This window comes from Pandoraea capi (assembly GCF_902459735.1).
GTDB lineage: Bacteria > Pseudomonadota > Gammaproteobacteria > Burkholderiales > Burkholderiaceae > Pandoraea > Pandoraea capi.
Genome location: NZ_CABPRV010000002.1, coordinates 1 through 57,671 on the forward strand (window position 1 = coordinate 1; position 57,671 = coordinate 57,671).

Below are 57,671 nucleotides of genomic sequence, written 5' to 3' on the forward strand. Positions count from 1 at the left end.
TGCCGTACGAGGTGAAGATGTTGGAGCGTCACCCGTTGGGCAGTCAGGCGTTCATTCCGTTGAAGAGCACGCCGTATTTGGTGGTGGTTGCGCCGGCGGGCGAGTTGGATGTGAGTCAGATGCGGGCGTTCGTCTCCGATGGCTGGCAAGGCGTGAACTACGCAAAAGGTGTATGGCATCACCCATTGCTGGCGTTGCATGAGGTGAGTGACTTCGTCGTGGTGGACCGGGGTGGTGAGGGACACAACTGTGACGAGCAGGATTTGCCGGGTGTGTATTTGCTGACGCAAGCGGAGTTAGATGCCGTGCAAGGCACGCAAAAGGCAGCGTAAGCGGGGCATGGGGAGGGCGTAGGGAGGGACAGAAAACGTGTGAGCGACGGCACGACCGCCGCGCAGCAGTTGCGGAGCACGTGCGTGGTGGTTGTGGCGTCGCGTTGGCGCTGGAGAAGAGCGGTGTCGACGGAGCGGGGGAAGCGGAAACAGAGCGCGGGAAGCGGGCGGTTTCGGTGGAGGCACTGAGGGCGGGGAGGGAGACGGGCCGGGGCCCCTTTCTGCAGCGAGTTGGGTTTATGTCTGAGCGGCGGAAAGGGGCTCCGGCCCGTCAGGCGGGGGGTGTTCACCCCGTATCACTAGCAGAAGAAAAGAAAAATACATCGACGCTACTGCGTCGAGGTCTCATGCTGGCAGCAATCCTGCGGCGCGATAGCTCTCGATGAGGTGATCGTAGACCGCGATATCCGAGCGACTACGCGCGATCAATTGTGCGCCGGCAATCGCGGCGTAGATAGCACGTGCTCTTCCTTCGCTCTGTTCAGGAGCGACGAGCGAGGCTTCGCGCAGCATCCGGGCGAGCCATGTCACGTTCACATCGGCAAACGTCATCACTTCTCGCAGCACGATATCGGGCAGATCGTCTGATTCTGCGGCCATGAAGCTGCCGAGGCAGATGCGATTGTCGCGTTCCAGCGCCTTGCGAAACGTACGGGGATATTGTCGGAGGGATTCGACGGGGTCGCCAGTCCGCGCGTAGATCGCGTCCAGATTGGCTGCCGTGTCTTCCCAGTAGCGTCGGGCGACGGCGGCTCCCAGATCGGCTTTGCTTTCGAAGTGGTGATAGATGCTGGCCGCCTTGATGCCGACGGCGGAGGCGAGATCCCGGAAATTCAGGCCGTTGTACCCGTGGGCCTGAGCGATCTGGGTCGCGGCCAGCAGAATGCGTTCCTTCGAACTCAAGCCCGAATCGGTCGTCCCCACCATTTCCCTGAATACTCCGAAAGTTGAAAAGCCCATTGACGCCAGAGATTATACCCTCTATCGTTAACCTAACGAACGTTAGGTAGTTTCCATCAACACACTGCGCAGAGGGCAGAGCATGAATCTCAAGAGCACCAGTTCCAACGACGAAACCTTGGCGGACATGGCGATTTACGACTTTCCGAGGGGACCGTATCCAACGCGCGTGCGGATTGCCCTGGCAGAGAAAGCAATGGAGCCACGAGTGAAGTTCGAACTCGTGGATCTTTACAAGGGGGATCACAAGCGACCGGCATTCATGGCGGAGAAGAACTACTCCGGCACGGTACCCGTGCTCCAACTGCGCGATGGCACGTACATCGCAGAATGCACGGCCATTACCGAATATCTCGACTGGCTGGACGGCTCCCCGACATTGACGGGCAACACGCCGTTGACCCGGGCGAAGATCCACATGATGAACAAGCGCGCCGAGCTGGAGTTACTCGATCCGATCAGCGTTTATTTCCATCATGCGACGCCGGGATTGGGGCCGGACGTGGAGCTGTACCAAAACGAGGAGTGGGGTATTCGCCAGCGTGAGAAAGCCGAGCGGGGCATGCAGTACTTCAACGATCTCCTGGAAACGCAGGCATATATCGCGGGTGACGAATTCTCCATGGCAGATATCACGGTAATTGCGGGGCTGCTCTTCGCGTCCTACGTCAAGGTCGAAGTGCCGGAAACCTGCAAGGCACTGAAGGCGTGGCATGAACGGGTGATGGCGCGCCCGAGCGTGCGTCATCAGCCGGCGTTTGCGGGGTAGTGATCCCCCGGGCGTTCGCCGTTTGCGGATGAGGGCAGTGTCGGGACGGGAGGTGCGTGAACGGGCGCATGCCCGTCCCGACGCAACCAGCGTGGATGCCGCATGCGTGTCGAGTGGGGGGCGCGTGAGTGCCGATAAGCAAGCGGGGTAAACACACGCGTCACGGAGAAAAACCAACTCCTATACTCCAACCATCGCCGAAACACCGTCGTGGTGCATTTTTGTCGTCACCAAACGGTGCGGCGGGCGCGCATAACGGGTGCATCGGCGTGGCTGAAGAGGTGCCGCACCGAAATCGTGCGTGGTGAGTCAAAAAAGCGGAAAAACAGCTCGGGCATGGATATTGCTCGATCTCGACACAGCAATCTGCGGAGAAGCGTATGGTCGAGAGCTATAACGAGATGGCGAGCATCACGGGTGCGACGCGTTCGCACTACCGGCGGTTCGACGACTGGCTGAAATGCCAGCCCGAAGATGTCTTGCACCATAAGCGAGCTGAGGCCGATCTGGCGTTCCGGCGCGTCGGCATCACATTTGCTGTCTACGGCAATGAAGCGGGAACCGAACGCCTCATCCCGTTCGATCTCATCCCGAGAATCATCCCCGCCCATGAGTGGCAGACCTTGCAGACCGGTCTGCGGCAGCGCGTCGAAGCGCTGAACAAATTCATCCACGACGTCTATCACGACCAGAACATCCTGCGCGCGGGCGTCATTCCAGCGGAGCAGGTGCTGAAGAATGCGCAGTATCGCCCCGAGATGCAGGGCGTCGACGTGCCGGGCGACATCTACTCGCACATCGCCGGTGTCGACGTCGTTCGGGCAGGCACAGGGGACGACGGCGTGTTCTACGTGCTGGAGGACAACCTGAGAGTGCCGTCCGGCGTCTCGTACATGCTGGAAAACCGCAAGATGATGATGCGGTTGTTCCCCGAGCTGTTCGCGAGAAACCGCATCGCGCCGGTCGAACATTATCCCGATCTTTTGCTGGACAGCTTGCGGGCCGTGGCGCCGATGGGGGTCGACGATCCAACGGTCGTCGTGATGACGCCGGGCATCTACAACTCGGCGTACTTCGAACACGCGTTCCTCGCCCAGCAAATGGGGATCGAACTCGTGGAGGGGCAGGACCTCTTCGTCGAAGACAACCTCGTCTACATGCGCACCACCAACGGTCCCAAGCGGGTCGACGTCATCTATCGCCGTATCGACGACGACTTCCTCGACCCGCTCGCGTTTCGCGCTGACTCGACGCTGGGCGTGCCCGGATTGCTGAGCGTCTACCGGGCAGGGCGCGTGACGCTGGCCAACGCCATCGGGACCGGCGTGGCGGACGACAAGTCCATCTACCCGTTCGTGCCCGACATGATCGAGTTCTACCTCGGAGAGAAACCCATCCTGAACAACGTGCCGACATATCAGTGCCGTCGTGCCGACGACCTTGCCTACACGCTCGACAACCTCGGCGAGCTGGTCGTCAAGGAAGTCCATGGGGCGGGCGGATACGGCATGCTGGTCGGGCCGGCGTCCACCAAGGCCGAAATCGAAGCGTTCCGGCAACGGCTGATTGCCAAACCCGACGGCTACATCGCGCAACCCACGTTGGCACTCTCCGCGTGCCCGACTTTCGTCGACGCCGGTATCGCGCCGCGCCATATCGACCTGCGGCCGTTCGTGCTGTCGTCGGGCAAGGGCGTGACCATGGTGCCGGGCGGTCTCACGCGCGTGGCGCTCACCGAAGGGTCGCTCGTCGTCAATTCCTCGCAGGGCGGGGGGACGAAAGACACCTGGGTCCTCGAGAAGTAAGCGGCGTTCGCCAGAGACAGAAGACAACTTATCGGGAAGAGATCATGCTCAGCCGTACCGCCGACCACCTGTTCTGGATGGCCCGCTATATGGAGCGCGCCGAGAACACCGCGCGCCTGCTCGACGTCAATCTGCAAAACCTGTTGCTGCCGCAAGACGCCATCGACAACCTCGACGACGAAGACGATACCGATTTGGCACATGCGCTTGCCGGCGGCATCGACAACGAAGCCGGGTGGCGCGCCACGCTGCGTATCTCCGAGCTTGAGCCGGCGTTCAACCGCAAACACGCGCGTGCCACACGTGCGAACGTGCTCGACTTCGTGGTGCGCGATCGCGACAACCCGTCGAGCATCGCCTGCTGTCTGGCCGCCGCCCGCGAGAACGCGCGTGCCGTGCGTGGCACCCTGACGACTGAACTGTGGGAGACCGTCAACAGCACCTGGCTGGAATTCCCGCGCATGCTCGACCTGCTGGAGCGCGATCCGGCGCATCTGTTCGAGTGGGTCAAGGTGCGCTCGCATCTCTCGCGCGGCGTGAGCTTCGGTACGCTGTTCCAGGACGATGCGTTCTACTTCACGCGTCTGGGGCTCTTCCTGGAGCGTGCCGATAACACCGCACGGATCCTCGACGTGCGCTTTCACGAAGCGGTGCGTGCCGACAAGGCTGGGCCGGACGCCTCGCATCCCACGGACTTCTACTACTGGTCTGCCGTGCTGCGCAGCGTGTCGGGGTTCGAGATCTATCGCAAGGTCTACCGTGACGTGATCACGCCGGAGCGTGTCGTCGAACTGCTCATGCTCAACGCCCACATGCCGCGCTCGTTGCTGGCCTCGCTCAACGGCGTGTGCGAAAACCTCGCCACGCTCTCCAACGCACAGTCCGGCGACGTCGAGCGTTATGCCGGCAAGCTTCAGGCAGACCTCAAATACGCCGACATCCAGCAGATACAGCAGCAAGGCCTGCACCCCGTCCTGACCGAGTTTCTCGAGCGCGTGTCCGTGCTCGGCAACAAGATCAGCCAGACATTCCTGATCCCGCTCGCCGCCTGATGCCATGCGCCTGATCATCCGTCACGAGACCACCTACCGCTACGACACGCCGGTGCGCTACACCATCCAGCAGCTTCGGCTGACGCCGACGGCGTCCGAAGTGCAACGCATCGTGCAATGGCGGTTGAGTGCGCCAGGCAAACTCACTGCCGCGCGCGATGCATTCGGTAACGACATGCATACGCTCGTGCTGCACCAGCCGCACGACGAGATTCATCTGCTGGCCGAGGGGGAGGTCGAGACCACGCCGCTCGTCGACGGCAAGCTCGGCGAGACGAGTCATGCCGTACCAGTGTTATGCTTCGCCAGCCCAACGCCGCTCACCGGGCGCAGCGACGGGATCGATGCGCTGGCCGACGCCGCCGGGGTGACCACGCCGGGCGACCTGCTCGCGCTGGCGGCCGCCATTTGCGAACAGGTCGACTACGAGTCGGGGATCACCGCCGTGACCAGCACCGCCGCGCAGGCGCTGACGCTGGGGCGGGGTGTCTGCCAGGACCACGCGCATCTGATGCTGGCCGTGTGCCGGGCACGCGGCGTGCCTGCGCGATACGTCAGCGGGTACATCGATCCGGGCGACGTGCCGCATGCGGCAAGCCACGCGTGGGTCGACGTGTGGGTGGATGGCAGCGGCTGGGTGAGTATCGACGTCACCCACGCCTGCTTTGCCAGCGGCAACTACTGTCGTCTGGCGGTCGGCCGCGATTACGAATCTGCGGCGCCCGTCAGAGGCATGCGCAGCGGCGGGGCGAGCGAGGCGTTGCACGTATCGGTGAGTGTCGATACCGTGCCGCCGGACCAACATCAATAGCTTTTCGCGTGACGAGGCGGCGTGCCTCGCACGGCAAGACAGGAACGACATGACGTATTGCGTGGCCATGAAGCTCGATGCCGGGCTGGTCTTTCTCTCCGACACCCGTACCAATGCGGGGGTCGATCACGTGAGCACCTTCCGTAAGATGCTCGTCTTCGAGCGTCCGGGCGAACGTGTGATCGTGCTGCTCTCCGCAGGAAATCTCGCGCTCACGCAAGCCGTGCGTCAGCAGCTTGTGGATGCCCGCGATGCGGAGACGTTGTGGACCGCCAAGTCCATGGGCGACGTGGCCCGCGTGGTCGGACAAGCGATTCGCGACGTCTACGCACGTGATGCCAAATCGCTCGAAGCCTTCGGCGTCGACTTCAATTGCAGCTTCTTGCTCGGCGGGCAGATCGCCGGGGGGAAGAGCCGTCTGTTCCAGTTGTATTCGGCAGGCAACTTCATCGAAGCGTCGTCCGTCAATCCGTACTTCCAGATTGGTGAATCGAAGTACGGCAAACCGATCATCGACCGGCTCGTGACGCCCGCGACGTCCCTCGACGACGGCGCCAAGTGCGCGCTCATCTCGATGGATTCGACGCTGCGCTCCAACGTGTCCGTCGGTCTGCCGCTCGACTTGCTCGTCTACGAAGCGGATAGCTTGCGCGTGACGCGCTTCGCCTCGCTCGACGACGAGAACGTCTACTACAAGATGATTCACGATACGTGGGGCTCGCGCTTGCGCCAGGTGTTCGACGAATTGCCGGAGCCGCAGTGGGCGACGAGCAGCGTGGTGAGCGTGCCGGCATCGCTGCCGCCGCGTGCCGAGCCGCCCGAAGGCATGCCCGGTGCGGACGAGGCGGGCAGCCTTCAGTCACTGGCACAAACGGTGTCGCTCAAGATGCCGTCCTGATCGGACGATGCGAGACGGGCGGCATTGCGCCGCCCTGAGCGTCAGGCATGGCTGTGCACGCGATGCTGCTTGCGGTACAGCCATGCGCTGACCGCGAGCGTGACGGCTTCCGTGGCGAGCAGGGTGTACCAGATGGCGTCGCCGCCAAGCAGCGCATCGAGCAGCCAGAGAATGCCGAGCAGCAGAATCCAGCTACGCAGCATTGCGATGGCAGCCGATGGCCCCGGCGCTTCGACGGCGGTCAGGTAACCGGCCACGATCAGATTGCCGGCCGCCGGCAAGAACGCCAGTGCATACCAGAGCACCGCATGCTCCAGAATTGACCATGCTTCGCCGCCTGCCGGCAGGAACAGAAAGGTGAGCGGGCGCGCCAGCGTGGCCATGGCGACCGCGACGAGCAATGAGAAGCCCATCACCGCGATCACGCCCAGACGAAACGACCCCTGAAGCGCCTTCACGTCGCCCGCGCCGCGATAGAAGCTGATCATCGGCTGCATGCTCTGTACCAGCGCGACCATCGTGACCGTGGCCCCGAGCGTCATGTACTCGAGAATCGCATACGCCGCGAGACCGGGCTCACCGAAGTTCGTCAGAATCACGCGGTTGAAGACGAACACCGTCACCGCCGGTGCGATCGCGCCGAGAAACTCCGATGCCCCGTTGTACATCGCGCGCCACACGTGGGTTTCCCCGTTGCCGAACGCGCGGCGCGCGGGCACGACCTGCTTCGCCAGCAAGAAGTGATAGGCGAGCATGACGCTGCTCGACACCATCATCGACAACCCGGTCGCCAGCGACGCGCCGTACATCCCCATCCCGCGAACGACGATAAACCAGTAGTCGAGCCCCACGTTGGCGAGTGCGCCCAGGAACATCGCGTACAACCCGAATCGGGCAGCCGGTGCGCCCTCGACGCGCAGGAACAACTCCATGGCGTAAAGACCGTTGGCGAACAGCACGAACCAGCCCCAGCCGGACAGATAGGCCACGACGTCCGCAGTGATCGCGCCTTGCGCCCCGAGCGCCGCAGCGATTTCGTGCTTGAAGACGAGCACGCCGATGCTCATCGCGATACCCGCCGCGAGCATGACCCACAGCACTTGCGAAAACGCGCGCTGCGCTTCGCTGACGCGTTGTTCGCCGAGCAGACGGGCAATGAGCGTGGCGCCGCCCACGCCGACCATCACGCTGATGGCATACGGCACATAGAGCAGCGGCACGACCAGGTTCAGCGCGGCGAGCGCCTGCTGGCCGACGTAGCGGCCGATGAAGATCCCGTCGATCAGGGTATAGACCGTGTAGACCCAGCCGGAAAGGATCGTCGGAACGGCGAGCGACGTGAACTCTTTAAGCAGGGACGTCCTTGCGCCCTGCGAGGTGTTGCATGAATTGGTAGACGTGGAAAGAGACATGGTCCCCCCGATGACTTCGCACCGCGTCGTGTCGGGACGCGGCTCACCGTGGCTTGCACATCAAAGACTTCAGAGACTTCGGAATGGGGGAGTGTTGTCGCTCACGCGCAAGCGATGGCGTAAGCGCTCCGCCCCGCAACGACATCGCCCCTTACCGGAAGCAAGGAGAACGCCAGCGAGGCAGTCAGACGGACGGAGGGAACATCGCCTGGTGCAGATGCACCCAGACGACGCCTTGTCGGGAATCGGAAAACAGGAGGAAATTCATAGGGTCTCGCACTTGACGCGCCTGCGTTGGGGCATCGCGCCGGTCGTTTGACGTCGTGGGAAGGTGTCGCCGGTATTGGCGTCGTGGTTCTCGCGAAAACGTCACGCCCGGACTGCCGGGCGCTAGAGACAGACCGATGGCAGGCGCAGGAGTTCCCCTGCATAAAAAAGGGGCGCCTAAGCGCCCCAACATGGGTCCAGCAAGAAAGTCTGTGAACGTCGGCGCTGCCGTGTTACTGCTGCGCGCCGCCGTTGAACCACGCGGCGATTTTCTGGCGCTCTTCGTCGGTCATTTGCGTCACGTTGCCCAGCGGCATCGACTTGAGCGCCACGGATTGCTGATAGATCCGTTGGGCGTTCTGTGAAATTTCCGCAGGTGTGTCGAGCATCACCCCGGCCGGTGCGCTGCCCATCATGGTCGGCTTGGCCGAGTGGCAGGTGGCGCAACGTTGCGTGAGGATCGGTTGAATCTCCGAGAGCTTCACGGCCGGTGCGGCGGCCTCACCGTGGGCACCGGCGGCCGGCGCCGGCGCGGGCTTCGGTGCGGCGAACACGGCAACGCCTGCGAGCAGGGCGGCGCCGGCCACGGGCAGGGCGTACAGATTCTTGCCGGCGTGACGCAGCACGAAGAACTGACGAATCATCGCGCCTGCGGCCATGATGATCGTGAGGATCACCCAGTTGTACGGATTGCTGTACGTGAACGCGTAGTGGTTGCTGATCATGATGAACACGACCGGCAGCGTGAAATACGTGTTGTGCACCGAGCGTTGCTTGCCGAGCTTGCCCCAGATCGGGTTCGGGACTTCGCCTTTCGACAGGGCGTCCACGCTCTTACGTTGTCCCGGAATGATCCAGAAGAACACGTTGGCCGACATCGACGTGGCCATCATCGCCCCCACGATCAGGAACGCGGCACGACCGGCAAAGATGTGCGTGGTGGCGTACGTGGCGGCGACCACGAACAGGGCCACGGCGACACCCAGCACGCGCTCGTTCTTGCCTAGTGCGCGGCACAGGAAGTCGTAGACGAACCAGCCGCCGATCAGGAACGCCACCGCAAGGCCCACCGCCTGATTCGGTTGCAGATCCATCACGTTCTTGTCGATGAGATACGTCTGCGGTTGCAGCAGATACAGCACGCAGAACAGGGCGAAGCCCGACAGCCACGTGGTGTACGACTTCCACTTGGACCAGTGCAGGTCTTCCGGCATCTGCGGCGGCGAGTTCAGATACTTCTGCGCGTGGTAGAAACCACCGCCGTGCACCGACCACATTTCGCCGAACACACCCTTTTGCTTGTCTTCGGCTGCCTTGGGCGGCTTCAGACCGTTGTCCAGCATCACGAAATAGAACGACTCGCCAATCCAGGCAATGGCCGCGACCACATGCAGCCAGCGCAGCAACAGATTGACCCAGTCGGTAATAAACGCTTCCATCTTATGTTCTCCTCAACTGCCTGACATTCACGTTCGCGATTTAGCTACCGCGATACGTAGAAAAGCTCCACGGCGACACCAGAAGGGGCACGTGGTAATGCTGCGAAGGCGCCGCGATGCCAAAACGCAGCACCACGCGATCGACGAAGCGCGGCGTGGGTACATCAACGCCTTGCGCGGCAAAGTAATCGCCGGCGTGGAACACGAGCTCGTATTCGCCCGCGACGAATTCCTCGCCTTCGAGCAACGGCTTGTCGCAACGGCCGTCGGCATTGGTCTGCACGTCGCGCAGCGAACGGCGCTCGCCGTCCACACGCCACAACTCGACACGGATGCCCGCGCCGGGTTTGCCGTGCGATGTATCTAGTACGTGGGTAGTCAGTCGTCCCATGATGTCTCCTGTGATGGATGGGTGCATTGTAGGGAGATGGCGGCGGGGCAACGCGCGCAATAACAAAGATAAAAACGCGCACATACCCTGTCACGTCAGACAAAAAGGTGATGCGCATCAATATGGCATGCCGACGTCTTCAGCGTATGTCGTATGCACCGGAAATGGGATTTTTTGGACCACTATTTGATTCCGTTATCCCAGATATAACGCCAATCGTATGACGTGTTATCGCGACAGGAGAAGACTCGCCCGGAAAGCCCAATGGCGACGTGCGTGCTTGGGGAAAACCCGAGACGCAAGATAAGCATTCATGCATACGTTCCATGAAAAAAACACTATAGCCCCGGGTGGTCTTGCCGCAAAAGGCGTCGACCTGCACCATTGAGTCACCCTAAAAATAGACATCAAACAGCCCCCCGAGGGACGGAGACGCAATGAGTGTGACAACCAATGCCGTGGATCCGGTCGACGAGCGACTGCCGATCGGAAAATTGTTCATGCTGGGCCTGCAACATGTTTTGGTGATGTACGCCGGGGCGGTGGCCGTGCCGCTCATCATCGGCGGCGCCCTCGGGTTGCCGAAGGATCAGATTGCGTTTCTGATTTCGGCCGATCTGATGTGCTGCGGAATCGCCACGCTGATTCAGAGTGTCGGCGTGGGCCGTTTCGGGATTCGCATGCCCGTCATCATGGCCGTGACGTTCGCGGCCGTCGGTCCGATGCTCGCCATCGGCACCAATCCCTCCCTCGGGCTACCCGGTATCTTCGGGGCAACGATCGCGTCGGGCATCATCGGCACGCTGATCGCGCCGCTCGTCGGCAAGCTGCTGCGCTTCTTCCCGCCGATCGTGACGGGTATCGTCATTACGTCCATCGGTCTGACGATCATCGGCGTGGGCATCAACTGGGCGGCCGGCGGCGTGGGCAACCCCGACTACGGCGATCCGGTCTACCTCGGCGTGTCGTTCGCGGTGCTCATCTTCATCTTGCTGGTCACGCGTTTCGTGAAGGGCTTCTTCTCGAATATCGCCGTGCTGCTCGGCATTCTGTTCGGCTTCGTGATCGCGTTGATGCTGCACAAGGTGAGCTTCGACGGTCTCGACCAGGTGAAATGGTTCGATATCGTGCTGCCGTTCCATTTCGGCATGCCGGTGTTCGATCCGTGGGCCATCGTCACGCTCACCATCGTGATTCTGATTACGTTCATCGAATCGACGGGCATGTTCCTGGCGCTGGGCGAGATCGTCGGCAAGCCGGTCGACGAGAAGGCGCTGGTGGCAGGCTTGCGTGTCGATGGTGTGGCGACGGTGATCGGTGGCCTGTTCAACACCTTCCCGCACACGTCGTTCTCGCAGAACATCGGTCTGGTCGGCGTGACCGGCGTGAAGAGCCGCTGGGTGTGTGCCGCTGCCGGCGTCATTCTGTTGGTGTTCGGTCTGATTCCGAAGATGTCGGTGGTCGTGGCCTCCATTCCGCAGTTCGTACTGGGCGGCGCCGGCGTGGTCATGTTCGGCATGGTGCTCGCCACGGGCATCAAGATCCTGTCCAAGGTCGACTACTCGCATAACCGCTACAACCTGTATATCGTAGCGATCAGCATCGGTATGGCGATGATTCCGGTGGCGTCGAACAAGTTCTTCGCGAAGATGCCGGAGCAGCTCGCCCCGTTGCTGCATAGCGGGATTCTGCTCGCCACGCTGTCGGCCGTGATTCTGAACGCCTACTTCAATGGCTTCAAGGCCCCGGCGGTCGATGGCCATGGCGAGAAGAACGGTTCGGGCATGGGGCTGGAGGCGCACTGATGAAAACGTTGCTCGTCAAGAATGCCGAGGTACTTGTCACGATGGACGCCGGTCGGCGCGAGATCGCCCGCGGCGGACTGTACGTGGAGGACAACCGGATCGTGGCCGTGGGCACCAGCGATACGCTGCCGTCGACGGCGGACGAGGTGCTCGATCTCAGCGGCTACGTCGTCATTCCCGGTCTGGTCAACACGCATCACCATATGTACCAGAGCCTCACGCGCGCCATTCCGGCCGCGCAGGACGGCGAACTCTTCAATTGGCTGACGAACCTCTACCCGGTGTGGGCGAACCTCACGCCCGAGATGATTCGCGTCTCGACGAAGACGGCGATGGCCGAGCTGCTGCTCTCGGGATGCACGACGTCGAGCGACCATCTCTACATCTACCCGAACGGCTGCAAGCTCGACGACAGCATCGAAGCGGCCGCCGAGATCGGCATGCGGTTTCACGCGAGCCGGGGGAGCATGAGCGTCGGTCAGAGCCAGGGCGGACTGCCGCCGGATCGCGTGGTCGAGCGCGAGGCGGACATTCTCAAGGACACGCAGCGGCTCATCGAGACGTATCACGATGCAGGCCGCTACGCGATGCTGCGCGTGGTTGTTGCGCCTTGCTCGCCGTTCTCGGTGAGCCGCGATCTGATGCGCGAGTCGGCGGAGATGGCACGTCACTTCGGCGTGTCGCTGCACACCCATCTGGCGGAGAACGTCAACGACATCGCGTACAGCCGCGAGAAGTTCGGCATGACGCCTGCCGAGTACGCGCAGGATCTGGGGTGGGTCGGTCATGACGTCTGGCACGCCCACTGCGTTCAACTGGATGACGCCGGGATCGCGCTCTTCGCGAAGACGGGCACCGGCGTGGCGCATTGCCCGTGCTCGAACATGCGGCTGGCCTCGGGCATCGCGCCGATTCGCCGCATGCGCGACGCTGGCGTGCCGGTCGGGCTCGGCGTAGACGGTTCGGCATCGAACGACGCCGCCAGCATGATCAACGAAGCGCGTCAGGCCTTGCTGCTGCAGCGCGTGGGCTTCGGCCCGAGCGCCATGACGGCGCGAGAGGCATTGGAGATCGCCACCGTGGGCGGCGCGCGGGTGCTGGGGCGTGACGACATCGGCGTGCTTGCCGAAGGGATGGCGGCCGACTTCGTGGCGTTCGACACGCGGGGTGTCGGCATGGCGGGTGGTCTGCACGACCCGGTGGCGGCGCTCGTCTTCTGTAATCCTGGACAAGCTGCGTACAGCGTGGTGAACGGACGGGTGGTGGTGCGCGAAGGGCGTCTGGAGACGCTCGACCTGCCGTCGCTCGTCACGCGTCACAACGTGCTGGCGCGGCAACTGGCCGAGGCTTCCCGATAAGGCGTTGCCACTCCGGCCGCATATTCATGGTGTGCGGCCGAGCGTGGCAATGGGCAGGCGGGAAGTCGGGGGTGGCGCTCCTGTGCATGGGGAGCGCTGCCATGCGGTTCGGCGGGGCGGTGGGGGCCGCTCCGCCGGTAAAACCGGCGGCGGGCGATATAAGGTCGGTGCAAGGGCGATAGAGGGCCGCTACAGGACCGACGCCCGCTCGTGGGCGCCGCCGAGTTACGGTAGCGTGCGGGATTCCAGCAGCGTGCGCGTCGCGTCGGAGATCACGCTGCGCAGCCAGCGCACTTCGTCCGAGTAGTGCGTGCGTTCGTGCCACAACTGGTAATACTGCATCGGCGGGAAGTCGATGGGCGCTTCAAGGACCGTGAGCGGCAGGAATTCCGCGTAATGGTCGGCAAACAGGCGCGTCGTCGTAAAAATCAAATCGGATTTCAGCAACACGTACGGCGCGAGGTTGAAGTACGGAATCGTCACGACCACGTTGCGCTTGAGACGCTCGCGCGCGAGGTGCATGTCGATGGCGCCGCGTTGTGCGACCGAGTAGGGCGTGGGCGCGAGGTGCGGGCTGCCGAGGTATTGCTCCAGCGTCAGGCCGCGTTTCGCATACGGATGCGTATTGCGCACCAGACACACGATCTGGTCGACGAAAAGATTCGAGAGGTGGAGCTGTTCGGGAGGCTCGGGCCAGTTGCCGATCACGATATCGACCTTGCCGTCTTCGAGCGCATGCTCGTAATCGAATGCCGGTCCGAGCGAATGCAGTTCCAGCTGCGCATTGGGCGCTTGCTGACGGAAGCGCTCCACGACCGTCGGCACGAAAAGCGTATTCAGATAGTCGGGCGAGCCGATGCGAAAGGTGCGTACCGTCGTGGCCGGGTCGAAATTCGATTGCTGCACCGTGATGCGCTCGATTTCGCGCAGCGCGTTCTGGGTCGGCTCCAATAACGATTGACCGTACTCCGTGGGCACCATGCCCGATTTACCGCGCACCAGCAGGGGATCGCCGGTGATGTCGCGCAAACGTCGCAGCGCCGCGCTGATGGCCGGCTGCGATTGATTCAGTTTGACGGCCGCACGCGTTACGCTGCGCTCGATCAACAGGGTATGAAGAACGCGCAGCAAATAAGTGTCAATCGGTTCGCGGTTTTGGCTCATGAGAAATATAACGATCCGAATATGTCGGACCCTGTGGTGCATAAGGAAATCATTATGAAGGACAAGGTCGCACGGCTCTATAGCGGAAAGCCCCTATCACCAAAATAGACGCTTGTCGTTCGTTTGTCGTGAGTCAGGCGGCCTTAGATGCCGTGTTATTGACACACGCTCGACATTTCTGCGCGAATTGGGTATTTTCGGACCGCCCCATCCACAACCCGGCGCAACTCGGGGCATCTCAGATCTCTTTAACTCCGCCTGTGACCCTTTCCATGCAAGCGACGCCACGTCTGGCGCTGACCGGCATCACCAAACGCTATCCGAGCGTGGTGGCCAACGACGACATCGCGCTAACCGTATTACCCGGCGAGATCCACGCCGTACTCGGTGAGAACGGGGCAGGCAAGAGCACGTTGATGAAGATCATCTACGGTGCCGTACGCCCCGACGCCGGAGACATCCGCTGGGAAGGACAACCGGTGAGCATCGACAGTCCGGCGGCGGCGCGCAAGCTCGGCATCGGCATGGTGTTCCAGCATTTCTCGTTGTTCGAGACGCTGACCGTCACGGAGAACATCTCGCTCGCACTCGACGACGCCGGGCACGATTTGAAGGCGCTCTCTCATCGTATTCGCGAGGTATCGACGCAATACGGGCTAGAAGTGGACCCGGCGCGTCATGTGCACAGCTTGTCCGTCGGCGAGCGTCAGCGCGTGGAGATCGTGCGCTGTCTGTTACAGAACCCGCGCCTGCTCATCATGGACGAGCCGACGTCGGTGCTCACGCCGCAGGCTGTGCAGAAACTCTTCACGACGCTGCGGCGGCTGGCCGCCGAAGGGTGCAGCATCGTCTATATCAGTCACAAACTCGACGAAATCCGCGATCTCTGCGACCACGCGACCGTGCTGCGCGGCGGCCGTGTCTCGGGGCACGCCGTGCCACGCGAGGAAACGGCCGAGACGCTCGCGCAGATGATGATCGGGCGGGCACTGCCGCAGATCGAGCGCCGCGCCCATCAGCCGGGCGACGTGCTGTTGTCGCTGCGCCAGTTGTCGATGACGAGTGACGATCCGTTTGGCACCTCGCTGCATGACATCAATCTCGACGTGCATGCGGGGGAGATCGTTGGCATTGCCGGGGTCTCCGGCAATGGGCAGGCTGAGCTGCTGGCCGCGCTTTCCGGCGAGATGCGCGCGCCGCATGCCGACGCCATTGCGCTGCACGACCGTGCCGTGGGGCGCATGGGGGCGGCCACGCGCCGGCGTCTCGGACTGGCGTTCGTGCCGGAAGAGCGTCTGGGGCGCGGCGCGGTGCCCAGCATGTCGCTCACGGACAATGCATTGCTGGGTGCGTCCGGCACGGCACATCTCGGGCTGCTGCGCGGCGGATGGATTCGTCGCGGCACGTTACGCAAGTTCGCCTCGCTCTGTATCGAGCGCTTCAACGTGAAGGCCGGCGGGCCGGAAGCGCCGGCGCAGAGCCTCTCAGGCGGCAATTTGCAGAAGTTCATCGTCGGACGAGAGATCCTGCAAGAGCCGCGCGTGCTGGTCGTGGCGCAACCGACGTGGGGCGTAGATGTCGGGGCCGCCGCTTTCATCCGTCAGCAACTGCTGGACCTGTCGGCGCGTGGCGTCGCGGTGCTGGTGCTGTCCGAAGAGCTTGACGAACTGTTCGAGATTTGCGACCGGATCACGGTGCTGGCTCAGGGGCGTCTATCGCCCGCGCGCAAGCCCGAGCAGACCGACGCGCGCGAGATCGGCCTGTGGATGGCGGGGATGTTCCCCGGCGGCCCTGGCGAGCGCGCGGCCTGAATCACCTTGTCATTGGGGCAGCGCCGGGCGATGACGCCCACACCGCACGCACCGACGCCGTCACCGTAACGTTTTCATCGATTTCCAGACACCATGTTCGACTTCACGCTTGAGCCTCGGCCGAGTCCTTCGCGTACCATGCGGCTTGCCATGCCGCTCGTGGCCACGCTCATTACGCTCGCCGGCGGCGTGCTCATCTTCAGCTTCCTCGGCAAGAACCCTGCACAGGCGATGGCGGCGTTCTTTCTGGCGCCGATCAGTAGTCTGAACGGCTGGTCGGAGTTGCTGCTCAAGGCCTCGCCGTTGTGTCTGATCGCGCTGGGGCTCGCCATCGGCTATCGCGCCAACGTCTGGAACATCGGCGCGGAGGGGCAACTGCTGCTCGGCGGGATTTTCGCCTCGGGCGTCGCCATCCATTTCGACGGTCATGGCGGCCCGTGGCTGCTGCCGTTGATGATGGCCGCCGGGGCGCTCGGCGGCATGCTGTGGGCAGCCATCCCGGCGCTGCTGCGCGTGCGTTTCAACGCCAACGAAATTCTGGTGAGCCTGATGCTCACGTATGTCGCTACGCAACTGCTGATCTATCTGGTGAGCGGCCCGTGGCAAGACCCGCATGGGATGAACTTCCCGCAGTCGATCAACTTCAGCCGCGACGCCTTGTTCCCGCGCTTCTTCGGCGACTGGCACTGGGCGGCGTGGCGGGGCACACGTCTTAACGCGTCGGTCTTCATGGCGGTGATCGCCGTGCCTGCCGCATGGTGCTTCATGCGCAAGAGCTTCGCGGGCTATCGGATGGAAGTCGGCGGGCTGGCACCGCTCGCGGCACGCTATGCCGGGTACTCCGAGCCGCGCGCCGTCTGGCTGGCGCTGCTGATCGGCGGGGCGGCTGCCGGACTGGCGGGCACGGGTGAAGTGGCCGGGCCGGTCGGTCAATTGCAGGCGACTTGGGCGCCCGGATACGGCTTCACGGCGATCATCGTGGCGTTCGTCGGCCGTCTGCATCCGGTGGGCATCGTGCTGGCGAGCCTGCTCATGGCGCTGCTGTATCTGGGCGGCGAAGCGGTGCAGACGTCGCTCCAGCTACCCAAGGCTATCAGCGGCGTGTTTCAGGGGCTGCTGCTGTTCAGCCTGCTGGGCTGCGATGTTTTCGTGAACTACCGCTTGCGTCGTCGCGCCCGTGCGCTGACGCGAGACGCCTGAGGAGCGCGGCATGGACTGGATCAATCTGCTCACGCCGCTGGCCGCAAGTTCCGTGATTGCGGCCATCCCGCTGATGCTCGCTGCCCTCGGTGAGCTGGTGACCGAGAAATCCGGGGTGCTCAACCTCGGCGTGGAAGGCACGATGCTCATGGGGGCCATCGGTGCATTTGCCGTCACCGTGCAGACGGGGAGCCTGTGGCTCGGCGTACTCGCGGGCGTAGCGGCAGGTGTCGCCATGTCGGCCATCTTCGCGTGGCTCACGCTCTCGCTCATGGCCAATCAGGTCGCCACGGGGCTGGCGCTCACGATCTTCGGCATTGGGCTGTCGGCCTACGTCGGTCGTCCGTACACCGACGCCACGATCCCGATGCTGCGCGACGTGCCGATTCCGGGGCTGTCCTCGATTCCGGTGCTGGGGCCGTCGATTTTCTCGCTCAACCCGCTGGGCTACCTATCGGTCGCGCTGCTCGCGGCGATCGCATGGTTCCTGTATCGCTCGCGTGCCGGGCTGGTGCTGCGCTCGATCGGGGAGGCGCCTTCCGTGGCGCACGCCATCGGCTATCCGGTGGTGCGCATCCGTTATCTCGCGACGCTGTTCGGCGGCGCGATGTCGGGGCTGGCAGGAGCGTACTACTCCGTGGGCTATCTGCGCCTGTGGCAGGAGAACCTGACGGCGGGACGCGGCTGGATCGCGCTGGCGCTGGTGGTGTTTGCCACATGGCGACCGGGGCGCACGGCGCTCGGCGCGCTGCTGTTCGGCGTAGTCATGGCGCTGCAATTTCAGGCGCAGGCGATGGGCATCCGTATCCCGTCGCAAGCGCTGGCAAGCCTGCCGTATCTCGCGACCATCGTGGTGCTGGTGGTCATTTCGCGCAATCGTCAGACGATTCGCCTGAATGCGCCGGCGTCGCTTGGCAAGCCGTTCTTTGCGGGATCCTGAGCGGGACAACGGTTCCTGACGGTACAAGAATTCCACTGAAACAATCGATGACGAGGAGAGAATCGATGCGACGTAAAGTTCTGATCACGATGGCAAGCCTGGCCGCCGCCATGCTGGTCTCCGCTTGCGGCAAGCAGGAGAACACGACGGCGAGTGCGCCTGCGGCGGCGTCCGATGCGCAGGCGTCGGCGGCCACGGCCGGCAAGGGCCCGATGGGCGTCGCGTTCGTCTACATCGGCAACCCGGGCGACGCCGGCTGGACCTACGCCCACGAACAGGGCGCGAAGGCCGTCGAAGCGAAGTATGGCGACAAGGTCACGGTGACCCGCGTGGAGAACGTGCCGGAAGGCGCTGACTCGGAGCGCGTGTTCCGCGATCTGGCGAGCAAGGGCAACAAGCTCGTCTTCGGTACGTCGTTCGGTTACATGGACTCGATGGTCAAGACGGCCGCCGACTTCCCGGACGTGACGTTCGAGCACGCCACGGGCTTCAAGTCGGCGCCGAACCTCGGTACGTACGACGTCCGCACGTATGAAGGCGCGCATCTGGCCGGTGTGGTCGGCGGGCATGTGACGAAGTCGAACGTGATCGGCTATGTGGCGTCGGTGCCGATTCCCGAAGTGATCCGCAACATCGATGCGTTCACCATCGCCGCGCGCGAAGTCAATCCGAAGGTCAAGGTGAAGGTCGTCTGGATCAATAGCTGGTTCGATCCGGGCAAGGAGCGTCAGGCCGCCGAATCGCTCGTGGGGCAGGGCGCTGACGTGCTGATGCAGAACGTCGACTCGGCCGTCGTCATGCAAGTGGCGGAAGAGAAGAAGATTCACGCTTTCGGCTGGGATTCCGACATGAGCAAGTTCGGCCCGAACGCGCATCTCGCCTCGGCGGCCATCGACTGGAGCAAGTACTACATCCGCACGGTCGACGAAGTCATGCAAGGGACGTGGAAGAACACGCCGGTCTGGGGCGGCATCAAGGAAGACGAGATCAACCTCGTGGCCATCAACGACAAGGCGGTGCCGGAAGCGGCGCGCAAGGCCGTGGCGGCGCGTCACGATGCCATTCGCGACGGCAAGTACGACCCGTTCACCGGTCCGATCAAGGGGCAGGACGGCAAGGAAATCGTGCCCGCAGGCAAGACCCTGAACGACGACGAGAAACACCAGATCAACTGGTTCGTGGAAGGTGTCGAGGGCTCGTTGCCCAAGCAGTAAGGGGCGACGGGGGCGCGCTAACGCGCGCAGCTGCCCGAAGCGATTCGGTGCGGCCGTGTGTGGCAACGCGCTGAGGAAGAACCGCCGGTATTTACCGGCGGTTCTTTTATGGACGCCCGGAGGACGAATGTCCCGCTGCGGACAGGACTGTTCCCAAGTGGGAGGGTCGACCGAGGGGCGCGTGACACGCATCGGTGCTAAAATGCCAGGTTTCGTGGCGCAATTTCGTGCCGCCGCACTTCATCTCCCGGATACCGCCTGTGCTGTCTACCGCCAATATCACGATGCAATTCGGCGCCAAGCCGCTCTTCGAGAACATCTCCGTCAAGTTCGGCGGGGGCAACCGCTATGGCCTGATCGGCGCCAACGGCTGCGGCAAGTCCACGTTCATGAAGATTCTCGGCAGCGATCTGGAACCGAGTGGCGGCAACGTCATGCTCGAACCCAACGTGCGTCTGGGTAAGCTCAAGCAGGACCAGTTCGCCTACGAAGACATGCGCGTGCTCGACGTCGTGATGATGGGCCACACCGAAATGTGGGCCGCCATGAGCGAGCGCGACGCGATTTACGCGAATCCGGAAGCGACGGACGACGATTACATGCACGCCGCCGAACTCGAAGCGAAGTTCGCCGAGTACGACGGCTATACGGCCGAGGCGCGTGCGGGCGAGCTGTTGCTGGGCGTGGGCATTCCGACGGAGCAGCATCAGGGGCCCATGAGCAACGTCGCACCGGGCTGGAAGCTGCGTGTGCTGCTCGCGCAGGCGCTGTTCTCGAACCCGGACGTGCTGCTGCTCGACGAACCGACCAACAACCTGGACATCAATACGATCCGCTGGCTGGAAGACGTGCTCAACGAGCGCAACTCCACCATGATCATCATTTCGCACGATCGCCACTTCCTGAATGCCGTGTGCACGCACATGGCCGACATGGACTACGGCACGCTGAAGATCTACCCGGGCAATTACGACGACTACATGCTGGCGTCGGCACAGGCCCGTGAGCGTCAGATGGCGGCCAACGCGAAGGCGAAGGAACGCATCACCGACTTGCAGGACTTCGTGCGCCGCTTCTCGGCAAACAAGTCGAAGGCGCGTCAGGCGACGAGCCGTCTCAAGCAGATCGACAAGATCAAGGTCGAGGACATCAAGCCGTCGTCGCGTCAGAACCCGTTCATTCGTTTCGAATTCGAGAAGAAGCTGCATAACCTCGCGTTCGAATTCGAAGGGATTTCGAAGGCCTACGACCGTCCGATCTTCAAGAATTACTCCGGCGCTGTGCGCGCGGGCGAACGTGTCGCGATCATCGGTGAGAACGGCGCCGGCAAGACCACGCTGCTGCGTAGCCTGATGACGGACCTGTCGGTCGATGCGGGCAATGTGAAGTGGGCCGAAAACGCGAACATCGGTTACATGCCGCAGGATACGTCCGAGGCATTCCCGCAGGACATGACGCTGACCGACTGGATGACGCAATGGGGCAAGGAAGGCGATGACGATCAGGTCATTCGCGGCTCGCTCGGCCGTCTGCTGTTCGGTGGCGACGACGTGGGCAAGTCGGTGCGGGTGCTCTCCGGTGGTGAGAAAGGCCGCATGATCTGGGGCAAGCTGATGCTTGGCCGTCACAACGTCATGATGATGGACGAACCGACCAACCACATGGACATGGAGTCGATCGAGTCGCTTCAGATCGCCCTGGACAAGTACCCGGGCACACTGATTTTCGTCTCGCATGACCGTGAATTTGTGTCGGGTCTGGCTACGCGCATCATTGAAGTGAAGAACGACGGCACGCTGGTCGATTACGCCGGCACTTACGACGAATACCTGGCCAGCCAGGGCGTGGAAGTCTGACGGCTGACGCGACGCGTCGTACCCGGTAGTTCCCGACAGGGCGCTTGCACGGCAGGCGCCCTGTTTGCGTTTACGGTGCACGTCCAGTCGGTCGCGCGCCGGTGGCTTGTGTTCAAGCTGTGATGGCCGTGTTGCTCCCTGTGGAGGGGGCGGTCACGGAGGTTTGTCCGACGGTCGTCTCGGAATGTCGGAAAGCGGGCCTCGGACAAAACCGATTTCATCGGTGCCATGCGATGCCCGATGGCGAGCGGACTACAATGGCCCTTCGCCGTTCATTCGTCGCTATTGGATTAACCGGACGTCAGCAGGAGACATGACATGAAGACTTACGACAAATTTTTCATCGATGGCCAGTGGGTCACACCCGTCGGGCGCGGCACGCTGGACGTTTTTCACTCCGCAGACGCGAAGCTCATGGGTCGCATTCCCGAGGGTGCGGCGGAAGATGCCGACGCGGCTATTGCAGCCGCAAGCAAGGCGCGTGACGCCTGGGCGGCTACGACACCGGCCGAGCGTGCGACCTACCTGCGCAAGATCGCGGCGGGCCTGAAGGCTCGCACCGACGAACTGGCGCAGGTCATGACGGGCGAGACGGGCATGCCGATCAAACTGGTGCGTGCCATTCAGGTTGGTGGTCCCGTCTATCACTGGAACAAGTATGCCGAACTGGTCGAATCGTTCGCTTTCGAGGCGCGTGTCGGCAATTCGCTGGTGGTGCGTGAGCCTGTGGGGGTGGTCGGCGCCATCACGCCGTGGAACTACCCGCTCAATCAAATCACATTGAAGGTCGCGCCGGCGTTGGCTGCGGGATGCCCCGTCGTGCTCAAACCTTCCGAAGTTGCTCCGTTCAATGCTTTCATCCTCGCCGAAGTGATCGCCGAGGCGGGGTTGCCTGCGGGCGTCTTCAATCTCGTGACGGGATTGGGACCGGTTGTCGGCGAGGTGCTGGCACGTCATCCGGATGTGGACATGGTGTCGTTCACCGGGTCGACGCGTGCGGGCAAGCTGGTATCCGAAGTGGCCTCGCAGACGGTCAAACGCGTGGCACTGGAGCTGGGTGGCAAATCGGCGTCCGTGGTACTCGACGACGCCGATCTGGCCGCAGCGGTCAAAGGCACGCTCAATGCCTGCTATCTGAATTCGGGGCAAACCTGCTCGGCGCACACGCGTATGCTCGTGCCAGCGTCTCGTTACGACGAGATCAAGGCACTTGCGCAGGACGCCGTGGCGCGTTTCACGTTGGGCGATCCACGTGAAGAGACGACGCGGCTCGGACCGCTGGCGTCTGCGGCGCAGCAAGAGCGCGTGCAGACCTATATTCGCAAGGGATTGGCGGAAGGGGCCGAATTGATTGCGGGTGGGGAGAGCGTGCCGGCTGGCTTCGAAGCGGGCTTCTTCGTGCAGCCGACCGTACTCGGGCGTGTGACGCCCGACGCCACGGTGGCGCAGGAAGAGATTTTTGGCCCGGTGCTGTCCATCATCACCTATCAGGACGAGGCGGACGCCGTGCGCATTGCCAACGATTCCATTTACGGATTGGGTGGTGGCGTGTGGTCAGGCGATGAAGCGCGCGCGGTGCGCGTGGCACGCCAGATTCGTACCGGTCAGGTGGATATCAACGGCGGGGAGTTCAACGTGCAGGCCCCGTTTGGCGGCTTCAAGCAATCGGGGCACGGGCGTGAGAACGGCGTGTATGGTTTCGAGGAATTCCTCGAATACAAGTCGCTTCAGTTCAAGTCGACGAAGTCGTAGAACCGTTGTCGCAGAAGCGCATCGCCGTGCCGTCGCGGGTGATGCGCGCCCACACCGCCGCTTTCTCTTCCTCGGTAAAGAATACCCAGTTGGAGACTTCGTAGGCGGTGCGGCCGCAGCCTTTGCAGACGTCGTCGAAGAGTGTCGAGCAAACGCCAATGCAGGGGCTGTCGGGGCGGTCGTGCAATTCGGACATAGGGGCAGATTCGGCCAGCGCTGGCTGGGGTGTCACAGGATGTCGCCATTATCGCATCGATGCCTGGGGGCGGTTTCGATTCCCCTACGGCCAGGATCGGGCGGTGGACATTTATGCGGATTTCCGGTTGGGGGCGGCCATCATCGATGGATAGCCTCGTCCCTGTGTGCTTGTGGCCGTTACCCACTGGTCGGAAATTACCAGCGGAAAACGCTGTAGCCGATGCGCACCTGTGATCGCGAATGATGGTTGTAGTCGAGCAAGTCTTCGCCGTAGCCGGTGAAGTAGCCGAGCCAGATGTAGCCACCGGTGCCGGGGATCAGTTTGCCGAGCGGGTAAGTCACTTGCACATCGACGCTGCCGTAATTGCGTTTCATGCCTTTGCGCAGCGTCGCGCCGATCTGCCAGCCGTTAGGCTTGCCCCACAGCACGAGCAGATCCATATAGCCGCGGTAGTTCTGGATGTCGGGGTTGTCCTTCTTTTCCAGATACGCGTAGAGCTTCGGCGCCACCGTCCAGTGGTATTCGGACGGGTTGCCGAACGTGAGGATCGGTTTGACGAAGACGGTATTGATGCTGCGGGAGTCGTCGCCAGCCTTGCCGTTGGATTCGTGTTCGATGCCGGCGGCAACGCCGAGCGACGAGAACCAGCCGGCGCGTACCCCGGTGTCCGGGACGTAGTAGAAAAAGCTCGGACGGTAGTTCGAGTCACGGAAGGGCGCTGACTCCGCTTCCAGATTCCATATCGACAATTGCGTGTAGCCGAAATACAGGTTGTCGAGGAAGGACTTCGATGCGGGGTTGTCCGGCTTCAGAATGTGGAACTTGAAACTCAGTTGGAACCGCGCGTTGGCGTCGCCGTTCTTGCCGAAAGCGATGTACATCGGCTCGTTGGACGAGATACGAGCAAATTCGGCGTCGGCAGTGGGCGCGATGGCGTCGGCGGAGGTGGCCGCCACGGCGTCCGAAGCGGGTGAGGTAGCCGCTGCCGCACCGATACCGGTGCCAGCGGCGGTGGCCGATGCGCTGCCGTCTGACGGCAGCGGCGTAGCGGCGACCATGGGTTCTGCGGGCGCTGCGCGGTCGAGGACGATAGTCGTGGTCGAGGCGTCCCAGTCGACGGGCTCGATGCGTACGGCGCCGCGTAATTCCTTTGGCAGTACGGCCGAATAGGCGACGCGGCGGAATTGCCCGTTGGCGAGCGTCACCTGTGCCGGCGCGATCGCTTCGCGCTTGAGTTGCAGCAGTGTGGGCTTGAAGTCGTCGTTGGAAATGCGCACGACGATTTCGTCCGGCAACTTGATCGTTTTTCTGCCCGGCGTGTCTTGCGTGGCCAGCAGTGTCAGTTGCAGCGGCGCGCCGCCCGCGAGCGCACGAGGTGGTTGAAGCAGCGACAGGTCGGCGTGTGCGACGCCGCTCAGGGCCAGGCAGAGGGCTGAAGCGCCGATCTGGATGGCGCGTCGCGGCGATGGGGCGAACGTAACGAGATTCGTCTTGGGCATCGGTCCGGTCTGAGTTGGCGGCCTCAGGCGGAGATGCCCGAAGCCGGTTAAGGCTCGCCCCGGGTGAGCACCCGGAGGTCGGATTCGCGGGCGCAGCGGTCGCGTCCGCGAGATTTGGCAAGGTACAGGGCGGCGTCTGCCCGTTGCAGCCACGCATTGTCGTCGTCTCCCTCATGCCACTGGGCGACGCCGGCACTTATCGTGAACTGTAGCGCCCGGCCATCGACATTGATGCGTGCTGCACGAACGGCTTCGCGCAGGCGCTCTGCGGCGTCGAAGGCTCGTGCCTCGATGGCGCCACTCAGGATAATAGCGAATTCTTCGCCACCCAAACGACCGCAGATGTCATCTTCGCGTAACGATTCGTGACAAAGCCGCACGAATGTGGCCAGTACCGTGTCGCCAAGCGCATGGCCCCACGTGTCGTTGATCTGCTTGAAATGGTCGAGATCGACGAGGATGACGCTGGTCGGTACGTCGGCGGCATCGGCCTGAATGACTTCGGCGCGCAGGCGCTTGAGGAAGTGTCCGCGAGACAGGGCGCCCGTGAGGGCGTCGTACTTGACCTCATGTTCCAGCGCGGCGTTCTTGGCGAGCGTATTGGTCAGTTGCAGCTTTTCGCGGCGCAGATAGCGAATGAGCAGGTACGACGCACCGGCGAGGCTGAGCAGCAACGCGAATACCAGCGCAGCATAACGGCGACGTTCCACGGAGAGGCTGCCGAGCGTGGGTGCTTCGATCATGGTGTAGATCACCATTTCGCCGTCTGATGAGGCCTCGGCTTCGAGCAGATACGGCTGATTGTCCGGGCGCACCCGCACCAGTCGTGCGTTGTGTGCGGTTTCTTCGTCGTCCGGGGGCAGTCGCAAAAAGTCCGGCGTGCCGGGCGCAAGGTCGTAGCTCTCGATGGGAACGACCGTGAAATCCTCTTGCAGGTAAAGGTGGCGACGTTCCGTGCGCGAGAGTTTGAACACGGCGGCGCCGGGCACCGCGAGGCCGGTGAAGGTCGGGTCGTTGGCGAGCACGATCACGCCGTTGGTGTCGGTGATGAACGACGCGCCGCTGTCGACCCAATGCGACAGGCGTCGGATACCGAGCTTCACGACCACCACGCCGACGAGCATGCCGTCCTGATAGACGGGGGCGGTGAAGTAGATGCCGGGGAGTCCCGTCTTGCGGCCTGTCACGTACTGCTGGCCCGAGCCGCCGAGCACGGCGGCATTGAAGTACGCGCGGTCACCGTAACGATCGCCGATCAGCGGATTCGACGAGTTGAAGTCGCTGGACGCGATCGTAATGCCGTCGGGGGTGCCCAGCCAGACGAGGTCCGCGCCGAAATACAACTGCGCTGCGCGCAGCAGTTCGTTGACCGGCTTGAGTACCGGGTCGGCCAGCAGCGTCTCGCGAGCCTTTTCCTGTGGCACGTTCGTGAGCGGGTGCGTGGCAATCGTTCTGGCCGCCTGCTGGAGCTGCTCGATCTGGGCCAGCACTTGCGGAATGCCCCGGATCAGGATCAGGTCCTGGTTGACTGTGTGAACGGTGCCGTGCGCGAGCCGGGTGGCAATGCTGCGTTCCTCATACAGCAGACGTGCCGCACGATTCGCGACGAGCTGGTCGGCGGCGAAGCGCGCCAGCGCCCAGGCGATGAGAACGCAGACGAGGACGGCCAGACCGCGCACGAAAGCGGACGCGGCATGGTGACGGTTGAGAAGAGCGTAGACCAACGGCTGGTGCGGTTGCTGACGCGTTTACAGGCGCCCGTGCCAGTCTCGAATGAACGTCTCGATGTGCCCGGGCGGTAAGGGACGCGTGCAATGATACCCTTGCCACGCATGACAGCCCAGCGACGCGAGTGCATCGCGTTGCGCACTGGTCTCCACGCCTTCGGCCACGGTCTCGATTTCGAGCTTGCGGGCGATGGCGATGATCGCGCGAATCAGCTCCGTGTCGTAGCCACCGAGCAGGACCCCGGCCACGAACTGGTAATCGATCTTGACCGTGCCGAACGGCCAGCGCTTCAGACGCACGAAGCTGGAGTAGCCCGTGCCGAAGTCGTCGAGCGACAGACGAACGCCCATCGCCACGAGTTCGTTCATCAGCGTGGCGGCTTCGTCGAGATGCGAGATCAACGATGATTCCGTAATCTCGATTTCCAGCTTGTCCGGCGGCACACGGTGGTGCTTGAGGGCGTAGCGAACCGTTTCGAGCGTCTGGACGCGCATTTGCTGCGCCGACAGGTTCACGGCCACGCGCGGGTATTCTTCGCCGTCGGTGTGCCACTTATCGAGCTGACGACAGGCTTCGTGCAATGTCCAGTCGCCGATCGGACCGATGACGTCGCAGCGCTCGGCGGCCGGGATGAATTCGCCCGGCATGATGAGTTCGTCGTCGCGCTGCCAACGGATCAGGGCTTCCAGCCCGGTCAGCCGGTGGGTTCGCATGTCGATCTGCGGCTGGTAGTGCAGGCGAAACTCCGAGTCCGACAGGGCGCGTCCGATGGCGCTGCGCCAGTAATGCTCGTTGCCTGCGTCGTCGGGCGGCGCGATGCCCTCGGTCGGTGCGGAAGGGGCTTCGGTGACGAGAAAACGCGAGGCGCTCTCCCGAATGGCCTGATCGGCGATATCCGAGGTGTGCTCCAGCAGCGTTGCCGGCCATACCGGCACCTGGGGCAGGTGCGTCACGCCAGCTGAAATGATGGGGTAGAGCAGTCCGTTGCCGCACGGAACCGGTGATTCGCCCGCGCGGATGAAGCGTCGCGTGATCTGCACGGCGGCCTCGCGGCTTCCGAGGTCGCGCAGCAGAATGGCGATCTGTTGATCCGATACGCGGCCGATGAGGTCGCGACGGCGAATGCGCGAGCCAATGCGAAACGCCACCGTCGCGAGCAGATCGGCGTCGGAGATGGCGGATTGGCTGGTCGCCGTGCGTTGACCCCGGCCCACGTGCAGCACGATGAGCGCGCTGTGACTGTTGGGTGGACTCGGGGTACGCAGCTCAAGGCTGAGGGCGCGCAATAGCCGCTGGCGGTCCAGCAGCAGATCGGCGAGGACGACTTGCCGTCGCAGCGCGTTCGTATCGTTCATCTCGGCAGGCAGGCAGACGTCGCCCGAACGGTTGAACGTTTGTCACCGCCGCGTTTAACCGAGGCAGTGACGACGATGCGGCCGGTGAGGCGGCCAGCGAGGCCCCAGAGCAGGAAAAGCCCACGCGTCGAACAGGTCGTGCCGCCAGAAAACCCTTGAATCATGTTCTGCATAAGACGCGTAAATGTGTCGGCCGGGCGGCTCGGAGACCGCGCGCCAATGGCACACGGCGACTCCTGGCTTTCCGGCAGACCGCGCGCAAGGCGTGGCCCGACTAGATGCTCGTGCCCGGTTGCGAGACCGGGTCCTTTGACCTCTAACGGCACCCGCTTTTGAAAATTGAGTGCGGGTTTCACCTATGGTCGGATCAGCGCGGACGCGCAAACCACTCGCGCCCTTTCAACATGAAGTCCCAATAAACCTTTGGCAGCACGTACTTTTTCAGTACCCAGGCAAAACGGTTGGGGTGTGTGCCATCGATTGGGAATGTAGGGAGAAGTTTCCCGCCATAGCCGAATTCCGCCAGCACGATCTTGCCATGCTCCACCGTGAGCGGACAGGCGCCATATCCGTCGTAATGCAATGAAAGGGGGCGGCCGTCCATCGTGGCCAGCAGATTCTCTGCGACGACGACCGCTTGCTTGCGCGCCGCTGCGGCCGTCTTGGCGTTGGGGGCCGAGACGGCGTCGCCGAGTCCGAACACGTTGGCATAGCGTGCGTGACGCAGCGTTGCCGGATCAACGTCACACCAGCCCGCAGCATCGGCCAGCGGACTCGCGCGCAACACGTCCGGTGCACTCTGCGGCGGAACGACATGCAGCAGGTCGAAAGGCTTGTCGACGAATTGCGATTGCCCATCGGCATCGAAGATTTCGAAGCGTGCAACGCGACGCTCGCCGTCTACCGCGCGCAGATGCGACAGATGGTTCAGCGAGATGCGATATCGCTGCACGTATTCCATCAGTGCCGGGACGTAATCCTTCACGCCGAACAGGGCCGGGGCCACCAGATGAAACTCGATATTGGTCTTGTCGAGCACGCTGTTCTGGCGCCAGGTATCGGCCGACAGATACATCGCCTTTTGCGGTGCGCCGGCGCATTTGATCGGCATCGGCGGTTGCGTGAACAGCGCGTTTCCGCCCTTGAATTCGCGGACCAGCGACCAGGTGTACGGCGCCAGATCGAAACGATAGTTAGACGTCACGCCGTTGCGACCGAGCGTTTCGCTGAGGCCGTCGATAGCCTCCCAATTCAATTGCAGGCCGGGCGCGACGATAAGAAACCGATAGGCGAGGCGGCGACCATCCGAGAGCAGCACTTGCTGATGGTCGGGTGCGAACGCGGTGATCGCGGCCTGAATCCAGTTCACGCCTTCGGGAATGACGCTCGACATCGGGCGCGCAGTGCGCGCGGCGTCGAATTCGCCTGCGCCGACGAGCGTCCATGCCGGCTGGTAGTAATGCGTGTCGGCCGGATCCACGATCGTGATCGAGAGCGACGGACGACGGCGTTGCAAGCTCGCGGCGACAGAGATGCCTGCGGCACCTGCGCCCATGATGACGATGTCGGCGCTACTTTGCGTCGCGGGTGCTGGCGTAGCGGATACATCGCTGGACATAAGGTCTCCGGCAAAAGAGATAAGCAAGAAATAAAACGGATTACGACATATCGATGCGCATTCGGCACATGTTCGATGGGCATTCGTTGTCTATCCGATGCGCGTCCCGCTCGAAGTGCAACGTCTCACGTGACGTAGTCACAGCAGCGGATACGAGATGTGCGGGACATTGTATAGAAACTACGTCGTTTTGCCCCCGTTTTCGCGGGGTAAACGGTGAATTCGCGGTGATTTCGCGGCGCTTTCGGCCAGTGTTTCCACAAATCGCTATCACTTCGCTGAGCCGTTCAAAACGCGAAGGCTTGAAGGCTTGCGAAGTGTGAGAGGACGGGGGGGTAAAAATCGCATCGAGTGTGCGATCGTCGGCGAGGCGACAAGGGCTGATGGAAAACGCCGGGCCATGTTTGCACATCGCCCGGCGGGCCTCGCGAGTCATCCGTTTTGGCAGTGCCGGATCAAGCGGGCGACGACCTCGGCGTCACGCATGAAGACCGTTGTGTTCGCAGTGAACTTCAATCGGGTCGGCATCGCTGTGACAGGCGCAGGCTTCGCCGTGCGCGCCTTGCATGAGGGCGCGAAGAATGCCGCAATCGCTCGTCTCGTGACGGCTTTGGCATTGCGCTTGCAGATGCAGTAATTGCTGCTCGAGCGCCTGCAATTCGTGGATGCGGGTGTGCACGCGTGCCAGATGCGCTTCGATGAGTTGATTCGCGTCTTCACACGTCACGTTCGTATCGTGCGCCAGTTCGCCGAGACGTTTGGCGTCGGCCAGCGGCATGTCGAGCGAGCGACAGTGACGGATGAAGCGCAGCGCTTCCAGATGCTCGTCACCGTAGGTGCGATATCCGGCGTCGGTACGGGGCGGGGGCGGCAGCATGCCGGCCCGCTCGTAATAACGGATGGTTTCGACATCGGTGCCTGCCGCGCGGGCGAGTTCTCCGATCTTCATACTTGACTCCGTAGTCACTACAGGGTTTTGAATGAAGGGTAACACGAATCATGTAACCAGGAGTTCACATGTCCAACCCCTCGGATTCGGTCCGTCTGGCGGGCGCGACGGCGGTGCAGCGCAAGATGCCCGGCCAGATGAACGTGCCCGATCAGCCGCCGTGCTGCGATCACGGGCACTCGCACGGTCACGAGCCCCAAGCCCGCTCGGCATCTCATTCCCGCGGAGATGCCCACGATCACGCGCAAGGCCGCGATCATGGTCACGACCACGACCACGACCACGCGCATGTCGATGGCGCGGCTTCCCACACGCATGGCGGGACGTCGTGTTGCGCAGGTGCGGCAAGTCTCGCGCCCCCTGAGCCGGTGCCGGACAACGGTGCACCGCAAGCGCGTTTTCGTATCGATCAGATGGATTGCCCGACGGAAGAGCGTCTGATTCGCGATCAGCTCGAACGTCAACCGGGCATCGATGCCCTGTATTTCAATCTGCTCAAGCGAGAATTGACGGTCGTTTTCGACGCACAGGCCTCCGCCGCAGACATTGCCCGTCAGAGCGACGCGGCTGCGCAGACGCTTCGCAAACTGGGTATGACGCCTGTGCCGTTGACCGGTGCCAACGCCAACGCCGCACCGCCGCCGGCGAGTCGCAAGCATGACGTCGCAGGCCTCATCGCGGGCGGCGTGCTGGCCGCTGCGAGCGAAATTGCGGTCTGGTCGGGGGTGCCGGAGCATAGCCCCTGGGTCGGTGCGATGGTGGTCGCGGCCATTCTGGCTTGCGGTCTGCCGACGCTCAAAAAGGGCTGGATCGCGCTGCGTCACTTCACGCTCAACATCCACTTCCTGATGTCGTTGGCCGTGACCGGTGCGATGCTCATCGGCCAGTGGCCCGAAGCCGCAATGGTGATCGTGCTCTTCGCGTTGTCCGAAAAGCTCGAAGCGGCGTCGCTGACCCGTGCCCGCCGCGCTGTCGAAGCGCTCATGCGACTGGCGCCGGATCAGGCGTCGGTCGAGCACGCCGACGGCAGTTGGGCGGACGTGCCTGCGGCATCGCTAGCCGTCGGCTCGCGCGTGCGTGCCCGACCGGGTGAACGGATTGCGATCGACGGCGTGATCGAGCAGGGCAGTTCTGCCTTGAATCAGGCGTCGATCACGGGGGAGAGTGTGCCGGTCGACAAGACCGTGGGCGACGACGTCTTCGCAGGCAGCATCAACGAAAGCGGTCTGATCGTGTATCGCACGAGCGTGGCGCCTGGCGATACCACGCTGGCGCGCATCGTGCGAATCGTCGAGACCGCGCAGCAGCAACGTTCGCCGACACAGCGTTTCGTCGACAAGTTCTCGCGCATCTACACCCCGGTCGTCGTGCTTTGCGCCTTGCTGGTGGCGCTGGTGCCGCCGTTGGCGTTCGGTCTGGCATGGGCGCCGTGGATCTACAAGGCGCTTGTGATGCTCGTGATCGCCTGTCCGTGTGCGCTGGTGCTTTCCACGCCGGTCACCGTTGTGAGCGGCCTGACGGCGGCGGCGCGCGCCGGGATTCTGATCAAGGGTGGGGCGTTTCTGGAGAGCGGGCGTCTGATTCAAACCGTCGCGCTGGACAAGACCGGGACGCTCACGCGCGGTGAGCCAAAACTGACGGATGTCGTGCCCCTGGGCGAGGCGTCGCGCGATGAGGTTCTGAGGCTGGCCGCAGCGCTAGATGCACAGACGACCCACCCGATTGCCCGCGCGGTTGTCGATGGCTATGCGCAGTCGGCGGAGTCGGCGCAGGCAGCATCAGGCGCGTTGCCGCCGGTCACCGATTTTGAAGCGCTGCCGGGCATGGGCGTGAAGGGGCGCGTCGGTCAGACGCTGTACTACCTCGGCAATCACCGCCTGATCGAATCGCTCGGTGTGTGCAATGCCAATGTCGAAGCGGAACTGGCGCGTCTCGAAGCGCAGGCTCGCACCGCGATCGTGCTGGCCAGTGAAACGCAGGCGCTGGCGGTGCTCGCCGTGGCCGACACCTTGCGTGAGGAGAGCCGGGAGGCGATTGCGCGACTCGCAAAGATGGGTGTCAGAACCGTGATGCTGACCGGCGACAACCGGGCGACCGCGCAAGTGATCGGTGAGCAGGCCGGAGTCACCGACGTGCGTGCCGAGATGCTGCCCGAGGATAAATGGCAGGCGGTGTCGTCGCTGCGCGAAACGTATGGTCACGTGGGAATGGTGGGCGACGGCATCAACGATGCGCCAGCCCTCGCAGCCGCCGACGTCGGGTTTGCGATGGGTGTGACGGGCACCGACAGCGCGCTCGAAACGGCGGATGTGACGTTGATGGACGACGATTTGCGCAAACTGCCGGCGTTCCTTGCGCTGTCGAAACGTTCGGCAACGGTGCTCAAGCAGAACATCGCGGCGGCGCTGGCGATCAAGACCGTCTTCTTCACGCTGGCGATTGTGGGGCTGACCTCGCTCTGGATGGCAGTGTTCGCCGACGTCGGCGCCAGTCTGCTGGTGATCGCGAACGGCATGCGCCTGCTGCGCACGAAAGTGGCGTGAAAGCGGCTGCGGCTGGTTTTGGTTTATGACCGGGGTGACGCTTAATCCCGACGCATGCCACGCTCGAGCGCGTGGGCGTCGGGCAACTGGCACAGAGCGTGTGCCGCCCGGCTGGTGGCATTGACGATGATCGTGTCCAGACGCCCCGTGAGCGTGTCGCGTTGCTCGGCGGCAATCGGTGCGTCCTCGAGAACACGCTGGGCGACGACGGCATCGTTGAGATGGCCGAGCAACGTTTGCGCAGCCCGCAATGTGTCCTGATAGGGCGTACGAATCGACTTGCGCATCCAGGGCGTCAACGCCTCGGCACTGTAGCGCGCCTGTTTGATCTTCACGCGCAACGCATGCAATTGCCCCGTATCGAGCATGGCCATCTGTCGACAATCGGGAAATAGCGCAATGTAGCGTTCGCGAAGCACATTGTGCGCATGCTTCGTGAGCGCCCGGGGCTGTTTGCCGGGCGTACGAGCGGGGCGTCGCAATGCTTTCGCCGCCCGAGCATCGGCGCGGCCGTCATCCCGAATTCCGAACGCCTCGATCAGCAGCGCATGCAGTGCGCATTGTCGTTCGCTGGTCAGCGCCAGCGCAGCCTGCTCGCGCGCGTCGCTGCGAAGCCTGGAGAGATGGGCATCGATCGCTATCCAGTCGACGTCCGGGTATTCGAGGCGAAGCGCCGGTAGTGTCTCGCCAGTCAGAACGTCGGCGTCGCGGGCCGGCCCCATCGAATGGCCGAGCCATCGCAACTCCGCTTTCAGTCGACGATGCCAGCGAGGCTTCAGCCATGGGGAAAAGACATCGATCAACGCGCGCAGACGACGTGTCGCAATGCGCAACTGATGCACCGCTTCTGGGGGAATGTCTTCAACGCCACTGGTGTCTGCCGACGCTTGCGGCAATGCGGGCCAATGCGCCAGTGGCGCGGCGGCGAGGGTCACTATCAGGCGGGATGCCGACATTCGACGCATTCGTGCAGCGCCGGGCATTGCAACGTCTTCCGTCGCGCCAGTGCCGAGGGCCGAGCGTGCTTCAGAGGAGGCTTGGGAGGCGATGGGGGAGGCGGCGGTAGCCGCTATCGGCGCGCGTGTCATGTCACGCAACATAGCATAACTGCGCGGGGTCGCAGCGCCGTGAGGTTTGCGTCATGTCAACCTGAGTCAACATCGCGTCGCGGGCGCCCGGTTTCCGAGAATCGGTGCGCAGGCCACCCGCGAGGCACGCAGCGTCACATCAGTCGTGGACCTCGGAAGAGGATGACGTGACGCCTTCTCATTGCTGCGCACTACCTGATGTGAAAACGGGCGCAAATGCGAGCAAAAAAGATAGGCCGACCCGGAGGCCGGCCTGCGCGCAACTGGTTTTACTTCTTGTTCACGGCGTCCTTGAACGCCTTGCCAGCCGTGAACTTCACGGTCTTGGCTGCCGGGATCTTGATCGCTTCGCCGGTCTTCGGGTTGCGGCCGGTACGCGCAGCACGCTTGCCCGAACCGAACGAGCCGAAGCCGATCAACTGGACTGCATCACCCTTCGCGACAGCCTTCTTGATGACTTCGATCAGCGTGTCGATGGTCTCGCCAGTCTGAGCCTTGCTTGCACCCGTTTGGCCGGCGACGGCGTCGATCAGTTCCTGTTTGTTCATGTGTGTTTCCCTTGAGAGGTGGTGAATACCGGCGACAACTCTAACACTTTCGTCATTTGACGAGTGTCGGTGTTGTATCCGCGCCATAAGGCACGCGGCACACGCCAGAATGTCGCCTTCGCGATACGTCACATAAACATGATCCGAAGAGGGTTTCCGTGACATATCGAGAGGGCTCCGGCACTGGCCGGGCAGCCGCATTATAGAGCCTTCGGCAGGCTGTGGGCCAGTCCTGACAACGGTTTGCGGCGATTTTGTTGTGCGACGCCCCGTACTTTCTTGTTCTTGATGATAAAACCCCGGTAACTGCGGGCATCTCCGGTCATACCTCCTCGCAATCCCTTGCTGGGCGGGCTTTGGGAGTTTCCCTAGCCTTTGGGGGCTTGCGCATGCGGGTGTCTTTTGGTTGCGATTTACGGCGAGTTTCGGGTGAACGTCTAAAATTCATTCGGGTGTCATCTCCGATGGCTAGCTTTGCGGCGCCGTTAGCCATCAAGGAATTCCCGCCATGCTGCTCTGCCAGATCACCGATCTCCACGTCACGCGTCCCGGCGCGCTGGCTTGCGGTCGTGTCGACACGGCGCTTGCCCTGCGTCGGGCGATCGCCACGATCAACCGCTGGACACCGCGCCCCGACGCGGTCATCGCCACCGGTGACCTGATCGATACGCCGCATCTATCGGAATACGAAGCACTTCGCGAGTGTCTCTCGGCACTCGACATTCCGTTGTATCTGGTCGTCGGCAATCACGATCATCGCGCAGGGCTGCGCGATGCGTTTCCGGATCATGCTTACCTGCGCAGCGGTGGCGAATTCGTTCAGTACCGTATCGATCTGGGACCGGTCACTGTTTTGGCTCTCGATACACAAGATCCGCCAGGCGCAGGCGGGCACTTGTGCGAGACGCGGCTGCACTGGCTCGACGAACAGCTTCGCGCCTGCGAAGGCCGCCCCACGATCATCGCGATGCATCATCCGCCGTTCGACACGGGCATCGAGTTCATGGACGGCTATGGCCTGTCGGCGCAGGGCCGGGCGGGCTTCGCGCGCGTGGCGTCGCGCTACCGCCACATCGAACGCGTGATCTGCGGGCATCTGCATCGCAGCATTCAGGCGAGCGTGGAGGGCGCTCCCGGCATCATGGCGAGTACGTGCGTGTCGACCGCGCATCAGATCACGCTGGGCCTCACGCCAGGGGCGCCCGGATCGATCACGCTCGAACCGCCCGGGTTCGCCATGCACCTATGGCGGCCGGGGGCTGGTGTGCGTACCCATCTGGCCTATGCCGGACCCTTCGACGGGCCGTACACCTTCGAAGGTAAATCGGTATCCTGAAGGATTCATGCGGGTTGGCGGCACGAAAAATAGGGGACGAAAGTAGGACTCGGCGTGTGTAAAGTGCATTCCCATCAAACAGACGAGATCAGTTCGGATCAGCAGTCAAAGGCCGTCCCGGCATGCAGCATTCGCGGGACGGGAACGACGGATCTTTCCAAAAGAACTGTCGATCCGTGGCCCCGACCCAGGCATGAGTGAAAAGGCCGGGCAGGGCACCTTCTGATAACGGGGAATCATGCAGACCGCCATCGCGCAATCCTTGCGCGTTCGCCCGCATTGCGCGGGCATATCGATGGCTTGCGATCGCGCGGCGTGCGGTAGTCGGCACGCGGGTACCCGGTTGAACCCCATTTCCGCGAACGCCACGTGACTGCCGCCACGCCCAACGACGCCGATTCGGCGAGCGCATCGTCTTCCTCCGGTTCCACCACATTGCCGCCCAAGGCCGCGCGCGTTCGCCGCTCGCAACCGCTCGGCAATCTCGGTCGCTGGGGGCGGCGGGTTGCACCTGCAATTGCGCGTCCCTTCGCACTGCTGGAGGTCCTGGGCCTCACGTTGCTTGCGTTACTGATCGCCTGGCGTCTGCGCCCCGACGATCCGTTACTGCTCGGCACTCAGTTCCCGTGGCTGTGGCTCGTCGTGCTCGTGGCGGCATTGCGTTACGGGTCGCTCGCCGGCGCCGCCAGCGGGGCGACGCTCATGGCGGCGTGGCATGTTCTGTACGGTCATGCGGGCGGCGCGTTCCCGATGGCGCATTTCGCCGGTGGTATGACGATGGCGCTCATCGCCGGCCATTTCTGCGACATCTGGTCACATCGGGCGCATCGCTCGCAGGGCATCAACGCCTACTACAGCGATCGTCTCGTGGCGATCACGCACAACCACTACCTGCTGCGCGTCTCGCACGAGCGTCTGGAGCGCGACTTGCTGGCGCGCCCGGTGACGTTGCGCGATGCGCTCACCCGTCTGCGCGACCTCACCGTTCGCCGTTCGGCCGACGTGTACGGCGCGCCCGGTGGATTGCCGAACGCGCAACCGATGCTCGAATTCGCCGCGCTCACCTGTCAGATCGAAGTGGCTTCGCTGTTCTCCGTGCGCGGTGGTCGCCTGAGCGCGACGCCCATCGCCCGCGTCGGTGAGGGCTTCGAGCCTGACGCGCAGGACCCGCTCGTGCGCCACTGTCTGAGCGAAGGCACGCTGGCACACGTCAAAGCCGACGACACCGCCGGCGACAGCAGTCCTTATCTCGCGTGTGCACCGTTGATGGACGCTGACGGCGCACTCTCCAGCGTACTGATCGTGCGCCGCATGCCCTTCCTGGCGCTCAACCACGACAACCTCCAGTTGTTGCTGGTGCTGCTCGCATACTACGCGGACGGCGTGGCCCATCAGCCCTTGGTGGCGGGGGTGAGGGCGTCCGTGCCGCAAGCGCCGTACGACTTTGCGCTAGAACTGGGGCGTCTCGCACGGCTCAAGCGTGCGAGCGGCATCGAGTCGTCGCTGGTGGCGCTGGCCTTCCCCCGTGGCGCGAGAGGCGACTCGTTGTTCGAGCAGACGGTGCGTCAGCGCCGCGCGCTGGACGCTCTGTGGACCATCGGCACGCCGCGCAAGCAGATCGCCATCGCGTTGATGCCGATTACGGACGAGCATGGGATCGACGGGTACCTGATGCGCGTCGAGACACTGCTGCGCCAGCAATACGACGTCGACTTCCAGAGCGGGCATATCGCCGTGCATACCGCCCATATCGATGCGGACGCCCCCGGCGACGGGCTGCTCAAACTGATGGAGCGTTGCGTCGACCATGCCTGAGCGTACGCCGGAACGCAGCGCCGCGAAACCTGCCTGGCGGCTAAGGCAGAACGGGGCTGCGCGCGGCATTCGCCTCTTGCAATGGGTGCTGACGCTGGCCCTTGCCGTGCTTGCCGCCACGGCGCAGTGGCAGGCCGTGCGGCTGGTGTTGCAGGGCGACGCCTGGGGCGTGCCCGCCGTCACGTCGGACGCCATGCCGTATGTGCTGGCCTGGCAGGCCGTCGCGGGCCTGTTCGCCGGCGCATTCATGACATTCGCGTTGCCGTCCGGCTACCGCGATCGGCGCGGCGTGTTCTGGCACATCGCGCTGGTGACATTTTTCCTGCCGGTGGCGGGCATGGTCGTCGTGATGGGCGTGTTGGCGATGGGCTATCTGTTTCCGTCGCCACGCGAGATGCCGAGCGCAGCGCGGGTGGCGGCGCCCGGGTTCGTTTCCCATCTGGTGACGCGTGTCCGGCACGGTGCGGGCATGCGCCTGCGTGCGCGACTGCGCAATGTGCAGGGCGAGCGCGACGACCGGGTGGCGGCGTTGATCTCGGTGCAGGCGCTGCCATCGCGGGTGACGAGCGAGATCGCACGCGACCTGCTGGGCGACCCGGTCGAGGAGGTGCGTTTGTTGGCGTACGGCATTCTCGATGGGATGGAGAAGCGCATCATGCAGCAGATCTTCGCCATGCGCGACCGATACGCGGCCGCCGAGGACGACGATGAGCGCGCCCATGCCTGCGTGCGTCTCGCGCAGCTTTACTGGGAGTTGATTTACCAGAACCTGGTGCGCGGCGAGGTGCTGCGTTTCACGCTGGAGCGCGTGGAGCAATTCGCGCGAGAGGCGCTGGAGCAACACGAAGACGATGCCTCCATGTGGTACCTGCTGGGGCGCTGCGCGCTGCTGCGAGAGAGCCCGGACGTGGCCGAGATGCACCTGCGTCAGGCGCAGTTTCACAGCTTCCCGACCGAGCGCCTGCTGCCATGGCTGGCCGAAGCGGCGTTTCAGAAGCGTCGCTACGACCGCGTGTCGTATCTGCTGGGCGGACTGGGTGCCGGTGTGACGGGGGTCAAAGGCGAGGCCAGTGCCACGGCGTCGCCGGTCGTGCAACCCGCCGTACGTTTCTGGACACGATGAGCGAGATGACCACCATGACCGCATTTCGTCACCAGGATATGCCCGAGCGCCCCCCGTCCCGTCGCACGACGGTGGCGGACGTCGCTCTCCTGCTGGAAGGCACGTTCCCTTACGTGCGTGGCGGCGTATCGTCGTGGGTCGACCAACTCATCCGCGCCTTTCCGGACCTGACCTTCGCCGTAGTCTTCATCGGCAGCCGCCGGAGTGACTACGGTGCGCCTGTGTATCCGATGCCGCCGAATGTGACCCATTTCGAGGCGCATTACCTATACGAGACGTCCACGGCATTGCCAGACTCGGCGGCGCGGCCCGAAATGCGCGGCGGTGGGCCCACGTCCACCCACGGAAAGTCGAAAGGATCGAACGCAGCCGACGCGGACGCATTTGCCCGGGTCGCCCGCTTGCACGATCTGTTTCGTCAGCGTCACGAAGAGGCGGCGGGTGGAGGCGAGACGGCGGAGTCCATGCGCGTGGACGGATTGCGCAGCATGCTCGAACATCTTCTGCCGATGCTGCGCGACGGCGAACCGCTCTCGCAGCCGACGTTTGCGCACAGCGAGCGATCATGGGAGTTCATCACGCAGCGATACGAGCGTTTCTGTCATGACCCGTCGTTCACCGACTACTTCTGGACGATCCGGGCGATGCACAAACCGATCTGGCAACTCGCGCGGATCGCCGCCGACATGCCCGCCGCGAAGATGTACCACACGGTGTCCACGGGATATGCCGGGCTATTGGGCGCGATGCTGCGCATAGCGACGGGACGCGCGCTGCTGGTGACCGAGCACGGCAGTTATACGAAGGAGCGCAAGCTCGATCTGCTGCAAAGCGAATGGCTGCGTGACAACCGTGGCCCCTTCGAGCGCGACATCTCTCGCGTGGGTTACTTCCAGAATCTCTGGATGCGGTTCTTCGAGGCCATTGGCCGCGTTTGCTACGACACGGCGGACGACATCGTGTCGCTGTACGAGGGCAGCCGTCAGCGGCAGATCGCAGACGGGGCGCCCGCGCACAAGACACGCAGTATCGCCAACGGCGTGGACATTGCCCGCTTTGCGGCACTCAGAGCGACGCATCGCGAGCGGGCCGACATTCCGCCGGTCGTCGCCTTGATCGGGCGTGTGGTGCCGGTCAAGGACATCAAGACCTTCCTGCGCGCGGTGTTTCTGGCTTACCGCGCCCGTCCGGACGTGCAGGGCTGGATCGTCGGGCCGGACACGGAAGACCGGGCCTATGCGCAGGAATGCCGCGACCTCGCAGCCAGTCTGGGGATGGAGTATCAGGTGAGGTTCATGGGATATCGCGTCGTCGAATCGGTGCTGCCGCAGATCGGCGTGCTCGCGTTGTCGTCCGTCTCCGAGGCCCTGCCGCTGGTCATGCTCGAAGCAGCGGCTGCCGGGGTGCCGGTGGTGGCAACGGATGTCGGCGCATGTCGTCAACTGATCGAAGGCAACGATCCGGAGGACCGGGCGCTCGGACGCTCGGGACGCATCGTGCCGATGGCCGATCCGGAGGCGCTCGCCGCCGCCATCGTCGAGGTGCTGGAGCCCGATGCGTGGCATGCGGCCAGCCGCGCGGGCATCGCCCGTGTCGAGCGGTCGTACCGGCTCGATACCCTGCGCGACGCCTACCGTGCGTTGTACCGGCAGTGGACGACCGACGATGCCGCAAACGCCGGAGGCGCTGAACATGCCGGGCGTGCGTCCGGCACGGAGGGCGAGCGCTGATGGCCGGGATCGGTTTTGAGTTGAGGCGTCTGCTGCGCAGCGATACGCTCTCGGGCACCTTTGCCGCCTACAGTTATGCGGGCATCATCAGCGCCGGGCCGCTGGTGCTGTCGATGGTCGGTGTGGTGCTCGTCGGTCTGATGAGTCTTGCGCAAGTGCATCCGCAATTGGTGTTGACGCAGTTTCAGGTGTCGGTGACGTATCTGATCGCGTCGAGCGTGATCGTCACCGGACTGATTCAACTGGCCTTCACCCGGTATTTGAGCGATCGCCTGTTCGCGGGCGAGCCGCAGGCCGTCATGCCGTCTTTCAACGCCGTGACACTGGTCACGACTGTCGTGCTCGGCGGCATCGGTCTGCTCCTCTCGCAGACCCTCTTTGCCGACCAGCCGCTGGCGTACCGGTGGCTGATGTGGATGGGATTCGTGCTGCTCGGCAATCTGTGGATCGTGGTGCTGTTCCTTACCAGTGTGAAGCAGTACCGCGTGATTCTCGGTATCTTCTGCGCCGGCTACAGCCTGACGGTGATCTGCGCAGTGCTGCTGGGGCGGTATGGCCTCACGGGCCTGCTGGGCGGTTTCGTCATCGGCCACACGGCATTGCTGCTCGGCTTTACCGTCGTCGTCGCCCGGAATTACCGTGCGTCCACGTGGCTCTCGTGGGCGGTGTTCGTGCCGCGCAATCTTCGTCTGTCGCTCGTGGCGGTCGGCGTTTGCTTCGGACTGGGGATCTGGATCGACAAGCTGATGTTCTGGTGGTGGCCGGCCACGGGGATGAACGTCATCGGTCCGTTGCGCGCGGCACCGGTCTATGACCTGCCGGTATTCCTTTCGTACCTCTGCGTGATTCCCGGCATGGCGGTGTTCCTGCTGCGTATCGAGACGGATTTTGCGGAAGCCTATACGGGCTTTTTCGACGCGGTGCGACGCGGCGGCACCCTACGCCAGATCTCGGCGTCGCGTGTGTTGATGGTGCGTGCCGTGCGTACCGGACTGTTCGAGATTCTGAAGGTGCAGGCCGTGGTGACGCTGCTCGTCTTCGCGTTCGGCGACGATTTGCTCCGTTGGGTGGGCGTTCCCGCCGGACGGCAAGCGTTGCTGCGCATCGACGTCATCTCGGCCGGGTTGCAAGTCCTGTTGCTCGGCGTGCTCAACGTGCTGTTCTATCTTGACCGGCGGCGCGACGTGTTGCTGCTGACCTCGCTATTGGTAGTGCTCAACGCCCTGTTGACATGGGGGAGTCTGCACTACGGGCCGGCGTCGTACGGATATGGCTTTGCACTGGCCCTGTCATGTGTCCTGGGGCTCGGCGCGTACCGGCTGTCGAGGCGTCTCGCAGCGCTCGAATACGACACTTACATGCGCCCGCATGCCTGAAATATCGGGGGACGACGGGCTCGCTCCATGCGTCGAAGGCGATGCGTGTTCGGCAAGCGTCATGGACGACGTTTTCACGCGTTACCGTATCGACGGCGCGATCCACTTTGCCGCGCTGAAGTCCATCGGCGAATCGCTCGAGAAGCCGTCTCTTTATTACCGAAACAATCTGGGCAGCTTGCTCACGCTCATCGAGACGATGGATCGTCACGATATGCGGCATCTGGTGTTCAGTTCATCGGCGGCCGTCTACGGCAATCAGGCGACCGTGCCCGTCGACGAGACGGCGGCGCTTGCGACGGCCAACCCGTACGGCCATACCAAGCTCATGGCCGAGCAGATTCCCACCGACACGGCCAAATCGGATCCTCGCTGGCGCATCGGCGTGCTGCGGTACTTCAATCCGGTCGGTGCGCACGAGAGCGGGCTGATCGGAGAGGATCCGGGCGTCACCCCGAACAACCTGGTGCCGTTCGTCGCGCAGGTCGCCGTAGGCAAACAGCCGTTACTCAAGGTGTATGGCGGCGATTGGCCGACGCCCGACGGCACCGGGGGTCGCGACTACATTCATGTGGTGGATCTGGCACGGGGGCATCTGTCTGCGCTGGCGGGCCTGCATGCGCTCGACGCGGGGTTCACCGTGAATCTGGGCGCCGGGGCAGGGAGCAGCGTGCTGGATGTCTTGCGGGCGTTCGAGGCGGCCAGTGGCCGTCCGGTGCCATACGAGATCGTCGAGCGCCGCTCGGGCGACATTGGTGTCTCCTATGCCAACCCGGCCCGCGCACAGGCGTTGCTGGGCTGGCAGGCGCAGTACGATCTGGCGCAGATGTGCGCGGATCAATGGCGCTGGCAGCATCGCAACCCGGACGGCTATCGCTGATCCGGCGTCGCCTGTGTCCATGGGCGCGCCATTGCGCGCGGCCCGGGCAGCCCCAGCTGATATACCCCTCGGGCATATCGATATGCCTTAAATGACTCAGGGGACAAATGAAAGCTATTCCCAATTGGGGTAAAATGGTGGGGTTTTCCCGTCCATAACCGATAGTGCGTATACCTGATGCGCCTGGAGTTCTGGCATCAGGGCCGTCAGGGATGGCCCGCGAGCGCGTCTTTCTGGCGATTCCGGCCGACATCGTTGTGTTTGTCGGTTTCGTCGAAGCGCAATGTCGCCGGCCTCCGTCACACGTCAAGTCAATATGAGCATTCAGAATCAACAAACCGTGTTGGAAGTCCATCACTGGACCGACACGCTGTTCAGCTTCAAGACCACTCGCGACGCTTCGTTCCGTTACGTCAATGGCCAGTTCACCATGATCGGGCTGGAAGTGGATGGCAAGCCGCTGCTGCGCGCCTATAGCATGGCGAGCGCGAATTACGAGGAAGAGCTGGAGTTCCTGAGCATCAAGGTGCAGGATGGTCCGCTGACCTCGCGTCTGCAAAACATCAAGCCGGGCGACAAGGTGATCGTGGGCCGCAAGCCGACGGGCACGCTCATCGACGACAACCTCCTGCCGGGCAAGAACCTGTATCTGCTCTCGACGGGCACGGGTCTCGCGCCGTTCATGAGCATCATCCGCGACCCGGAAGTCTACGATCGCTACGAGCACATCATTCTGGTGCACGGCTGCCGCTTCACGAGCGAACTGGCCTACCGTGACCTGATCACGCAGCATCTGCCGGAGCATGAGTATCTGGGCGAGTACATTCGCGACAAGCTGATCTACTACCCGACGGTCACGCGTGAAGAGTTCGAGAATCAGGGCCGTATCACGGAGCTGGTCGAATCGGGCAAGATATTCACGGACATCGGTCTGCCGGAGTTCTCGCCGGAAAATGACCGCGTGATGCTGTGCGGCAGCCCGGCCATGCTCAAGGACACCCGCGAGCTGCTGGAAAAGCGCGGCTTCGTCGAAGGTCACAACCACGCACCGGGGCACTATCTGGTCGAGCGCGCATTTGTTGGCTAATCCATTCGGTTAGACCGTTCGAATGTTGCCGTAAAGAGATGCAGGAAAAGGCCGCTCATCGAGCGGCCTTTTTCGTTGTGTCGATCCTGCCGGTCTTTCAGGCGCCGATCAGAAATCCATCGCTGGCGTCCAGCCCCTGAAAGCGTTGCGTGCCGTCCTGGACGAAGAAGTTGGCCTGATTCGTGTAGCCATAGCCGCGCTCGACACGGAACAGGGCCAGATTCGCGCCCCACGATTGCTTGTCCGCCTTCCAGCCCACTTCGTATTGCTTGCTCTTGAGCGGACAGTAGCCCCCGTCATCAACTGCGTGCGGGATTCGACTGTTCGGGCAGCGCTGTTGTGAGGGTGTTGCGGCGCTGGGCTTGCGTCGGCGCGTCGGTGTTGGTGGATGTGGACGACTTCGCCGTCTGCGCGGCGCTCGCGTTGGCCATCGGATAGGCCCAGACGCTGTTCGGATCGCCGCGACGCGCGCGACGCCACGTCGCACGGGCGAACAACGCAAAGATCACGGCGCTCACGAGTGCGATCAGGTCGACGCCCGCGAGCACCCAGTCGCCATCGGCGAGCGTGCGCACGAGGTTGTCGGCGGTGAACAGGGCATCGGCGACGGGAATGGCGAGACAGGCGGCGGCCGTCGCGATCAGCAATGCGGTAGCAGCCACAGCCGGCGCCGTGAGCGCGGCGAACACCATCGACAGCGCCAGGGTGACGACAAAGATCGACAGCGCGCTCGCGCCGGGAGCGATCACCGCCCCGACGAACGCCACTGCCATCCCGAGGCAAGTGCCCAGGAACACGCCCGCCGTAGCCTTCGCCATCCACCGCAGATTCGCGGGCTGAAGGGTGGTATTGCGTTTGCGGCGCGATTCGAGCCAGAGCAGATTGCCGCTGTAGACGAGCACTGCGCCCATCAGGCCGAGGATGAAATACACCCAGCGCATGGCGTCGCCGGCGAAGTTACCGAAGTGCGCGCCATAGATCATGCTGAGCACGGCATGGTTCGTATCGCGCATGCCCGGGCTGTGCTGGCCGACGATCTCACCGTCGTTCAGACGCACGGCCACCGCAGCGAACACGCCGAGCGAATCGCTGGCTTCGCCGTAGACCTCGGCGACCGCATCGGGCTGGCCGTAGCGCGACCAGGCAACCGCCGTCGTTTCCATGTCGGGCGCAGCATGCGCTGCACGGGCGAGTATCGCCTGAAGGTCGAGCGGCTTGCCGTCGACCGGCGCAATCTTCGCGGGCACCGAGCCCGTCATCTGTAAGAACTGCGGCGCCAGCTTGTTCTCGAACGTCACCACGTTAAAGGCCATCATCAGCGGCAGGCTCAGGCACAGCAACGCGCCCGTGAGTGCGAAGACGATGTGAAACGGCAGGCTCAGTACGCCGATGGCGTTGTGCGCGTCTTGCCAGAAGCGCTTGAGGTTGCGTCCCGGGCGCAGCGCAAAGATGTCGCGCGTGACGCGCGGCAGGTGCACGATCACGCCGGAGACGAGCGCCATGCCGTAAAAGAGCGACACCACCCCCATCAGATACAGACCGTAGGTTGGGACGGACAGCGAGTAGTGCAGGGCGTTGACGGTGTTCGACAGGCCGGGGCGCGCGTCGCCGACGATGAGCGACGTCGCCGTGCCATCCGCATTCAGGCGCAGTCTCGCCTGCATCCATTCACCATCCGGCTGGAGCCAATAAGCGAAAGGCACGGGCGAGTGGCTGGGCAGTACCACACCCATCTGTTCGCGTGCCGCCGGGTACTGCGCACGCACCATCTCGGCGAGCTGTTCGGTCTGGGCGAGCGAGAGCGGGGCATGACGCGTTGCCGGTTGCTCCCAGCGCTCGATCTCGTGATGAAAGACGGTCAGGGCGCCGCCGAGCATGGCGACGAACAGGGCGAAACCGGCCACGATGCCGGCCCACGTGTGGACGCTGAGGTACTGACGAAGGGTTTGAGCGCGCATCGGGCGATCCTTACCAGACGGCGCGCGCCAACAGCAGCGCGGCCCAGGCGACGACGGTGGTGGCGCCCATGCCGATCCACGCGCGTGTCGCGGTGCGGCTCGCGAAGACCACGGCAAACAGACCGAGCCATACGAGCGGGAAGAGGGCGATGACGGGAATGACGGCGGTTTGCCAGCCGGCAGGCGTCATGTAGGCGATGGCGCCGCACAGTGCCATGGCGGCAAAAAAACCGGGGACGAGGCCTGCGAACGTTCTACTCCACATGGGCGTCTCCCCGCAGCCAATGCCAGCCGCCTGCGGCATACGGCCAGAACAGCAAGCCGAAGCTCAGCGACATGAAAGCCGACGCAATGCCTGCCGACGCGCCGGCGGCGACCCACCAGCACACGAGGCTGACAAGGGCCGCGATCAGCGCGATCGCGCGCGCGGGCTGCGCGGCCAGACGTTGCGTGCGCAATCGCTGGTGTTCGGACGTGAGGTAGCAGGCACCGCCTGCGAGCCATGCCAGTGCAATGGCCAATGCAATCAACATGCTTGGGTCGTGCGGAAAAATCGTTGAAAAATGAAGCTTTGCCAACGTCGGATGCCATCCCTTCGACAAACGAAAACGCCGCCTCTGGGGCGACGTGGCTGGCGATGCAAGTCAAAAACGGTTCCGGTCAGGCCCGACCGATGACGTCCGCTGGACATCTTTCGGTATTCTCAGGGCGCTTGATGACGTAAACCAACGTAAACGTAAGCGTTAACGAAAACGATTCGCATTTATAGCACGATTCGGACAAATCCCGAAACAATCCGTCCGAAATCCCGGATATACAAGTGACGCGTGGCGTGCAGACAACGACAAGGTGAGGTGTCGTTGTCTATCAGGCTTGCTGAGATGATGCGTCGTATGTTTGGCGGGCGTGCGCTCAGGACGCACGAGCGGCGTCGGCGATGAGACTACTGGTCGGCAAGGGGCCATGAAACTGGCGGACGATCGCGTGCCAGTAGGGAATCACCGGCCCGGACGTGGGCTGTGCCGCATCGATTTCCGGCAGCAAATGCCAGGGGGCGGTCGGGTACTGATGGTGCACGCGGTGCAGGTGATGATTGAGCACCAGCAAGCGGCCGAGCGCCGGCGCATGGAAGTTGCGCGAGCGGGCTGGCTCGTCCATCGTCACGCCGAAGTGCGGCAGGTTGTCGGCAATGGACAGCCAGATGCCGCGCGCGACGAACGTCGCCACGAACACTGGCCACCAGGGGCCGTAAGCCCATAGCGCCAGACCGAGCGCGACGAACAGGATCAGAAAGTCCCGCTGAATCCGGCGGCGACGCACCGGATCGGAGGCGAACATCACCACGCGGCGACGCACGTCGTCGTCTTGCGGGTCGGCGCCGAGCGCGCGCAATGCCAGCGCAGGCAGGCGCTTGGCCGGGATCCACGCGATCAGCGGCGCGAACAGTTCCGTGAGCCACATGCCGCCGAGCAGGCGCGACTGATAGCTGAACCAGCGCCGCACGCGTTGTGCGCGCGGTGCGTCGGCGGGCAGCGTCGAGATGTCGGGCTGGTCATAGGGTTGACGGGTGAACCGATGGTGCATCAGATGCCCGAATCGCATGATCTCGAAGGGCAGCCCGAGGAAGAAGGAGAGCGTGCGGCCGGTGCGTTCGTTGGCGCGCGGCTTAAGGCGCAACTGACCGTGAATGGACTCGTGAATCAGCCCCCAGTGCATGGGCGTGAGGAGCAGCACGGGAAGCAGCGACAGCGCTGCGAAGCCCCCCCATTGGCGCAATGCGTAGCCGAGTCCGAGCCATTGCCAGAGGCCGGCGAGCGCCGTCAGACCGATCAGCCAGGGATTCCAGTGCGATGGTTTGGCGTGGCGCCATAGCGCGGGCGATGGCATGGCGTCGCTCGTCAGTGTGGCGCCGACCGACGGTGTCGCCCCAGCGGTGGCGGGAGACGAGGGGCAGGGGGAGGCCGAAGAAGCGACTGGGGCCAGGGAAGCCGGGGGAGTGGCGGATGGCGCGACGGCAGGTGCGGCTGAGGGTGTGACAGCATCAATCCCGGCCGGGCGCGCAACGACGTTCTCCATGAGGTCTCCGTGACGTAACGTGACTGAAAGCAGCGTGCAACGAAATAACGCAAGGGGACGTGCCGGGCGTCATTCGATGCGATGCTGCGCGACGCGCTCCGGCACGTGGCGACGAGAGTGTATGTCGCCCTGCGGGAAGGGAATATGTCAGTCGTGTTGCAGCGCCTTACTTTCGTAGCATTTCCGTCATGTGCTACGTCGGCGAAGGGCTATTGCGGGTCGCCGGACGTGCTCAGGCTGTCCAGTTGAGCGACGCCGGCCGCCGTGAGCCGTACCAGTTGCAGGCCGCGCTCACCGTCTTCGAGCGAGACCCATCCCGCTTCCGTCAGCACGCTGAGGTAGCGTAACAACGCGCTCATCGGCAACGTACTGCGCTTGGCCAGGCGAGCGAGCGATAGCGACTCGCGGCCTTCTTGCCGGCCGTCGGCCAACGTTTGCAGCAGGCGAGCGAGGTCCTGCTCGGCCTGCGCCAGATCGTTGTCGTGCGCCGGGGTGTCAGCCAAGGCGGCGCTCCAGCAGCACGGGGACCGACTTCGACGTCGGCGTGCCGGCGCCGTCCGCGATGGCGTCGAGCGGCACGAGCCCGTTGGTCTCGGGGTAGTACGCGGCGATGCTGCCGCGCGGAATGTCGTAGGCGACGAGCAGGAAATCGTCGGCGCGACGGGCAATGCCGTCGTTCCACACGCCGACGAGGTCGACCCGCTCACCAGCCCGCAGACCCAGCGCGTCCATATCCTCGACATTGACGAAGACGACGCGCCGCTGCCCGAACACGCCGCGATACCGGTCGTTGAGACCATAAATCGTGGTGTTGTACTGGTCGTGCGAGCGGATGGTGGCAAGTTGCAGCACTTCGGCGCCCCGTGCGCCCGCCTGTCGGCGTGCCACGTCGATGGGGAGCTCGTCCGGGAGCGGATGCGTGGTGAAGTTCGCGCGGGCGTTGGCTGTCGTCCATTGACGCTCCGACGGCGGCACCGGCAGACGGAAGCCGCCCGGATGCCGCACGCGGCGATTGAATCCGGCGAAGTCGTCGAACGTGGCGGCGATGGCGTCGCGAATACGGTCGTAGTCTTGTGTGTACCAGTGCCAGTCGTCATGCCCGCCGAGCGCGCGGCCCATGGTGGCTTGCGCGATGCCGGCGACGATGGCGGGCTCCGAGCGCAGATGCTCCGAGGCCGGTGCGTTGATCCCGTAAGAGAGATGCACCATGCTCATCGAGTCTTCGACCGTCACACCCTGCACCGTCCCGTCCTGCATGTCGATTTCCGTGCGACCGAGGCACGGCAGAATCAGCGCGTCGCGTCCGTGCACGAGGTGACTGCGATTGAGCTTCGTCGCCACGTGCACGGTCAGGTCGCATTGGCGCAGACCTTCCCAGGTGCGCGGCGTGTCGGGCGTGGCCATCGCGAAATTGCCGCCCATGCCGATGAAGACCTTGATGCGTCCGGCAAGCATGGCGGAGATCGTGTCGACGACCCCCAGACCCTCGTGACGCGGGGGTGCGAAGTCGAACACCTCGGCGATCCGGTCGAGGAAGGCCGCCGACGGTTTTTCGTTGATGCCGACGGTGCGGTCGCCCTGCACGTTGCTATGTCCGCGCACGGGGCACAGGCCGGCGCCCGGGCGGCCGATGTTGCCGCGCAGGAGCATCAGGTTGACGATCATCTGGATCGTGGCCACCGCCTGCTTGTGTTGCGTGATGCCCATGCCCCACGTGGCGATCACACGCTCGCCGCGCAGGTAGACGTCTGCGATCTGGGACATCTGCGCTTGCGACACGCCGGAGGCGCGTTCGAGATCGTCCCAGCGTTCGGCGCGCACGTCGGCGGCGAAGTCGTCGAAACCGTGGGTGTGTTCGGCGATGAAGGCGTCATCCAGCAGGGCCGGGGCGCCGTTGGCTCGCGCCTCGGCGTCGCGCTCCAGCACGTGCTTGATGACGCCCTTCACGAATGCGAAGTCGCCGCCGCTGGCCGGAGTGACGTAATGTCCGCTGATGGCCGTACCGCCCATACTCAGCATCTCGCCGGGACTTTGCGGGTCGGCAAAGCGCTCCAGACCGCGTTCGTGCAGCAGATTGATCGAGACGATCGTAGCGCCCCGTTTGGCCGCTTCGCGAAGCTCGCCGAGCATGCGCGGATGGTTGGTGCCCGGGTTCTGACCGAAGAGCAGCAGCGTGTCCGCCTGCTCGAAGTCTTCGAGTGTGACGGTGCCTTTACCGATGCCGACGACCGGCGGCAAGCCCACACTCGTCGGCTCGTGACACATGTTCGAGCAGTCAGGGAAGTTGTTCGTGCCGTACTGACGTACGAACAGTTGGTACAGGAATGCCGCTTCGTTGCTGGTGCGTCCCGACGTGTAGAACGCGGCCTGATCCGGATCGGGCAGGGCGCGCAGATGCTCGCCGATCATGGCGAATGCGGCGTCCCAGGCGATCGGCAGATAGCGGTCGGTGGCGGCGTCGTAGCGCATCGGGTGCGTGAGGCGGCCGAAGCCTTCGAGCGTGTAGTCATCGAGTTCGAGAAGCTCGGTCACGCTGCGTGTGGCGAAAAACTCGGGTGTGACGCGGCGCTTCGTCGCTTCGGCGGCGACTGCCTTGGCCCCGTTCTCGCAGAACTCGAACGTCGACGCATGCTCCCGGTCCGGCCAGGCACAACCCGGACAGTCGAAACCGCTGGGCTGGTTCGCGCTGAGTAGCGTGCGCGCGCCTTTGAGGGGAATGCCTTGGGTGACGAGCTGGATGGCGACGTTCTTGAGCGCGCCCCAACCGCCGGCGGGGCGATCGTAAGGGGCAATTTTCGGGGCAGACATGACGCGGGTTCCGACAGAGGTTGGTCGGCATGCCGTGCGGCCTTGTGGGTACACGGTAGCCAAGGGAAACATTTCACGTCAAATAGGCAAATTGATGCATAATTAAAGCACGTTGCACCGGGAAATTCCTGTCGGTGCCAATGCAGAGATGCCTGTTAAATCGACGTTTGTAGGCATCTTATCAGGAATTTGCATAGATTGATTTATGCAATGAATAGCATATGAGGTGACTTCATGAAGCGTATCTCCATCGCGCCGCAATTGCGGTTTCGGCATGACGGCGCCGACGTGCCCCTCGACAAGGTGTTGTCCCTGCTCACGGAAGTCCAGGCGCATGGCAACCTGCAAGCGGCCAGTCAGGTGCTCGGGCAGTCGTATCGGGGCGCCTGGGGGCATGTCAAAGAGGTCGAGTCGCTTATGGGCGCCCCGTTGCTGACGATGGCCCGTGGGCGCGGCGCCGTGCTCACGCCGCTGGCACAGCGGCTATTGTGGGGGCAGAAGCGCTTGCAGGCACGGCTCGGGCCGTTGCTGGAGACGATGGCGTCCGAGTTGCAGACGGAACTCGACGACTTGCTGCTTCAGGAAACCGGTCAGTTGCGACTGTTTGCGAGTCACGGCCTGGCGGTGGCGGCGCTCGTGGATTTCGCGGGGCGCGCCGGTTTGCCGATCGACGTCAGCTATCGCGGCAGCATCGAAGCCATTGCCGCGCTGGCCAAGCACGAGTGCGAGGTCGCGAGTTTTCACGTCCCCATCGGCGCGCTTGCGGAGCCGGTGCTCGATCACTATGTGCCGTTGCTCAAGGGCAAGGCGTATCGCGTGGCGGATGTCGCTTCCCGCCGCCTCGGTTTGCTCGTCGCACGCGGCAATCCGCTTGGCATTCATGCGCTTGCCGATCTGCCGCGCACCGGCGCGCGATTCGCAAACCGTGAGCGCGGCTCGGGGACCCGCATCATTTTCGACTTGTTGTTGGCGCGTGACGGCATCGATCCCTCCACCGTGGCCGGTGCAGAGAATATCGAGTTCACGCACGCGGCCGTGGCGGCCTATATTGCCAGCGGCAGGGCGGATGCCGGTCTGGCCATCGAAGCGGCTGCGAGTCAGTTCGGACTCGACTTCATCCCCATTCTTACCGAGCGCTATTGCCTGATGTTCCCCGAGAGCGGTATCGACTCACCGCACCTTCAGGGGCTGCTGGAAATCCTTCAGAGCGGCGAGTATCGGCAAGCCGTCCATGCGATTCCCGGATACAGCGAAGGCGCGACCGGGCGAGTGACATCGTTGTCGGAGGCTTTTCCGTCGTTGGGTTGAAATTTCATATGTAATTAATTGCATATGAATTGCGCGAGCTTTTGCACGAGCAAACGCCCGTGCCGCATGGCTTGGGCGTTCGCGGCATGTTGCTGTGCGTCGAGTTTGATCGGCGATAGCTATCAGTGTTTCCACGAGGCTTGTTGCGACGGGGTGTTTGGACTAATGTCCTAAGTACTGAGCCCCCAAAAGACAGTTCGTCATCATATGCAAACAAGAACATATGAGGCGCTGTCTTGCCCCAGGAGACAATTCGAGATGGTGCCCACACCTCATGCGACGCTCGCGCCGCTGCTGGCTCGCCACGCCGGCCGCGCACACGAGCTGTTGCCGTTGCTGCACGCGTTGCAGGACAGCGAGGGCTATGTCGACCCGGCGCACGTGCCGGCGATCGCCACGGCCCTGAACCTTTCTCGCGCCGAAGTCCACGGCGTCATCACGTTCTATCACCATTTCCGCAGTACCCCTCCAGCCGCGACCGTGGTGCAGATTTGCCGTGCGGAAGCGTGCCGCAGCCGTGACGGCGAGGCGCTCGTCGCGCATGTCGAGGCATGCACCGGTGCGCGTATCGACGGGGAGCCATGCAATGGCGTGGGCGTGGCGTCGGTGTACTGCCTGGGGCAGTGTGCGTTATCCCCGGCCATGACCGTCAACGGCGAGCTGCATGCGCGTGTCACGCCGGTACGCTTCGATGCTGTGCTGGCATCGGTGGCTGTGTCGGGTGGCAAGGAGGGACGTCATGACTGATCTGGCGACGAAGACGCCTCATCGGCTCTACATCCCCGGCGATTCGGCGGCATTGGCGTTGGGGGCCGACAAGCTGGCCGCAGCGGTGAGCGCCGAAGCGGCCCGACGCGGTATTGCCGTCGATATCGTCCGTAACGGTTCGCGCGGCCTGTTCTGGCTGGAGCCGCTGGTGGAGGTGGAGACACCGTCCGGGCGCATCGGCTACAGCAACGTGCAGGCGGCACAAGTGGCCGCGCTGTTCGACAGTGGCTGGCCCGCCTGCGCGGCGCAAGATGGCGAGTGCGAGACCGCCGTCGAAAATCCCGAGGGAAGCTGGGACGCCGCGATGCCCGCATGCGTGGGGCGCGTCGAGGACATCCCATATCTGGCGAAGCAGCAACGGTTGACGTTCGCTCGCGTTGGCATCACCGATCCGCTGGATCCGGCCGATTACGTGGCGCACGGCGGACTTGCGGGTCTTCGTGCCTGTCTCGCGCTCGACGCGGAAGCCGCCTGTCAGACGGTGCTTGATTCGGGGTTGCGCGGACGCGGCGGCGCAGCCTTCCCGGCCGGTATCAAATGGCGTACGGTCAGTCGCGCCGAAGCGAAGCAAAAGTACGTCGTCTGCAATGCAGACGAAGGCGACTCCGGCACGTTCGCCGACCGGCTCATCATGGAAAGCGATCCGTTCGTCCTCATCGAAGGGATGGCCATTGCAGCGCTGAGTGTGGGGGCCACCGAAGGCATCGTGTACGTGCGCAGCGAATATCCCCACGCCATTGCGATGCTCGAAGCGGCCATTGCGGTGGCGCATCGCGAAGGTTGGCTTGGGTCGGACGTGCTCGGCTCGGGCCGGGCCTGCGAGCTGCGCGTGGCGAAAGCGGCGGGGGCATACATCTGCGGTGAGGAAACGGCGCTGCTCGAAAGCCTCGAAGGCAAGCGCGGCGTGGTGCGCGCCAAGCCGCCGATTCCTGCGCTGTCCGGTCTCTTCGGGCAACCGACCCTCATCAACAACGTGATTACGCTCGCCAGCGTGCCGTACATCTTCGCGCACGGCGCGCAGACCTATCGTGAATTCGGGATGGGGCGCTCGCAAGGCACGCTGCCGGTGCAACTGGCGGGCAACATCCGTCGCGGCGGATTGGTGGAACTGGCGTTCGGTGTGACGTTGCGCACGCTGCTCGATGAGTTCGGCGGCGGTACCGCGAGCGGACGTCCCGCCAAGGCGATTCAGGTCGGCGGCCCGCTGGGGGCGTATCTGCCCGATGCGCAATGGGATTTGCCGATGGATTACGAAGCATATGCTGCCGTCGGCGCTGTCGTGGGGCACGGTGGCGTAGTCGTTCACGACGACACGGCCGATATGGCGGGGCTGGCGAGTTACGCGATGGCGTTCTGCGCGCACGAGTCCTGTGGCAAATGCACCCCGTGCCGTATCGGTTCGACGCGAGGTGTCGAAGTCATCGAGCGCATCCGGCGCGGCGATACGTCGTCGCGTCAGGTGACGTTGCTCCACGACCTCTGCGACACGATGGTGTCGGGTTCGCTGTGTGCGATGGGCGGCATGACGCCGTTCCCCGTGCGCTCGGCACTCGAACATTTCCCGGCGGATTTCGGTCTGCCCGATGGCGCGGGACGCGCCGAAGCGGCCTGATGTCGGACTGACATCCATTCGCCGCCCCAAGAGGAGGACAACACATGATCCATCCGAATGCACAAGTTTCCCCGGGCCACGGCCCCGACATGGGCACGCCGCTGCGCACGAGCGAAGTCGGCGTCACGCTGGAGATCGACGGCCAGACCGTGACAGTGCCGGCCGGCACGTCGATCATGCGCGCCGCCGCCGGCAGCGACGTCAATATTCCCAAGCTGTGCGCCACCGATTCGCTGGAGCCGTTTGGCTCCTGCCGCCTGTGCCTCGTCGAGATCGAGGGACGGCGCGGCTTTCCTGCGTCGTGTACGACACCGGTCGAACCGGGCATGAAAGTCCGCACGCAATCGCCGAAGTTGCAGGATCTGCGTCGCAATGTGATGGAGCTCTACATCTCCGATCACCCGCTCGACTGCCTGACGTGTGCGGCCAACGGCGATTGCGAGTTGCAGGACATGGCGGGTGTCACGGGGCTGCGCGAAGTGCGTTACGGGTTCGATGGCGACAACCACATCCACAGCAGTCAGGACGAATCGAATCCCTACTTCACGTATGACCCGTCGAAATGCATCGTCTGCAACCGCTGTGTGCGGGCGTGTGAGGAGACGCAGGGCACCTTTGCGCTGACGATCTCCGGGCGCGGCTTCGAGGCGCGCGTCTCGGCCGGGCAGGATCAGCCGTTCATGGACTCGGAGTGTGTGTCGTGCGGTGCGTGCGTTGCCGCCTGTCCGACCGCGACGTTGCAGGAGAAGAGCGTTATCCAGATGGGGCAGCCCGAGCACGCGGTCGTGACGACCTGTGCGTACTGCGGCGTCGGTTGCGCGTTCAAGGCCGAGATGAAGGGCGGTGAGGTCGTGCGCATGACGCCGTACAAGGACGGTCTGGCAAACGAAGGGCATGCCTGCGTCAAGGGGCGCTTCGCCTGGGGCTACGCCACGCACAAGGAACGCATCACCAAGCCGATGATCCGCAGCAAGATCACGGACCCGTGGCGCGAAGTGTCATGGGACGAGGCGCTGGACTATGCCGCATCGGAATTCCGTCGGCTTCAGGCGAAATATGGGGTCGACGCGATCGGCGGCATTACGTCGTCGCGCTGCACTAACGAAGAAACCTACCTCGTGCAGAAGCTCGTGCGCGCCGCGTTCGGCAACAACAACGTCGACACTTGTGCGCGCGTCTGCCATTCGCCGACCGGTTACGGGCTCAAGCAGACGCTCGGCGAATCGGCCGGCACACAGACGTTCAAGTCCATCGAGCACGCCGACGTTATTCTGGTGATGGGCGCGAACCCGACTGACGGGCACCCTGTGTTCGCCTCGCGGCTCAAGCGCCGCGTGCGCGAAGGGGCGAAGCTCATCGTGATCGATCCGCGCCGCATCGATATCGTCGACGGACCGCACGTGAAGGCGGCGTTCCACTTGCCGTTGCGTCCGGGTACGAACGTGGCCATGGTCAATGCTTTGGCGCACGTGATCGTGACCGAAGGGCTGCTGGCCGACGCGTTCATCGCCGAGCGTTGCGAAGACCGTGCGTTTGCCCAGTGGCGCGATTTCGTGGCGCTGCCGGAGAACTCGCCGGAAGCCGTGTCCGTCGTGACGGGCGTGCCGGCCGATCAGATTCGTGGCGCGGCGCGGCTCTATGCGACGGGCGGCAATGCGGCGATCTACTACGGGCTCGGCGTGACGGAACATGCGCAGGGCTCGACGACGGTGATGGGTATCGCCAATCTGGCGATGGCGACGGGTAACGTGGGGCGCGAAGGCGTTGGCGTGAACCCGCTGCGTGGCCAGAACAACGTGCAGGGCTCTTGCGACATGGGGTCGTTCCCGCATGAGTTGCCGGGCTATCGTCATGTGGCCGATACGCTGGTGCGCGAGGAGTTCGAAGCCGCCTGGGGCGTGACGTTGCAGTCCGAGCCGGGATTGCGCATCCCGAACATGTTCGACGCGGCGATTCACGGCAGCTTCAAGGGGCTTTATTGTCAGGGCGAGGACATCGTTCAGTCCGATCCGAACACCCAGCATGTGGCGGCGGCAATGGAGGCGATGGAGTGTATCGTCGTGCAGGACATCTTCCTGAACGAGACTGCGAAATATGCCCATGTGCTGCTGCCGGGCACCACGTTCCTCGAGAAGGACGGTACGTTCACGAACGCCGAGCGACGCATCTCGCGCGTGCGCCGGGTGATGGCGCCGCTGCCCGGTATGGCCGACTGGGAAGTCACGATCGCGCTGGCCAAGCGGCTTGGCTATGACATGCCTTACGCGCATCCGTCGGAGATCATGGATGAAATCGCGCGCCTGACGCCGACGTTCCGTGGTGTGAGTTATCAGCGGCTGGACGAGGCGGGCAGCCTGCAATGGCCGTGCAACGACGATGCCCCGGACGGCACACCGATCATGCACATCGATGCGTTCGTGCGCGGCAAGGGGCGCTTCATGATGACGAAGTACGTGCCGACGGACGAGAAGGTCACGCCGCGTTATCCGTTGCTGCTCACCACGGGGCGTATCCTCTCGCAATACAATGTCGGGGCGCAGACACGTCGAACGCACAACGTCCATTGGCACGACGAGGACCGGCTCGAAATCCATCCGCACGATGCGCAGGAGCGAGGCATCAAGGATGACGACTGGGTCGGCATTCGCAGCCGGGCGGGCGAGACGGTGTTGCGCGCCGTGCTTAGCGAGCGCATGCAGCCGGGGGTCGTCTACACGACGTTCCATTTCCCGGAATCGGGGGCGAACGTCATTACGACGGACAACTCGGATTGGGCGACCAACTGTCCGGAGTACAAGGTGACGGCGGTGCAGGTGTTGCCGGTCGTGCAGCCCTCCGCGTGGCAAGCGAAGTATTCGACGTTCAACCGCACGCAGCTCGAACTGCTCGATGCGGCCCGCAATCCTGCCGAACCTGTCCCGGCGAAGTAAGGGGCGAATTCTGGAATGAAGTGGAGTCAGCGTTAGACGATGTCCAATCCCAACGCTTTGCGTGATTCAAGTAATTCAAGTGATTCAGGTGATTTGCGAGA

The 57,671-nt window shown here is 63.5% G+C and carries 45 protein-coding genes and 1 pseudogene; 26 read left to right on the forward strand and 20 right to left on the reverse strand.

The annotated features are described in order from the left end of the window. A partial coding sequence (locus PCA20602_RS03600) for an ureidoglycolate lyase (RefSeq protein WP_174980777.1) occupies positions 1-332 on the forward strand: 332 nt, incomplete at its 5' end. 345 nt (positions 333-677) lie between these two features. Here PCA20602_RS03600 and PCA20602_RS03605 read toward each other — a convergent pair. Then, complete coding sequence (locus tag PCA20602_RS03605) at positions 678-1,259, reverse strand: TetR/AcrR family transcriptional regulator (protein ID WP_150720031.1); 582 nt, start codon at positions 1,257-1,259, stop codon at positions 678-680. Between the two features lie 115 nt (positions 1,260-1,374). On the opposite strand from PCA20602_RS03605, the gene PCA20602_RS03610 reads away from it, so the two are divergent. From PCA20602_RS03610 to PCA20602_RS03630, 5 genes are all read left to right on the forward strand, one after another. Further along, entirely contained in the window at positions 1,375-2,061 is a 687-nt protein-coding gene (locus PCA20602_RS03610; protein ID WP_246182012.1) for a glutathione S-transferase, read from the forward strand. Between the two features lie 380 nt (positions 2,062-2,441). Then, positions 2,442-3,866 carry a circularly permuted type 2 ATP-grasp protein gene (locus PCA20602_RS03615; RefSeq protein WP_174980779.1) on the forward strand — a complete coding sequence of 475 codons (1,425 nt, stop codon included), beginning with the start codon at positions 2,442-2,444 and terminating at the stop codon, positions 3,864-3,866. A gap of 44 nt (positions 3,867-3,910) precedes the next feature. Further along, entirely contained in the window at positions 3,911-4,918 is a 1,008-nt protein-coding gene (locus PCA20602_RS03620; protein WP_150720032.1) for an alpha-E domain-containing protein, read from the forward strand. 4 nt (positions 4,919-4,922) lie between these two features. After that, entirely contained in the window at positions 4,923-5,729 is an 807-nt protein-coding gene (locus tag PCA20602_RS03625; protein ID WP_150720033.1) for a transglutaminase family protein, read from the forward strand. A gap of 49 nt (positions 5,730-5,778) precedes the next feature. Then, positions 5,779-6,627, forward strand: coding sequence for a proteasome-type protease (locus PCA20602_RS03630; protein ID WP_150720034.1), 849 nt, complete (start codon positions 5,779-5,781; stop codon positions 6,625-6,627). Positions 6,628-6,668: 41 nt separating this feature from the next. Here the strand turns inward: PCA20602_RS03630 and PCA20602_RS03635 are convergent, their stop codons facing one another. The 3 genes from PCA20602_RS03635 to uraH form a co-directional block, all read right to left on the reverse strand. Continuing rightward, the gene (locus PCA20602_RS03635; RefSeq protein WP_150720035.1) at positions 6,669-8,039 is read right to left on the reverse strand and encodes an MATE family efflux transporter; all 1,371 of its coding nucleotides are present in this window, start codon (positions 8,037-8,039) and stop codon (positions 6,669-6,671) included. Between the two features lie 500 nt (positions 8,040-8,539). Continuing rightward, positions 8,540-9,745, reverse strand: coding sequence for a urate hydroxylase PuuD (locus PCA20602_RS03640; RefSeq protein ID WP_150720036.1), 1,206 nt, complete (start codon positions 9,743-9,745; stop codon positions 8,540-8,542). A gap of 40 nt (positions 9,746-9,785) precedes the next feature. Beyond that, positions 9,786-10,136: a hydroxyisourate hydrolase gene (uraH, locus tag PCA20602_RS03645; protein ID WP_069344471.1), complete on the reverse strand. Its 351-nt coding sequence runs from the start codon at positions 10,134-10,136 to the stop codon at positions 9,786-9,788. Between the two features lie 443 nt (positions 10,137-10,579). On the opposite strand from uraH, the gene PCA20602_RS03650 reads away from it, so the two are divergent. Together PCA20602_RS03650 and PCA20602_RS03655 are read left to right on the forward strand one after the other, a co-directional pair. Further along, positions 10,580-11,941 carry a nucleobase:cation symporter-2 family protein gene (locus tag PCA20602_RS03650; RefSeq protein WP_281354632.1) on the forward strand — a complete coding sequence of 454 codons (1,362 nt, stop codon included), beginning with the start codon at positions 10,580-10,582 and terminating at the stop codon, positions 11,939-11,941. Then, a complete protein-coding gene (locus PCA20602_RS03655) occupies positions 11,941-13,299 on the forward strand; it encodes an 8-oxoguanine deaminase (RefSeq protein WP_150720038.1) in 1,359 nt (452 codons plus the stop codon). The genes PCA20602_RS03650 and PCA20602_RS03655 overlap by 1 nt, the downstream gene beginning before the upstream one ends. 225 nt (positions 13,300-13,524) lie before the next feature. Here the strand turns inward: PCA20602_RS03655 and PCA20602_RS03660 are convergent, their stop codons facing one another. Beyond that, a complete protein-coding gene (locus PCA20602_RS03660) occupies positions 13,525-14,463 on the reverse strand; it encodes a LysR substrate-binding domain-containing protein (protein WP_069344468.1) in 939 nt (312 codons plus the stop codon). Positions 14,464-14,735: 272 nt separating this feature from the next. Here PCA20602_RS03660 and PCA20602_RS03665 point away from each other — a divergent pair, with 272 nt between their 5' ends. The 6 genes from PCA20602_RS03665 to PCA20602_RS03690 all read left to right on the forward strand — a co-directional run bounded on the left by PCA20602_RS03665 (position 14,736) and on the right by PCA20602_RS03690 (position 23,236). Further along, positions 14,736-16,274: an ABC transporter ATP-binding protein gene (locus tag PCA20602_RS03665; protein ID WP_150720039.1), complete on the forward strand. Its 1,539-nt coding sequence runs from the start codon at positions 14,736-14,738 to the stop codon at positions 16,272-16,274. Positions 16,275-16,367: 93 nt separating this feature from the next. Next, on the forward strand, positions 16,368-17,474 hold the full coding sequence (locus PCA20602_RS03670) for an ABC transporter permease (protein ID WP_069344467.1): 1,107 nt from the start codon (positions 16,368-16,370) through the stop codon (positions 17,472-17,474). Positions 17,475-17,484: 10 nt separating this feature from the next. After that, entirely contained in the window at positions 17,485-18,414 is a 930-nt protein-coding gene (locus PCA20602_RS03675; protein WP_150720040.1) for an ABC transporter permease, read from the forward strand. Positions 18,415-18,479: 65 nt separating this feature from the next. Beyond that, complete coding sequence (locus PCA20602_RS03680) at positions 18,480-19,628, forward strand: BMP family ABC transporter substrate-binding protein (RefSeq protein WP_150720041.1); 1,149 nt, start codon at positions 18,480-18,482, stop codon at positions 19,626-19,628. 260 nt (positions 19,629-19,888) lie between these two features. Further along, entirely contained in the window at positions 19,889-21,484 is a 1,596-nt protein-coding gene (locus tag PCA20602_RS03685) for an ABC-F family ATPase (RefSeq protein WP_150720042.1), read from the forward strand. 318 nt (positions 21,485-21,802) lie between these two features. Beyond that, a complete protein-coding gene (locus tag PCA20602_RS03690; protein ID WP_150720043.1) occupies positions 21,803-23,236 on the forward strand; it encodes an aldehyde dehydrogenase family protein in 1,434 nt (477 codons plus the stop codon). On the opposite strand, the gene PCA20602_RS03695 is transcribed toward PCA20602_RS03690, so the two are convergent. The 6 genes from PCA20602_RS03695 to PCA20602_RS03720 form a co-directional block, all read right to left on the reverse strand. Beyond that, a complete protein-coding gene (locus PCA20602_RS03695; RefSeq protein WP_150720044.1) occupies positions 23,217-23,432 on the reverse strand; it encodes a DUF1289 domain-containing protein in 216 nt (71 codons plus the stop codon). The genes PCA20602_RS03690 and PCA20602_RS03695 overlap by 20 nt on opposite strands. Positions 23,433-23,629: 197 nt before the next feature. Further along, the gene (locus tag PCA20602_RS03700) at positions 23,630-24,934 is read right to left on the reverse strand and encodes a phospholipase A (protein ID WP_150720045.1); all 1,305 of its coding nucleotides are present in this window, start codon (positions 24,932-24,934) and stop codon (positions 23,630-23,632) included. A gap of 47 nt (positions 24,935-24,981) precedes the next feature. Beyond that, positions 24,982-26,658, reverse strand: coding sequence for a sensor domain-containing diguanylate cyclase (locus PCA20602_RS03705; protein ID WP_150720046.1), 1,677 nt, complete (start codon positions 26,656-26,658; stop codon positions 24,982-24,984). Between the two features lie 24 nt (positions 26,659-26,682). Continuing rightward, on the reverse strand, positions 26,683-28,017 hold the full coding sequence (locus PCA20602_RS03710) for a putative bifunctional diguanylate cyclase/phosphodiesterase (RefSeq protein WP_139133320.1): 1,335 nt from the start codon (positions 28,015-28,017) through the stop codon (positions 26,683-26,685). A gap of 367 nt (positions 28,018-28,384) precedes the next feature. After that, entirely contained in the window at positions 28,385-29,635 is a 1,251-nt protein-coding gene (locus PCA20602_RS03715; RefSeq protein ID WP_150720047.1) for an NAD(P)/FAD-dependent oxidoreductase, read from the reverse strand. A 478-nt stretch (positions 29,636-30,113) separates the two neighbouring features. Further along, positions 30,114-30,584 carry a Cd(II)/Pb(II)-responsive transcriptional regulator gene (locus PCA20602_RS03720; RefSeq protein ID WP_069343875.1) on the reverse strand — a complete coding sequence of 157 codons (471 nt, stop codon included), beginning with the start codon at positions 30,582-30,584 and terminating at the stop codon, positions 30,114-30,116. Positions 30,585-30,652: 68 nt separating this feature from the next. On the opposite strand from PCA20602_RS03720, the gene PCA20602_RS03725 reads away from it, so the two are divergent. After that, positions 30,653-33,127, forward strand: coding sequence for a heavy metal translocating P-type ATPase (locus tag PCA20602_RS03725; RefSeq protein WP_246182013.1), 2,475 nt, complete (start codon positions 30,653-30,655; stop codon positions 33,125-33,127). Positions 33,128-33,168: 41 nt separating this feature from the next. Here the strand turns inward: PCA20602_RS03725 and PCA20602_RS03730 are convergent, their stop codons facing one another. Next, a complete protein-coding gene (locus PCA20602_RS03730; protein ID WP_174980781.1) occupies positions 33,169-34,083 on the reverse strand; it encodes a CHAD domain-containing protein in 915 nt (304 codons plus the stop codon). A 401-nt stretch (positions 34,084-34,484) separates the two neighbouring features. Continuing rightward, on the reverse strand, positions 34,485-34,763 hold the full coding sequence (locus tag PCA20602_RS26330; protein ID WP_044455653.1) for an HU family DNA-binding protein: 279 nt from the start codon (positions 34,761-34,763) through the stop codon (positions 34,485-34,487). A gap of 508 nt (positions 34,764-35,271) precedes the next feature. Here PCA20602_RS26330 and PCA20602_RS03740 point away from each other — a divergent pair. The 7 genes and pseudogenes from PCA20602_RS03740 to PCA20602_RS03770 all read left to right on the forward strand — a co-directional run bounded on the left by PCA20602_RS03740 (position 35,272) and on the right by PCA20602_RS03770 (position 44,110). After that, the gene (locus tag PCA20602_RS03740; RefSeq protein WP_150720049.1) at positions 35,272-36,099 is read left to right on the forward strand and encodes a phosphodiesterase; all 828 of its coding nucleotides are present in this window, start codon (positions 35,272-35,274) and stop codon (positions 36,097-36,099) included. A gap of 369 nt (positions 36,100-36,468) precedes the next feature. After that, positions 36,469-37,914 (forward strand): PelD GGDEF domain-containing protein, encoded by a 1,446-nt coding sequence (locus PCA20602_RS03745; protein WP_246182014.1) that lies wholly within the window; start codon positions 36,469-36,471, stop codon positions 37,912-37,914. Then, positions 37,907-39,037, forward strand: coding sequence for a tetratricopeptide repeat protein (locus tag PCA20602_RS03750; protein ID WP_150720050.1), 1,131 nt, complete (start codon positions 37,907-37,909; stop codon positions 39,035-39,037). Before PCA20602_RS03745 ends, PCA20602_RS03750 begins: the two co-directional genes overlap by 8 nt. 5 nt (positions 39,038-39,042) lie before the next feature. Continuing rightward, entirely contained in the window at positions 39,043-40,767 is a 1,725-nt protein-coding gene (pelF, locus tag PCA20602_RS03755) for a GT4 family glycosyltransferase PelF (RefSeq protein WP_246182015.1), read from the forward strand. Continuing rightward, complete coding sequence (gene pelG, locus PCA20602_RS03760; protein WP_150720051.1) at positions 40,767-42,143, forward strand: exopolysaccharide Pel transporter PelG; 1,377 nt, start codon at positions 40,767-40,769, stop codon at positions 42,141-42,143. The genes pelF and pelG overlap by 1 nt, the downstream gene beginning before the upstream one ends. A 16-nt stretch (positions 42,144-42,159) precedes the next feature. Then, a pseudogene (gene galE, locus PCA20602_RS03765) lies at positions 42,160-43,023 on the forward strand (UDP-glucose 4-epimerase GalE); the annotation flags it as partial. A gap of 316 nt (positions 43,024-43,339) precedes the next feature. Beyond that, positions 43,340-44,110 (forward strand): ferredoxin--NADP reductase, encoded by a 771-nt coding sequence (locus PCA20602_RS03770; RefSeq protein WP_069343885.1) that lies wholly within the window; start codon positions 43,340-43,342, stop codon positions 44,108-44,110. Between the two features lie 97 nt (positions 44,111-44,207). Here PCA20602_RS03770 and PCA20602_RS25515 read toward each other — a convergent pair whose 3' ends face one another. The 7 genes from PCA20602_RS25515 to PCA20602_RS03800 all read right to left on the reverse strand — a co-directional run bounded on the left by PCA20602_RS25515 (position 44,208) and on the right by PCA20602_RS03800 (position 50,952). Next, positions 44,208-44,369: a hypothetical protein gene (locus PCA20602_RS25515; protein WP_174980775.1), complete on the reverse strand. Its 162-nt coding sequence runs from the start codon at positions 44,367-44,369 to the stop codon at positions 44,208-44,210. A gap of 40 nt (positions 44,370-44,409) precedes the next feature. Continuing rightward, positions 44,410-46,068, reverse strand: coding sequence for a PepSY-associated TM helix domain-containing protein (locus tag PCA20602_RS03775; protein WP_150720053.1), 1,659 nt, complete (start codon positions 46,066-46,068; stop codon positions 44,410-44,412). A 10-nt stretch (positions 46,069-46,078) separates the two neighbouring features. Further along, positions 46,079-46,333 (reverse strand): hypothetical protein, encoded by a 255-nt coding sequence (locus PCA20602_RS03780; protein ID WP_139133319.1) that lies wholly within the window; start codon positions 46,331-46,333, stop codon positions 46,079-46,081. After that, positions 46,323-46,601, reverse strand: coding sequence for a hypothetical protein (locus tag PCA20602_RS03785; RefSeq protein WP_150720054.1), 279 nt, complete (start codon positions 46,599-46,601; stop codon positions 46,323-46,325). Before PCA20602_RS03785 ends, PCA20602_RS03780 begins: the two co-directional genes overlap by 11 nt. A gap of 379 nt (positions 46,602-46,980) precedes the next feature. Further along, positions 46,981-47,955 (reverse strand): fatty acid desaturase family protein, encoded by a 975-nt coding sequence (locus PCA20602_RS03790; protein WP_174980783.1) that lies wholly within the window; start codon positions 47,953-47,955, stop codon positions 46,981-46,983. A 398-nt stretch (positions 47,956-48,353) separates the two neighbouring features. After that, positions 48,354-48,647 carry a helix-turn-helix domain-containing protein gene (locus PCA20602_RS03795; protein ID WP_150720056.1) on the reverse strand — a complete coding sequence of 98 codons (294 nt, stop codon included), beginning with the start codon at positions 48,645-48,647 and terminating at the stop codon, positions 48,354-48,356. Next, positions 48,640-50,952, reverse strand: a complete 2,313-nt coding sequence (locus PCA20602_RS03800; RefSeq protein ID WP_150720057.1) for an FdhF/YdeP family oxidoreductase — start codon at positions 50,950-50,952, stop codon at positions 48,640-48,642. The genes PCA20602_RS03795 and PCA20602_RS03800 overlap by 8 nt, the downstream gene beginning before the upstream one ends. Before the next feature lie 234 nt (positions 50,953-51,186). Between PCA20602_RS03800 and PCA20602_RS03805 the strand changes: the two genes are divergently transcribed. The 4 genes from PCA20602_RS03805 (at position 51,187) to fdhF (ending at position 57,570) form a co-directional block, all read left to right on the forward strand. Continuing rightward, on the forward strand, positions 51,187-52,260 hold the full coding sequence (locus PCA20602_RS03805; protein ID WP_150720058.1) for a substrate-binding domain-containing protein: 1,074 nt from the start codon (positions 51,187-51,189) through the stop codon (positions 52,258-52,260). A gap of 258 nt (positions 52,261-52,518) precedes the next feature. Continuing rightward, positions 52,519-53,007, forward strand: coding sequence for an NAD(P)H-dependent oxidoreductase subunit E (locus PCA20602_RS03810; protein WP_150720059.1), 489 nt, complete (start codon positions 52,519-52,521; stop codon positions 53,005-53,007). Further along, positions 53,000-54,640, forward strand: coding sequence for a formate dehydrogenase beta subunit (locus PCA20602_RS03815; RefSeq protein WP_150720060.1), 1,641 nt, complete (start codon positions 53,000-53,002; stop codon positions 54,638-54,640). Before PCA20602_RS03810 ends, PCA20602_RS03815 begins: the two co-directional genes overlap by 8 nt. Positions 54,641-54,684: 44 nt before the next feature. Next, positions 54,685-57,570 (forward strand): formate dehydrogenase subunit alpha, encoded by a 2,886-nt coding sequence (fdhF, locus tag PCA20602_RS03820; RefSeq protein ID WP_150720061.1) that lies wholly within the window; start codon positions 54,685-54,687, stop codon positions 57,568-57,570. Positions 57,571-57,671 lie beyond the last annotated feature (101 nt).

Bases quoted from the DNA above. Each gene is read 5' to 3' on its own strand.
- PCA20602_RS03605 (WP_150720031.1), bottom strand. From the start codon at position 1,259: ATGGTGGGGACGACCGATTCGGGCTTGAGTTCGAAGGAACGCATTCTG.
- PCA20602_RS03610 (WP_246182012.1), top strand. From the start codon at position 1,375: ATGAATCTCAAGAGCACCAGTTCCAACGACGAAACCTTGGCGGACATG.
- PCA20602_RS03615 (WP_174980779.1), top strand. From the start codon at position 2,442: ATGGTCGAGAGCTATAACGAGATGGCGAGCATCACGGGTGCGACGCGT.
- PCA20602_RS03620 (WP_150720032.1), top strand. From the start codon at position 3,911: ATGCTCAGCCGTACCGCCGACCACCTGTTCTGGATGGCCCGCTATATG.
- PCA20602_RS03625 (WP_150720033.1), top strand. From the start codon at position 4,923: ATGCGCCTGATCATCCGTCACGAGACCACCTACCGCTACGACACGCCG.
- PCA20602_RS03630 (WP_150720034.1), top strand. From the start codon at position 5,779: ATGACGTATTGCGTGGCCATGAAGCTCGATGCCGGGCTGGTCTTTCTC.
- PCA20602_RS03635 (WP_150720035.1), bottom strand. From the start codon at position 8,039: ATGTCTCTTTCCACGTCTACCAATTCATGCAACACCTCGCAGGGCGCA.
- PCA20602_RS03640 (WP_150720036.1), bottom strand. From the start codon at position 9,745: ATGGAAGCGTTTATTACCGACTGGGTCAATCTGTTGCTGCGCTGGCTG.
- uraH (WP_069344471.1), bottom strand. From the start codon at position 10,136: ATGGGACGACTGACTACCCACGTACTAGATACATCGCACGGCAAACCC.
- PCA20602_RS03655 (WP_150720038.1), top strand. From the start codon at position 11,941: ATGAAAACGTTGCTCGTCAAGAATGCCGAGGTACTTGTCACGATGGAC.
- PCA20602_RS03660 (WP_069344468.1), bottom strand. From the start codon at position 14,463: ATGAGCCAAAACCGCGAACCGATTGACACTTATTTGCTGCGCGTTCTT.
- PCA20602_RS03665 (WP_150720039.1), top strand. From the start codon at position 14,736: ATGCAAGCGACGCCACGTCTGGCGCTGACCGGCATCACCAAACGCTAT.
- PCA20602_RS03670 (WP_069344467.1), top strand. From the start codon at position 16,368: ATGTTCGACTTCACGCTTGAGCCTCGGCCGAGTCCTTCGCGTACCATG.
- PCA20602_RS03675 (WP_150720040.1), top strand. From the start codon at position 17,485: ATGGACTGGATCAATCTGCTCACGCCGCTGGCCGCAAGTTCCGTGATT.
- PCA20602_RS03680 (WP_150720041.1), top strand. From the start codon at position 18,480: ATGCGACGTAAAGTTCTGATCACGATGGCAAGCCTGGCCGCCGCCATG.
- PCA20602_RS03690 (WP_150720043.1), top strand. From the start codon at position 21,803: ATGAAGACTTACGACAAATTTTTCATCGATGGCCAGTGGGTCACACCC.
- PCA20602_RS03695 (WP_150720044.1), bottom strand. From the start codon at position 23,432: ATGTCCGAATTGCACGACCGCCCCGACAGCCCCTGCATTGGCGTTTGC.
- PCA20602_RS03700 (WP_150720045.1), bottom strand. From the start codon at position 24,934: ATGCCCAAGACGAATCTCGTTACGTTCGCCCCATCGCCGCGACGCGCC.
- PCA20602_RS03710 (WP_139133320.1), bottom strand. From the start codon at position 28,017: ATGAACGATACGAACGCGCTGCGACGGCAAGTCGTCCTCGCCGATCTG.
- PCA20602_RS03715 (WP_150720047.1), bottom strand. From the start codon at position 29,635: ATGTCCAGCGATGTATCCGCTACGCCAGCACCCGCGACGCAAAGTAGC.
- PCA20602_RS03720 (WP_069343875.1), bottom strand. From the start codon at position 30,584: ATGAAGATCGGAGAACTCGCCCGCGCGGCAGGCACCGATGTCGAAACC.
- PCA20602_RS03725 (WP_246182013.1), top strand. From the start codon at position 30,653: ATGTCCAACCCCTCGGATTCGGTCCGTCTGGCGGGCGCGACGGCGGTG.
- PCA20602_RS03730 (WP_174980781.1), bottom strand. From the start codon at position 34,083: ATGTCGGCATCCCGCCTGATAGTGACCCTCGCCGCCGCGCCACTGGCG.
- PCA20602_RS26330 (WP_044455653.1), bottom strand. From the start codon at position 34,763: ATGAACAAACAGGAACTGATCGACGCCGTCGCCGGCCAAACGGGTGCA.
- PCA20602_RS03740 (WP_150720049.1), top strand. From the start codon at position 35,272: ATGCTGCTCTGCCAGATCACCGATCTCCACGTCACGCGTCCCGGCGCG.
- PCA20602_RS03750 (WP_150720050.1), top strand. From the start codon at position 37,907: ATGCCTGAGCGTACGCCGGAACGCAGCGCCGCGAAACCTGCCTGGCGG.
- pelF (WP_246182015.1), top strand. From the start codon at position 39,043: ATGACCACCATGACCGCATTTCGTCACCAGGATATGCCCGAGCGCCCC.
- pelG (WP_150720051.1), top strand. From the start codon at position 40,767: ATGGCCGGGATCGGTTTTGAGTTGAGGCGTCTGCTGCGCAGCGATACG.
- PCA20602_RS03770 (WP_069343885.1), top strand. From the start codon at position 43,340: ATGAGCATTCAGAATCAACAAACCGTGTTGGAAGTCCATCACTGGACC.
- PCA20602_RS03775 (WP_150720053.1), bottom strand. From the start codon at position 46,068: ATGCGCGCTCAAACCCTTCGTCAGTACCTCAGCGTCCACACGTGGGCC.
- PCA20602_RS03780 (WP_139133319.1), bottom strand. From the start codon at position 46,333: ATGTGGAGTAGAACGTTCGCAGGCCTCGTCCCCGGTTTTTTTGCCGCC.
- PCA20602_RS03785 (WP_150720054.1), bottom strand. From the start codon at position 46,601: ATGTTGATTGCATTGGCCATTGCACTGGCATGGCTCGCAGGCGGTGCC.
- PCA20602_RS03790 (WP_174980783.1), bottom strand. From the start codon at position 47,955: ATGCCATCGCCCGCGCTATGGCGCCACGCCAAACCATCGCACTGGAAT.
- PCA20602_RS03800 (WP_150720057.1), bottom strand. From the start codon at position 50,952: ATGTCTGCCCCGAAAATTGCCCCTTACGATCGCCCCGCCGGCGGTTGG.
- PCA20602_RS03805 (WP_150720058.1), top strand. From the start codon at position 51,187: ATGAAGCGTATCTCCATCGCGCCGCAATTGCGGTTTCGGCATGACGGC.
- PCA20602_RS03810 (WP_150720059.1), top strand. From the start codon at position 52,519: ATGGTGCCCACACCTCATGCGACGCTCGCGCCGCTGCTGGCTCGCCAC.
- PCA20602_RS03815 (WP_150720060.1), top strand. From the start codon at position 53,000: ATGACTGATCTGGCGACGAAGACGCCTCATCGGCTCTACATCCCCGGC.
- fdhF (WP_150720061.1), top strand. From the start codon at position 54,685: ATGATCCATCCGAATGCACAAGTTTCCCCGGGCCACGGCCCCGACATG.